Genomic DNA, 45637 nt, shown 5'->3' on the forward strand with positions numbered 1-45637 from the left:
AGGCCCCAGACGCCTGCGTGCTAAAGCGCGGCGACGCCCCCCCCTTTCACCCATCGAAAGGGCACGCCCCCTCGTTCCCAGTTCCCCGGAGGATTCCATGCGCCCATCCATCGCCCGCGTCGGTGACGGCGGCACGCTGCCCTGCGGTTCCGCGCCGCGCAAACGCAGCTTGCCGATAACGCTTGAGCGGCAGGCAAAGACCATGTTGCTAAGCGGCCAGAACTCCGTCGCCGACGTCGCCCGTGCCTGCAAGCTTTCACGCACGCATTTCACGACAGTATTTCGCGACGCGGAGGGCACTACGCCCCACCGTTGGGTGCTTCTGCAGCGTATCGCCGATGCCCGCGAGCAGCTTCGGATACCGAACAAGACGCTGGCCGATATCGCGCTGGATTGCGGGTTTTCCGACCAGGCCCACTTCACGCGCGTGTTCCACAACCTGGTGGGCGTGCCCCCAGGCGCGTGGCGTCGCACGGCCAAGGCCTGACGTAGCCCCGCAATCGCCGGCGCATCAACACATCGGATTCCACGCCTATACGAAGGCGTTATTGTGCCGCCGATGACCGCCCCATAAGCTTCGTTTCGTCCACTGCCGGACACCTTTCAATGCCACGGGATGCCCGCGCATCCCCATTCACAATCCGTCTGCTTGCGCCTTGCAATCACGCATCGACAGACCCTTTGATCCTACGCCATGACCCAATCCAAACTTGAAGTTTTGACCCCGCAAAACAGCCAACTGATCTTCATCGACCACCAACCCCAGATGGCATTTGGCGTGCAGTCCATCGACCGCCAGGTTCTGAAGAACAACACGGTCGGCCTGGCCAAGGCCGGCAAAATCTTCAACATTCCGACGACGATCACCACCGTGGAATCCGAGAGCTTCTCGGGCTACACATACCCCGAATTGCTGGATGTGTTTCCCGACCAAAAGGTGCTGGAACGCACGTCGATGAACTCGTGGGACGACCAGAAGGTGCGTGACGCGCTGGCCGCCAACGGCCGTAAGAAGGTCGTCGTGGCGGGCTTGTGGACCGAAGTCTGCAATACGACGTTTTCGCTGTGCGCCATGCTGGAAGGCCAATACGAGATCTACATGGTGTCGGATGCCTCGGGCGGCACCAGCAAGGAGGCGCACGACCAGGCCATGCAACGCATGATCCAGGCGGGCGTCGTGCCGGTGACGTGGCAGCAGGTGCTGCTGGAATGGCAGCGTGACTGGGCGCGCCGCGACACCTACGACGCCGTGATGGCGTTGGTGAAGGAACATTCCGGCGCCTACGGCATGGGCGTGGACTACGCCTACACGATGGTGCACAAGGCTCCGCAGCGCACCCATACCTCGCACGAGGCAATCGCCCCGATTGCAGCCCGATAAATTCTCGCACACAGGACGAACGAACATGAATTCGCAAGCGCAGACCGCCGCCTCATCGGGCACCGCCGGCCAGACCATCGTCACCCGTGACGGCACCCATATCTATTACAAGGACTGGGGCGCAGGGCAGCCGGTCGTTTTCTCGCACGGATGGCCGTTGCACGCCGACGCCTGGGACGCGCAGATGCTGTTCCTGTCGGAACGCGGCTTTCGTGTCATTGCCCATGACCGTCGCGGCCACGGCCGTTCTGGTCAGCCGTCCCAGGGCAACGACATGGACACCTATGCCGATGACCTGGCCGCCCTGCTTGACGCGCTGGACATCCAGGGCGCGACCTTGGTGGGCCATTCCACCGGCGGCGGCGAAGTCGCCCGCTACATCGGCCGCCACGGCAGCAAGCGCGTTGCGCGAGTGGTGCTGATCGGTGCGGTGCCGCCCGTGATGGCCAAGACCGCCTCCAACCCTGACGGTTTGCCGATGGAAGTCTTTGACGGCATCCGCCAGGGCGTCATGCAGAACCGGTCGCAGTTTTACAAGGACTTGACCCTGCCATTCTTTGGCTTCAACCGGCCCGGCGCCAAGGTTGATCAAGGAACCATCGAGGCATTCTGGGTGCAAGGCATGGCGGGCGGCATCCGCGGCCAGTACGCGTGCATCAAGCAGTTTTCCGAGGTCGACTTCACGGAAGATCTGAAAAAGATCGATGTGCCGACGCTGATTCTGCATGGCTCGGACGACCAGATGGTGCCGATTGCGAAGTCGGCCGAGAAGGCGGTGAAGCTGCTCAAGAACGCCACGCTGAAGGTTTACCCGGGCGCCTCTCACGGGATGTGCGTGCTTGATGCCGAACAGGTCAACGCCGACCTGCTGGCCTTCATCAAGGGCTGAACCACGGCCCAAAGCGGGCTCCCCTTTTGACCCGCCCATTCCGCAGCGCCCATCAAGGGGCGCCGGGCAAACCAGCCCGGCGCCCTGCCTTTCTTTCTTTACCGGAAGTCTCTAGTGAAATGCTATGCAACACCGCTAGCCGCATGCCTGGTGGCGGCGGCGCCGGTCTGCGCCCAACCGTCGGTGACGCTCTACGGCAGGTTGAACACCGCGCTGGAAAGCAGTTGGATCAGCGGCGCGTCCGACGCCAGCAGCGCGGCGCGGATGACCAACAACCGCTCGGTATTCGGGCTGCGAGGTTCGGAATGGCTGGGCGACGGCACCCGCGCGATCTTTCAGATTGAAAGCGGCATCGCCCTGAACACCGGTCAGGGGCAGATTGCCAGCCGCAACACCCGCGTCGGCGTTGTCGGCCCCTACGGGACCCTGTTCCTGGGCAACTGGCATACGCCCTATACCGAAGCCACCCTGGCCTACGACCCCTACTATCCGACCACGGCAGGCTATATGGCCTTACTGGGCAACGGGTCGGCGGCCAGTAGCGGCAATGTCGAAAACACAAGTTCGTTTGACCGCAGACAGAACAATTCCCTGCAATACCGCACGCCGTCGTGGCGCGGGCTGACCGGTGGCTTCGCGTGGGGGCTGCCGCAGGAAAAGATGAGGACCCCACGTAATCCGCAGCTTTTCTCATGGTCGGGCAGTTATGACCTGGGCGGATTGAACGTGGCGGTGGGTTATGAAGTGCACCGCAACTACCAGGCGGCGAACACGCACGACGACGCTTTCAAGATGGGGCTGTCTTATCAATTTTCGACGACCCGGATCGGGCTGGTAGCCGAACGGCTGCGCTACCAGACGGCCAGCGGATCGTTGACGCGCGACGGCTATTACGTGTCAGTCGTGCAGGCGCTGGGCCGGGGCAGTTTGCGCGCGGCGCTGGGTGTGGCGGGTAACGGCCGCGGACCATCGTCGCAGACTGTGGGCTTTGTACGCAGTGGATCGGACACCGGCGCGGTGCAATGGACGGTCGGATACGACTATCCCCTGTCGCCGCGCACGGCGCTATACGGCTATTACTCGCGAATCCGCAACCGCGCGCACGCCGACTATGACTTTGCCATCAACAGCCTGGGCGTCACCCAGGGCGCCAGCCCGCAGACGCTGGCCATTGGCTTGCGCCACTACTTCTAGCCACCGCCCGGCGACTACGACTTTGGTGGTAGTGAGTACGCCCCCGGCGCGCGGGCGTGCCAGAATCCTGGACACACGCAAGTTGCCCCGAGCGAGCCCGCCCGTTGCAACCATATGCCCGGCCGCCCCACCCAGGAGTTCATCGTGAAGCCATGCGCAGCCCCCGGCGTACCCAAACCCGTGGACCCCGTGGTCTACATCGTCGATGACGAGCCTGCGATCACGCAGTCGCTCGTCGCGCTGTTCGCATCAGTAGGCTTGGCCGCCAAGGCCTTTCACAGCGTGCAGGCATTCCGGGAAAACGACAGGGACGACCGCCCGGCATGCCTGCTGCTGGATGTCCGGCTGCGCGATGGCAACGGCCTGGACCTTCAACAATTGCTGCAGAGCGACGGCGACGCGTTGCCCGTCATCATCATGACGGGACACGGCGATATTCCCATGACGGTGCGGGCCATGAAGGCCGGCGCGCTGGACGTCCTGACCAAGCCATTCAACGAACAGGATCTGCTGGATTGCACGCGACTGGCCTTGCAACGCGACGGCGAGCGCCGCGCCAACGAACAAGCCATGCAAGGCTTGGTCCAGCGCTATCAAAGCCTGAGCCAGCGCGAGCGGCAGGTAATGGAACACGCCACGGCGGGCCTGATGAACAAACAGATTGCCGACCGCTTGGGCATCAGCGATATCACCGTGAAGATCCACCGGGGCAACGCCATGCGCAAGATGCAGGCGCGCAGCTTTGCCCAACTGGTGACGATGGCCGGGCAGATCGACGCCCGTGGCTGACCGCCCGTGGCTAACCACCTTGCTCGATAAGCCCCATGGATTGCGCCAGTAACACCAATTCGGCGAACGTGCGTGCCTGCATTTTGCGCATGGCGTTGGCGCGATGAATTTTTACCGTGGCTTCGCTAATATCGGCCGTGGCCGCGATCTGCTTGTTCAGCAGGCCTGCCGCCGCCAGTCGCATCACTTGCTGTTCACGCGGCGACAAGGTGGCGTAGCGCTCACGCAGCGCCTGCGCGTTGCGGGCAAACTGATGGCGTGCCCGGGCCTTGTCCAGCGCGGCGTGCACCGCGCCCAGCAGTTCTTCCTCGGTAAATGGCTTGGCAAGGAAGTCCAGCGCGCCGGCCTTCATGGCGGTTGCCGTCATGCGTACGTCGGCGTGGCCGGAAATGAAGACGATGGAAAACGGAGCATCGCCCGGCGCCAGCCGCGCCTGCAAGTCCAACCCGCTCAGGCCGCGCAGCTGCACGTCCAGGATGATGCAGGTGGGCACTGTGGGCAGTCCACCGGCCAGCATTTCCTCGGCAGATCCGAAGGTGCGCGCCGCCATCCCCTCGGACCGCAGCAGGTTGCTCAGTGCCTCACGAACCGAGGTGTCATCGTCCACCACCCAGACCATGGCCTCGGTGGCTGGACAAGCGCGATCCGGGGCATTGGATTGACCGGGCATAACGAAAAAGGCGGCTAAAAAGGGAAAAAATTATACCTTTGTATGGCTTTTTCCAGGCCCCGGTCTGCGGGTATGCTTGGGGACTTGCGACGCGGCCACTCCACCGGCAGTCGCCTTGATACAGGAATGCACAGTGAAAGCCGCTCCCCTCATCGCGGTCGTCGACGACGACGCTTCAGTGCGTAAGGCGCTCGGCAGCTTGTTGCGCTCCCTGGACCTGAACGTGGTGCTGTACGACGGCGCGGCCGGCCTGTTGAATGCCGATGACCTGTCGCGGCTGTCATGCGTGGTCACCGATATTCAGATGCCCGGCATGACCGGCCTGGCAATGTGCGCGGCCCTGCGCGAACGCGGCTTGTCCGTGCCGGTCATCCTGATGACGGCGTTTCCCGAAGAACGGTATCGTGAACAGGCCAGGCAGCTTGGCGCGTTCTGCTTTCTTTGCAAACCGTTCGAAGACGCCGAAATCCTGCGCTGCATCGACCGCGCCATCCACCCGGATTCGACGGCCGCCTGACATGCCCGTCCCCGACCACAGCGCCACCCTTACCGTCACCTCCTTTGTCGGACGCGGCGCGGAACTGCGCACGCTGGACGACGCCCTGGCCCGTGTGACGGTACAGGGCAACGCGGAACTCGTGTTGCTTGCCGGCCCCGCGGGCTCCGGCAAGTCAACCTTGGTGGACCGCCTGGCGCAGCGCGCCGAACAAGCCGGCGCGAGCTTTGCCGGTGGCAAAAGCGATCAGCAACTGCGCGACATTCCCTACGCGCCCATAACCGATGCGTTGCGCACGCTGACCATGGCCGCGCTGGGCCGCGATGAGGAGGTACTGGCACCGCTGCGGGCGCGGTTGGTGGAGCTTCTGGCCGGCCAAGGCCGGGCCGTGGCCGAGATCTTCCCCGAAATCGAACATTTGATCGGGCGCACCGCGCCCTTGTCGCGCGTGCCTGCCAAGCAGGCGCAGCAGCGCGTGCACATCGCCCTGCTGAACACGTTTTCCACCTTTGCTCAGGCGGGCTTCCCGCTGGTGTTGTTCATCGACGATCTGCAATGGGCGGACGCCGATACGCTGGCCTGGTTGAAGGCATACACCGTCAATCCCCCCTCGCACGTGCTACTGCTAGGCGCCTATCGCGACCAGGACCACCAGGCAGCAAGCCAGGCCTTTGACTGGCTGGTTCATGCCGACCGCTGGAACCCGGTCCAGGTCACTCGAATTGCGGTGGCGCCGCTGTCCGCGCAAGACGTCTGCGACCTGACCGCCGCTGTCCTGAACGACCGGGTCAATGCGGTCAGCGAGCTGGGCCAGGCGCTGCATCGGGTCACGGCCGGCAACCCTTTCTTTGCCCGGCAGTTGCTGCTGACCTTGATGGATGACGGCGTCCTGTCGTTCGACGCGGCATCGGGAAACTGGCAATGGAACACTGCCGACGTCATGGATCCGCGCTACTCGGCCAGCGTCGTCCAGTTGATGGTGACACGGCTAGAGCGCTTTTCCGAGGCCGGACGGTGCTTGTTGGGACAGATGGCCTGCGTGGGTTTGCGCAGCGCGGACACGCTGCTGGCCCGCATTGCGGACCTGCCCGTGGCCACCGTGGCGACCCAGTTGCAACCGCTGGTTGATGCGGGCCTGTTGCGCCACGAGTGCGGCGTCTACGTGTTCGCGCACGATCGCGTGCTGGAATCCGCCTACGCCATGACGACGCCCGCACAGCGCCCGCAAGCCCATGCGCGCATCGCCACGCTGATGGCGGAATTGTGGGCCGCGCAGCTTGGCGACTACGCCTTCGAGATCGCCAACCAGATCGAACGCGCCGACGGCGTTGCGCTGAGCCTGGTGCAGCGCACGGTATTCGTGCGTGTACTAACACTTGCCGGTCGGCGCGCCAAGGAAGCGGCGGCGGTGCAGCAAGCGGCCCACTACGTGGGTGCGGCCTGCCAGTTGATGCAGCGGAACTGGTGGACGACACAGTACACATTGGCCTATGACGTCAGCCTGCTGCGTTGCGAATGCCTGTTGGCGCAAGCCGATTTCGCCACCGCGGCGCGAGAGATCGGCGCCCTGCTGGCGCGCGACCTGCCCCCTGTCGACAAGGCCGCGGTGCACCGCCTGAAGGCCACACTGCAAACGCTGCGGTCCGACTACGAAGGCGCGATCGGCGCCGCGTTGGCCGGCCTGTCGCTACTGGACGTTCCCCTGACACGCGCGCCGTCCACCGACGCACAGCGCGACGCGTATGACATCGTCCAGCGCAAGCTGGCCGGCCGCCCCATCGCCTCGCTGGGCCACACGCCGGTCACGCGGGACCGCCGCGTGCAGACCGTGATGGGCCTGCTGTCCACGCTGATCTCGTCGTTCTTCGTTGATGACGGCATCCGCTTCACCCATCTGGCCAAGATGGTCGAACTGACGCTGGATCACGGCGCCACGCCGGAATCGGCCTATGGCCTGTCGTGGTACGGCGTGTTCATCGCGGCGCAATACGAAGACTATGAAGACGGCTTGTCATACGGACTGGCGGGCATGGCGCTGGCCGAGCACCACGGTTTCGAGGCCGAACGCATCGCCACGCTGGTCGCGGTGGACCAGGTCTGCCCCTGGACGCAACCCCTGAGCGTGGCGTTGGGCCATGCCCACACCGCCGTGTCGCTGGGCCGCGCGTCGGGCGACCTGGGCATGGCGTGCTACGCCAGCAACCACATCGTGTCCGACCTGCTTTTCATGGGCGAGCAGCTGCGCCTGGTCGAAGAGGAAATCGAACGCGGCCTGGCGCTGACTCGCCTGATCCAGTACGTAGACATTGAACTGCTGCTCAAGGCGCAGCACGGGTTCACCCGCCGGCTGCTGGGCACGCCCTTGTATGTGGGCGACGAGCCTGCGTCGGAACAGGCGCGTCGAACCCATTCGGAATCCACCCGATTCTGGATCTGGCTGTACGACGGCATGGCGTCCTTTTATTTCCACGACTACGCGGCGGCGGTCGACAGCCTGTCGCGCGCCGCCGCGCTGAAGTCGTCCGTGATCAGCCACATCAATACGGCGGATTGCCACCTGTACCTGGCGCTGGCAACGGCGCGCGCTCCAGGTGCGGCGGCCGACCCCGACGCCACCATCGCGGCACTGCTGCCCCACCGCGCCCGCTTTGTGAAATGGAGCCGACTGAACCCAGCCACCTTTCGCAGCAAGCTGCAACTGATCGACGCGGAACTGGCCCGCCTGCGGAAACAGCCACTGGTGGCGCTGCAAAGTCTTGAGGCGTCTTGCGACGGCGCCGGCGCGGCGGGCTTTGTTCACGAACAAGCACTGGCACACGAAATGGCGGCGGGCCTGTGCCAGGCCAATGGCCTGCTGTCCGCCGCCCGTCAGCACGTGAGGCTGGCGCATGCCAGCTATCGCCGCTGGGGCGCGGTGAAGAAAGCCGAACAGGTGCTTGCGACGCACTCCGCATTGTTGGCGCTGCACGCCGACCCCCCGGAACCCGCCGAACGCGACGGCGCGACCGGCGCGGCGGACTGGACCATCGGGGTGCGCGCGTCGCAGCTGATTTCAAGCGAGGTGGTGCTGGACCGCCTGGTCGAAACGCTGATGACCAACATGATGGAATACGCAGACGCCCAGTATGGCCTGTTGTTGCTGGTGCGAGGCGGGGCGCCGTTGATCGAAGCGTCCGCGCGCCGCATGGGCGATACCTGCGCGGTCACGCTGGGAAGCGCGGCGCCTACGGCTGACGCGCTGCCGCTGACGGTGCTGAACAGCGTGTTGCGCTCGCACCAGACGCTGGTGCTGGCCGATGCAGTGGTGGACGCGCCATCGATCCACGCGGCGATGGCCGCAACCCGGCCGCTGCGCTCGGTGCTGTGCCTGCCGCTGATTCGGGGTGGCATGCTGCTGGGCGTGCTTTATCTGGAAAACAACGGCGGGCCGAATGTGTTCGATGCCGGCCGCACGGCAGCGCTGGAGCTGCTGGCGCCGCACGCGGCAATCTCGTTGGAAATGGCGGGGCTATACGCGCAACTGGTTGACGAGAACCATCGGCGCGCGCAGGCGGAAATGAATCTGCGAATGGCGCGCAGCGACCTGGCGCGCACGTCGCACCTGACGGTGATGGGCGGGCTGGCCGCCTCGATCGCGCATGAGGTCAATCAACCGCTGACGGCGATTGTGACGTCGGTGGGGGCCAGCCTGCGTTGGCTGAACCGGCCGGTGCCTGACATCAACGAAGCACGCGAAAGTTTGAACCACATCAAGAACAATGGCTTGCGCGCGGCGGAAATCATCCGCGCCCTGCGCTCGCTGGCCAAGCAGGCGCCCGCCGCCCTGGCGCCAGTGCGCGTGGATGACACCCTGGGCGACGTGCTGACGCTGACGCAAATGGAAATGGACGCGCAGCATGTGCGCCTGCTGACGCGGCTGGATTCCGACGCCGCGCTGGTCGAGGCCGACCGCACGCAGCTACAGCAAGTAGTGCTTAACCTTGTCACCAATGCCATCGACGCGATGCATGCCACGCCGCAGGCGCAGCGCCAGTTGATTGTGTCCTCGCGCTTGGAGGGGGACATGGTCGAGGTCAGCGTCGAAGACCGCGGCCCTGGCATCGCGGCAGACGATCTGGGGCGCATCTTCGACCCCTTCTTCACCACGAAGGCGCAGGGCATGGGCATGGGCCTGGCGATTTGCCGATCAATCATCGAAGCACATGGCGGCACGCTGGACGCGCAGCCGCTGACGCCTTGCGGCACCCGCTTCTCGTTCCGGCTGGAGCGCCTGCGCACGGCAAACTGAGGTTGCGCAAAGACGGGCATGGGCTCGCAAACCGTCCGGCCCATCTCGTGCTGCTTCATTCAGCCTGAAAAGAAAGCGCCTGAGCGCGTCGCAACGGGCGTTGCTTCGACATTGGTTGAAAGCCGGAAACCACAATGCGGGAAAGGAGTTGATCAGGTATCTTGAGCCGGTATTAGGCAAACACCGCTTCTAGAAGGTTGCGGGTGACGAGAGTCTTACTGATGAGATGCGTCACGTCCTTGATTACGACGGCCTGAGGCGGCCCCCCCGTCAACCTGATGCTGGTGTCAGCCTCCAACAATCTGATTTTGTCCCCTTTCGAGAAATTGACACCTACCGACCTACCGATGAATCCATCCGAGCTAGTGATCCATCTCGAGCAGCCTATGGACCAGTTACCCCTTGACGGCCCTCACGCCCGAGAAATTGTGATCGCAGGTCTTAGGTGGCCAACTGAATATTGGCCTCAGCGGGCACTGACCTGGCTTGACGAAGGACTTTCCATTGACGAGGAGATAGCCGCTCTGCTCCTGGAGGTATCTCGCCAGCGTGCGTTTTCTCAGCGTCTCAGACATCAAGCATTCGCCATAGCGATTCGGTGGGAAAAGCAGCGACCCTTGCCTAAGTTCTGAGATTCCCATTTCTGCGTAGCGGACGGAGAAACGGAGATGGCGCAGCAACACAGACAGCAAGGAAACGTCCGTTCCCCGCAAACGCGAAGGGCAGCTTCGGGTCGAAAACTGCCAGTCTTCGACAACCGCTTTCGGCCATTGACGGTCATTCGGAAGACATCGCGAAAACCGGTCAGGTCATTCGCCAGTATTGACCTGCACAGCCGAAAACCGCTAGTCTTGCGGACATGGCTATTCGCTCCAAGTCCCTCTTTTCGCTGGTCCGTGCATGTTGTCAGAACGTGCCGAGGGGAACTGCGTCTAGCGCTTAGCTACACGTTGAATCAATCGCCTCTGGCCGCCCGTTGCAAAACCGGCGGCTTTTTTGTTTTTGCCTGCGCCCTTCGATACGGAGACAGTAGATGCCACTTGCGTTGTATGACACCTGGTCGCGCACCATACGCTCGTTCACACCAATCCACCCTGGCCACGTGGGCATGTATTGCTGCGGTCCCACTGTCTACGACCATGCGCATATTGGCAATCTAAGAACGTATGTGTTTGAAGACATTCTGCGCCGCGTACTCATACGCAATGGCTACGAAGTCCGTCACGTCGTCAATATCACCGACGTCGGTCATCTGACTTCAGATGCCGACGAAGGCGAAGACAAGATGGAAAAAGGTAGCAGACGGACCGGAGAGTCCGCATACGCTATCGCTCAGCGCTACACCGAGGCCTTCGTCGCGGATTGGCATGCCCTCAACTTGCTGGAGCCGACGGTATGGTGCCGCGCGACCGATCACATCGCCGAACAGATCGCGTTTATCGGCGAGCTGGATCGGTCCGGCTACGTGTACAGGACCGACGACGGTCTCTATTTCGACACAAGCAAACAGGATGACTACGGCTATCTGGCCCGGCTAGACCGTGCCGGCCTGCAGGCGGGCAAGCGCGTAGCACTTGGCGCAAAGCAGAACATCACGGATTTTGCGCTATGGAAGTTCAGTCCGAAGGGCGTAGCACGGCAGATGGAATGGGATAGCCCATGGGGACGGGGATTTCCGGGCTGGCATATTGAGTGCTCGGCGATGTCGGCGAAATACCTAGGCATCTGGTTCGACATCCACTGCGGCGGAGAAGACCATATCGCCGTGCATCACAGCAACGAAATAGCGCAGACACAAGCGGCCCACGGCACTCGTCTTGCGAACTTCTGGATACACGGACATTTTCTAACACTCAATGCCGACAGCAAGATGTCGAAGTCGAGTGGGGATTTTGTTCGCTTGCAGACCTTGCGCAGTCGGAACATCGATCCGCTTGCCTACCGTTACCTGTGCATGACAGCTCATTACCGGAGCCAGCTGCATTTCAGTTGGGCATCTCTTTGTGCAGCGCAGACAGCCCTGAACCGGCTGCGGCATCTCTATTCCGGTTGGTCGGACGGTGGCCGCATCGATCCGGATTTCGCCGCGCGCTTCAACGCCGAATTGAATGATGACCTGAATCTGCCGAGGGCATTGGCCGTGCTATGGGAACTCGTCAAGAGCGAGCTCCCGCCTGCGACCTTGAAAGCGACGGTGGACAGCTTTGATTTTGTACTGGGCCTCGGGTTACGCGATTGGAAACCGGTTGCGCCTGACATTCCGGAAAGCGTCCGGGCGCTGCTCGGTGAACGCGCTCAAGCCCGAGAGGCAAAGAACTGGGAAAAAGCCGATGAGATACGAACGATGTTAAACACCCAAGGCTGGCGAGTGGAGGATGGCAGCGACGGGCAACGCCTGACTGAAATTGCCACGCCCCCCACTGATATCGAAGGCTAGTGGTAACGACATGGGCGCCGTACTGATGAACGTCCGGTTGGCACAGGCTTGATTGAACGTAGTGGGTCGGACGCGGCCCGTCGCCGACGTCCGCGTCCGGCCAGAAGCAGCTGTTCAGCTTGCATGCCTCAAGTCTCGAGTTGGCCCTTGCTGGCCGCCTCAAGAAGACTCCAATCGCGTCTTAAGCCGCGTAGAAGACCACTCCGAGGTCCTGCGGGAAATGAAGCGCCTCCGGACTCAGGATCCCGGAACGACGCGCATGGCTCCCGCACAGAACGCAGCTAAAAAGAAGCAGCCGATGGAATATTTACTGCTGGCGCGACTGCAGCAGTCGTTTCTAATCTATGCCGTTATTGAAAACCGAGATTGCGAAGCGATGGAGGAAGGTGCTTTTAAATCCAAAATCTCCCCGCCCACAGCTTTCGCTACTATTGCGGCACGAATCGATCCCAAATTGCTAGAGGCATCACTCGGAAGATCCAGACCTTTCAGTTGTTCGGCGTATTGATCGGTAATCTCTATGACGCCAGACTTATAAATTGTCGCAACACGCTGATCGCCCTTCATAACAGCCTTAACTGCATTTTGGGGCGAGTTATCGGCTTCAATGCGAACTATGCCTCGTTCTACTGCTTCCGCTTTGCGCAGCGCTTCAGCCGACGCCTCTAAATTATGAGCAAAGTTAGCGGTCGGTTTGACCAGCGGAAGATTCAGGTCCGCAATGCTGCGCGACTTTACCGTTAAAGGTATTCCTTTGGCAATGTCCATAAAACGAACCTCCCTCTATTAAATATTTCCAATCACTGAAAAAGCAGCCCGACTGTTGAGCCAGCCTGATCCATCAGTCAATTCTACGAATCCCTGAACCGCATTAATGCACGAAATAACGCCCACCTTTATGGCTATTTGTGCCATTGCGTGCAGACGTGCAGCAGCCGTCCGGTATGTTCCTGTTATGCACTGATGGCCATGTATTGGGCCTGGACAAACCCACATGGCGCCGCGCTGCAATGGCTGTGATCCAGCGATTTCTTCGCTGATCAACGTAGAAATCGCCATGGAGAGATGCGAAATACCGCTTCGGGTCGAAAGCAGGCATCAAGGAAGGGTTTGTAGGTAAAGGCTCAGCGCCCTCACATCCTCAATTGTCGCGTCTGTGAACATACGGCTCGACCGGGCTTCGCTCAATTTCGCTGCCAGGGCTGCCGCAGACCGCAGGGGCAGTCGCGCAGAGTAAAGCAGGCCGAGTTCTAAATTCGGCCGCTTCCTCCGATTCGCCTTGCACGCGCCGCTCTGCCGGCAGACGGCAGATCACAAACGATGTTGCAAGGACCGAAATAGCCAAGTCGCGATGGCGGTGATCTTGGCATCCCCATGCGGCATTCCCAGCACTTGTAGTCCGAGCGGTAGGCTATCCACCGCCATGGCAGGTACGTTGATCGCAGGCGCGCCGAGCAGCGATGAGGCGCAGGCAAACGAGACGTCGCCAGTCGGATACTTGCTGTCCCGGATGTCTGCCGCCAAGGGCGCCGCCCCGCAGGCGTTCAGGCTTAACAACGCGTCGCATTGTGTGGCCAGAGCCGCCAGGCACTGGCGAGCGTGCTCCCGCAGCAGCAAGCATTCGCGGTACTCCGCCAAGCTCATGCCGCGGCCGCTTTCGAGTTGTCGCACCAAGCTGGGACCCAGCGTATTGGGATGGTTTTCAACAAGGTTGGCCAACGACCAGCGTTGCTCCCAGGCGATGAGTTTGAGCGATAGCGGCGCCGCTTGCGAGATAGCGCGCTCCAGCGCCTCGACCAGCGCCGAGTCGCCTCGCCGAATGATGGTCACGCCTTGCGCGGACAGCGTCTGCAGGCAGGCCTCGAATGCTTGGCGGGCTTCCGGTTCCGCACGCTCCCAACCCTCGGTTTCCAACGCGACCAAGCATCCGGGCTTCTGCGCGGCGGGAGGGTGCAGCGGCCCGTATAGGCCGGGGTGGCCAGGATCCCCACCCGAGCGCTGCGCAATTTCCGCGGCCGCTGTCCACATATCCTCGACGGAGTTGGCATGGACGCCGAGGTGGGCCTGGCTCAGCCCGAGTCGCTCGCCCCGATTGAGCGCTCCGAACGTCGGCTTCAATGCCCAATTGCCATTGAAGCTGGCTGGTCGCAGGACGGAACCCACGAGTTGCGAGCCGATGGCCATGGGCACCATGTTGGCGCCCACAACTGCGGCCGAGCCGCTCGACGAACCGCCCGGCGTGCGCAACGGGTCGAACGCGTTGGTGGTTGGACCGGGATCGAGAAAGCCCAGCGCTGTGGTGACGGTCTTTCCCAGGATGATCGCGCCCGCATCGCGTAGCGCACGCACAACGGCGCTGTCATTCTTCGGAAAGTTGCCGTCAAAGGCAGCGCAGCCCATCTGCGTGGGCATGTCGCGAGTTTCAATCAGATCCTTGATGCCAACAGGCATGCCGTCGATAGCCGAGAGCGGACGGCCGTCGCGGTACCGCCGGGCGCTGGCGTCGGCCGCGGCGCGCGCGCCTGCCGGGTTCATTACCACCCAGCCCTTGAGCTGGCCTTCGCGCTCGGCAATCACGTTCAGGCAGCGTTCGAGATATTCCCGCGGACTGTCGCGGCGATCAACAAAGTTGGCGCGGGAATCATGAAAGGTCAGCGCGGCATGGGTGTTGGGATCGTAGGTCACGTTGTGTCTCCGGATAGGCTTATTCACTGCTCTTGATGCCGAGCGTACGGATCAATGCGCCCCATCGAGCGTATTCAGCGCGGAAGAACGCATCAAATTGTGAAGGCGAACTGGGTTGCACCAGCAGATTGACGCCCTTCAAACGTTCCTGAATGCCCGGTTCGGCCAGGACGTCGTTCAAGTCACGGTTGATTTTTTGCTTGAGATCGTCCGGCAGGCCGGCGGGCGCGAACAAGCCGTACCAGGCCTCCAAGCGAAGGTCGGGCAGACCGGCCTCGGCGGCGGCGGGGACGTCGGGCAGGGCATCCAGCCTCTGCGCAGACGCCACGGCATAGGCCCTGAGCTTGCCGCCCTTCACATGGTTGATGACGTTGCCCGAGGCGAATTGCACCAACAGATCGACTTCGCCGCCGATGGCTGCCATCGAAGCCTCAAGCGCGCCCCGATAAGGCACGTGCATTACGTCTACGCCGGCCTCGCGCTTGAATATCTCGGAGAACAGCTGCAGCGAAGATCCTGCGCCATTGGAGGCATAGGTGTATCGGCCCGGACTGGCGCGAAAACGTTCGATCAGCGTGCGCAGATCGGAATCGTCGATGCCAGGGCGGGTCAGGATCAGCACCGGCAGGCTGCCGATCTTGCCGATCCGGGCCAACCCATTCTCGACATCCAGCTTGGCGTTGGGATTCAAGGCAGGCAGCGTGGCCAGTTCATTGAAAGTCAGCATCAAGGTGTAGCCGTCCGGTTTCGCTCGGACCACATAGTCGGAGCCGATGAGCGTGCCCGCGCCGGGCTTGTTTTCGACCACGACGGCCTGGCCCCAGCGTTGCGCGAGCCTGGGACCGATCAGTCGAGCCAGGATGTCGGCAGTGCCTCCTGGCGTGGTCGGCACCACGATGCTGACGGGGCGCTGCGGATAGTCGGCGGCCGAAGCAGGCCAGCCCAACACCGCGGCGGCGCAAAAGGCCGCGATTCCGATCAATCGAACCAGCGTTTTGGACATGGATTTCCCCTTGTGGTTGCTCTTGGCCGCGAAGACAAGCGGCCGTGCCATCTTGGGCTTTCGCAGGCCATGGTTCAAACGACTTTATCTATGGCACACTTAACTTATTGTTAATCGAAACTCCGAAATGACTGCCCTGCCCCCGCTGAACGCGCTGCGCTGTTTTGAGGTCGTGGGCCGCCTGGGCAGCATCACTGGCGCGGCGACGGAACTCAGCGTGACGCCCGCCGCCGTAAGCCGCCAAATCCGCCTGCTTGAAGAACACCTGGGGCTGCGTTTGTTCTTTCGCCAGCACCGCCGCATCGTGCTCACGCCGATTGGCGCGGCGTATCACGCAGATATCGCGCGCTGTTTTGGCGGGTTGCAACGCGCGACGTCGGCGCTGGGCGAGCGCTCGCGCCGACGCCAGTTCGTCATCAAGGCGCCGCATAGCGTCGCCATGCGCTGGTTACTGCCGCGCCTCTCGGGGTTCCATCGCCAATATCCCGACATCGATGTCAAGCTCCATACGTCAGTAGATCCACCGGACTTCGAGCGCGAGGAAGTGGATGCCGGCATCTGCATGGGAGACGGCCACTGGCGCGGCCTGCTCAGCTACAAGCTGATGGTCAATGAGTTGCTTCCGGTATGTATCCCCGACAAGGGCGCTCGCCTGCGTAAGCCCGCCGATCTGAAGCGCGAAATCCTGCTGCATACGCTGGCACGCCCCGACTATTGGGAGATCTGGCTACGGGCGGCCGGCCTGGCAGAGATCGATGTCTCGCGCGGCCTGCGCTACGAATCGTCGGCATTGGCCTATGAAGCCGCGCTGGAGGGGTTTGGCGTTGCCATCGCGCAAAAGACCCTCGTGCAGAAAGAACTGGACGAAGGGCGTCTGGTCGCACCGTTCGATCTAAGCGTGGATCTGGACGCGCAGACCTATTACTTCGTCCTGCCGCCAGAGGACTATAGGCAGCCATCGCCCGAGCTCTCGCAGTTTCGCCTTTGGGTAGCATCCTGCGCGATTTGAACGTCCGCACGCTGCCGGATTCTGCAGATATTCCTGCGGACGCACGGTGAACAACGTGGCGCGGGTCAGTACTGCCTGCAAGGTCATCTGTTCGGATTCCGCCCAAGACCAACCGTGATGCGCCATGGCCCGGCGCAGCGGCGTGGCGGCCAGCGAGCCCAGCATAGTAGCGGGACAGCGGTTCCTGCCACGCCCGCCAAGCCATCACGGCTCCGGAATGTTTTCCCGAAAGATGACCTGAAGCCGCGGCAGGTAGCTGGGTTCGGGCGCGCCCTTCACGGCCGCCACCAGCAGCTTGACGATCTCGCGCGCCTCGACGCGCGGGTTCTGGTCGATCACGGCGTCCATGGTGCGATCGAGCAACAGACGGCGCGTGGCTTCGGTGAGGTCGTGGCCCACGAAGACAATGCGATGGGCGGAGGCGGCCTTGTTTGACCGGGTCTCGTTTGCCCACGCCTCAGCCGGCCGCGCCTCTTTCAGCGCCCTCGCGATGCCTTGATTACCGGCGCCGATGTTGTAAATCGCGTGCGGCGGCTCTTTGCGCAGCAGATCCTGCGTGACGGCAAAGGCGCGGTCGCGGTCGTCGCCGATTTCCAGAATGTGCGCGATGCGCAGGTGCGGAAACTCTTCGCTCAGCAGCGAGCGAAAGCCCATCTCGCGCTCTTCGTGGCCGCGATACGCCAGTGATCCCACGAACACCGCGACCTTCCGCTCCGTGTGCTGTGGCAGAAACCGGCCCAGCAACAGCGCGGCCAGGCGGCCCGCGGCACGATTGTCGATACCTACGTAACCCAGGCGCGCCGAGATCGGAATGTCCGACACCAGGGTGCTCACATGCACGCCGCTGTCGCGCAGCGCCATGATGGCGTCGCGCACTTGTGGATGGTCCAGCCCGACCAGACCAACGGCCTGCGTCTGCTCGCGCAGCTCGTAGAGCTTTTGCGCGAGCTTATTGGCGTCGAATCCCTCGATCAGATGCAGGCGTGCCCGCACATCGGGGCGGGTGGCGGCTTCTTCAAGCAGGTGCTGGCCCAACGCAGTCATGAAGCTATTGGTGCCGGCGGGCAAAACGAAGTCGACCCGCACGTCGCGGCTTGCGGCATCGGCGTCCTGGACGAAGTAGCCAAGGCGATTGGCGATGGCCAGCACGCGGTCGCGTGTCTTGCCGCGCACGCCGTCGCGGTCGTTCAGCACCCGGTCCACGGTGGCGGTGGACATGCCGGCTTCACGGGCAATGAGAGAAATGGTGGGGCGCATGCGGGACAAGGCTCTCAAGACACCATCAGGACGATGGCAGCCAGGCCATCATAACCCATCATTTGCAATCATTCAGGATCAAAAAAGTAACGTTTCTGCCCTGGAAGCACCATCCACCTTTACCCCTGATTGTTTTGATGTGATTATCGCGGCTCAATAACATCAAACACCGCACGGCAGGATGCCAGGCAGTCGACAGTGCATACCCAGCCGGCAGGAGGAGCACATGTCGCACCCTACCCTGGTGCCCGACCCGCCCGTTCGGGAACGGCGTTTTCGCATCGGCTGCATCGGCGCCGGCATGATCATGGCCGAGTGCCACCTGGCGGCCTACCAGCAGGCCGGCTTCACGGTGGCGGCGATTGCGTCGCGTACCCGCAGCAAAGCGGCCGCCGTCGCCGAACGCTACGGCATCCCGCGGGTGCATGAGGATCCCCTGGCCCTGATCGCCGATCCGCAGATCGAAATCGTGGACATCGCGTATCCGCCCGACCAGCAGCCCGCGCTGATACGCGCCGCCTTGCGCGCCCCGCACGTGCGCGGCGTGCTGGCACAGAAGCCGCTTGCCCTCTCGCTGGACGAAGCCCGGGCGCTGCGCGACGAGGCGCGGGCCGCCGGCAAGATCCTGTCGGTAAACCAGAACATGCGCTACGACCAATCGATGCGCACGCTCAAACAGCTGCTGGACCAGGGCGTGCTGGGCATGCCGGTGTTCGCGCAGATCGACATGCACGCGATCCCGCACTGGCAGGACTTTTTGCGCGGCTATGACCGGCTGACGCTCTCGAACATGAGCGTGCATCACCTTGATGCCCTGCGTTATCTGTTTGGCGAGCCCACCGAGATCACCAGCATCACCCGCCCCGATCCGCGCACCGAGTTCGCGCATCAGGATGGACTGGTCAGCACCACGCTGCGCTTTGGCAACGGCCTGCTGGCGCTGTCGCTTGAAGATGTGTGGTCGGGCCCGCGGGCCGAGGGATACCCCGACGACCAGCACATCCGCTGGCGGGTGGAAGGCACCGAGGGCGTCGCGCGCGGCACCATCGGCTGGCCCACCGGCGAGCCGTCGACCCTGAGCTACGCCTCGCGCGCGGCCCAGGGCCATACCGACGGGCGTTGGGTCACTCCCACCTGGGACACGATGTGGTTTCCGCATGCCTTCATCGGCGTGATGGAGCAGTTGCAGTACGCGCTGGCCAGCGGTACCGAGCCTGCGTTGAGCGTGACCGACAACGTACGCACGATGGCGCTGGTCGAGGCCGCGTATACGTCCATCGCCGAAGGCCGCACAGTACGGCTGCCGGCTGTTGAATAACCAGACAGAAAAACAGACGGAGACAACCATCATGATCCAGACCGGAATCTTCTCGGGCTACTTTCCCTATGAGCTGGAGCGCACCGCCAAGGTAATCCGCTCGCACGGCTTCAACACCGTGCAGCTGGACCTGCATTTCAAGGACATGGAGCTCGGCCCGGGCCAGCTGACCGCGCAGAAATGCACGCAGATCCGCGACACCTTCCGCCACTACAACCTGCCGGTGTCCTGCATCTCGGCCTATACCAATATCGTTCATCCCGATCCCGCCGAGCGCCAACGCCGCAACGGCTATCTCAAAGAGATCCTCACGCACGCGCGCCAGCTGGGTTCGCCTTACGTCATCTCGGAAACCGGCACGTTCGCCACCGACAGCGACTGGGTGCATCACCCCAGGAACAAGACCGAGGAAGGCTGGGACCAGTGCCGCACGGTGATCGCCGAGCTGTCGCAACATGCCTACGACCATGGCGCGGTGTTCCTGCTTGAGACCTACGTGAACAACGTGGTGGGATCGGTCGAGGAAACGCTGCGCATGTTCGCCGAGGTGGACCACCCTGGCCTTGGCCTCTTGATGGATCCGACGAACTACTTCGAAGCGCACAACATCGACCAGATGGACCGCACGCTCAATCAGGTGTTCGATGCGCTCTCCGACAAGATCTGCATCGCGCATGCCAAGGACGTTAAGCGTTCGGGCGATGACAAGTCGGAAAAGCACAGCGACATTGGTGACGATGGCGCGGCCGAGAGCCATACCTTCCGTGGCGTAGGCGAGATCGAGCTGCCGGCACCGGGCCTGGGCGCGCTGAACTACGACCTTTACCTGCAGCGCCTGGCGAAGAAGCACCCCAACATTCCCATCATCATCGAGCACTTGACCGAAGACGACGTGCCGCGCGCCAAGACCTTCCTGGACGAGCGGCTGCGCGCGAACGGCCTGTAGGCCGCCTGGCGCAATAGAGGCGCACCGCGAGGCATCAATCCATAAGGCCCGCGGCGCGCCTGCGAACACGATTCTGAACACCGACACCGGCAAACGCGCATCCGCGCCTTTGCCAGGGAGAATTCATGCCTGACATTTACGGAACCTGGATGACGCGCCGCGACGTGGAGGCGCGCACCGGGCAGCTTGCGCAGTTTGCCGGCGTACGCCTGATGACGCTGGACGACGGGCTGGAGCGCGGTATCCGGATGCTGGAGTTCCGCAGCGGCACGGGCCTGCGTTTCACGGTGCTGGTGGATCGCGCGATGGATATCGCCGATTGCGAATACCGCGGCTTCGCCATGGGATGGCAGTCGCCGTCGGGCTTTCGCCATCCCGGCCTGCATGACTACGAAGGTGAAGGCGGACTGGGCTGGATGCGCTCGTTCTCGGGCCTCATGATCACCTGCGGCCTGGACCACATTCTGTTCATGTACGACGCACCGGCCGACAACTACGTGTACGGCCCGCGCAAGACCGCCAAGCAGTCCATCCATGGCCGCGCGGGCACCATTCCGGCGCGCCTGACCGGCTACGGAGAACGCTGGGACGGCGATCGCTGCGTGCTGTGGGCAGAGGGAATCGTAAGCCAGGGCACCGTGTTCGGCGAACACCTGGAGCTGCACCGCCGCATCGAGATCGAGGTGGGCACCAACGACATCAAACTGTCGGATCGCGTGGTGAATCGCGGCTTCTACCGCACGCCGCATATGCTCTGCTATCACATCAACCTGGGCTATCCCGTGCTGGACGCCGACTCGCGCTATCTGGCGCCGATCCGCGATGTGGTGTGGGCCGCGCACGAGCAAACCTACCGCAAGCAGGGCGTGGGCTACCGCCGCATGCCGGCGCCGCAGCTGGGCTTTCACGAGCAGGTGTGGCAGCACGAGATGGCCGCCGCCGCCGACGGCAGCGTCCCGGTGGCCCTGGTAAACGATAAGCTGGGCCTGGGCATGCAGGTCAGCACCTTCAAGCATCAATTCCCTTGCCAGTATCAATGGCAAAACCTGCAATCGGGCCAGTATGCGATGGGCATCGAGCCATCGACCAACCACGTGCTGGGCCAGGGCGCGGCGCGTGAGCGCAACGAACTCATCTGGCTTGAGCATGGGGAAGAGCGCTGCTACGACACCACGTTCAGCGTGCTGGGCTCGCCCGCCGATATCACGGCATGCGAAGCCCGCATCCGCGCCATCGCGGTGCAGCCCGAAGCCGATTATCCGCCGTTGTCGGGGCGCTTCGCGCCCATCGCGGGGCGCACATGAGCGCGCGCTTCTCATTGCAAGGCCGTCGCGTGTTGTACACGGGCGCCGCGGGCGGCTTCGGTGTGGACACCACGCTTGCGTTGCTGGAAGCGGGCGCAAGCGTGGTCGCGCTGGACAACCACGCCGGGCATATCGATCGCTTGCGCAGCACCGTGCCGGTGCGGTTTTCCGACCAGCTTCACATCCTGCAGGTCGACCTTGCCGACGCCAGCGCGTTGCAGTCGCACCTTGAGCAGCTGACCGCCCAGGGCCCGATCGACGTGGTCATCAACAATGCGGCAATCTACCCGTCGCGCCCGTTCGAGGAATACAGCGACGCAGAGCTGGCGCGCGTACACCGCGTGAACGTGGAGGCGGCGATTCAGATCGTCCGCGCCGCGCTGCCCGGCATGCGCGAGCAGCAATGGGGCCGCGTGATCAACATCTCGTCGATCACGCTGTCCGGCGGCTGGGAAAACCTGCTGCCCTACGTGCAATCCAAGGGCGCGATGGTGGGCGCCACGCGCGCATTCGCCCGCGAGTTCGGCAAGTGGGGCATCACGGTCAACGCCATCTCGCCGGGCGCGTTTCCCACCGACGCCGAGAAGATCCATCCCGATCCCGAGGGCTACAACCGCATGGTGCTCGAACGCCAGTCGGTAAAGCGCCGCGGGCACGCAGGCGACATCGCCGCGGCCATCATTTTCCTTGCCTCGGACGAGGCGGGTTTCATTTCCGGACAGACGCTGGCAGTTGACGGCGGCTGGGTCATGCATTGAGGCGCATCGGCGCACGCAAAGGGTAGAAGCATGAGTATTCTTTCTGGCTACAAGGTTCTGGACTGCTCCATCGCCATGGCGGGGCCTTTCGCGGCGCAGCGCCTGGGCGACCTGGGCGCCGACGTGATCAAGATCGAGCCGCCCACCGGCGAATGGCAGCGGCACGCGCCGGCCGGCGGCATCACGGGCAACAAGATCAACGTTTCCTTTCTCTCGTTGAACCGCAACAAGCGCTCGCTAGCGATCGATCTGAAGAGTGCCGGCGGCAAGGAGATCATCCAGAAGCTTGCGGCGCAGGCCGATGTGTTTATCCAGAACTACCGTCCGGGAGTCGCCGGCCGTCTGGGTGTTGACTACGAGACCCTGTCGGCACTGAACCCGCGCCTGATCTATGTATCGATGTCGGGCTTCGGCGAAGACGGCCCCTATGCCACGCGACCCGGCCAAGACCTGCTGTTGCAGGCGATGTCGGGCGCCATGCTGTCGTCGGGCCGTGCAGGCGAAGCGCCACGCGCGGCTGGCCAGTATGTGGTCGACGCCGTCACCGCGTATTGCGCCTTCGAAGGCGTGCTGGCCGCGCTGCTGCACCGCGAGCGTACCGGCGAAGGCCAGAAGGTCGAGGTCAACATGCTGGATGCGATCACCACGATCCAGATGCAGGAGCTCTCGGTCTACACCGTGGGGCACAAGCCGCAGGTGCGCAGTGCCGAGCCGCATGCCCACGTGTACATCCGCGCCCCCTATGGCACCTTCGCGACAAGCGACGGCTATCTGGCGCTTGCCATGCCCGACATGAAAGTGCTGGCGCGCGTAACCGAAGAGCCGCGCCTGGCGGAATACACAAGCGAGCGCGACGGTTGGGAGAAGCGCGACGAGATCTATGCGCTGGTGCGCGACACGCTTGCCAAGGCCTCGACGGCCGACTGGTTCGCCAAGCTGGATGCCGCCGGCATCTGGTGCAGCCCCGTCTATGGATACGCCGATCTGGTCGCAGATCCGCAGATCGCCCACAACGGCACCTTCGTCGAATATGAGCATCCGACCGAAGGCCGGATCAAGACACCGGGTTTTCCGATCCGCTTTTCCAAGACGCCAAGCCAGGTGGTGCGCGGCGCACCGCTCACCGGCCAACACACCGACGAAGTGCTGCGCGATTTTGGCTTCAGCGCCGACGAGATCGCGGCACATGCGGCCTCGGGCGCAGTGCTGCGTGGCGTCTCGGAATGAGCGAGCCCGCCCTGCCCTACCGCGGCCTTACCTGGGACCATCCGCGCGGCTTTAATGCCTTGCACGCCGCCACCGCGCACACGCCGCTTGTGCGCTGGGACAAGCAATCGCTCGAAGGCTTCGAATCGGCGCCCATCGCCGAACTCTGCGCCCGCTATGACCTGGTGGTGCTGGATCACCCCCATCTGGGCGAGGCCTTGGCGCACGATTGCCTGCAAGCGCTCGACACCGTGTTCGCGCCCGACGAACTGGCGCGGATTGCGCGGGATAGCATCGGGCTGTCCTACGACAGCTATCGCATGGACGATCGCCAATGGGCGCTGCCGCTGGACGCCGCCACGCAGGTCATGGCCACGCGCGCCGATCGGCTCGACAGCCCCGTGCCGCGCACCTGGCGCGAGGTGCTGACGCTGTCGCAACGCAGCGGCGCGGTCGCGCTCAGTTGGGGCGGTCCGCACCCGTTCCTGTCGTTGCTGTCAATCGCGGCCGCCATCGCGCCCGATACCGACCTGCGCCCGCACGGCGCCTGGCACGACGAGGCGACGCTTGCCGACGCGTGCGACGTGCTTAGCGAATTGGCGCGGCTCACGCCCGCGCACGCCCTGGCTTACAACCCGATCGCGCTGCTTGGCCACATGAGCGCGCGCGACGACATCGCACTGTGCCCGCTGGTCTATGGCTATGTGAACTATGCCACCGCCGCGGTGGCGAAACCGCTTACGTTCCGCGACGCGCCCGAGGCTGACGCGGGCCGGCCGGGCTCTATCCTCGGTGGCACCGGCATTGCAATATCACGGCGCTGCATCGTGGGGCCGGAGCTGCGCGCGCATCTACTGTGGTTGCTCGCGGCCGATACCCAAGGCCGCTTCATTCCGCAGCACGAAGGGCAGCCCAGCCATCGCGGCAGCTGGGCCGACGCGACCGTGAACGCGGCCAGCGGCAACTTCTATGCCAACACGGCCCGCACGCTCGAAGCCGCCTCGATCCGGCCCCGGCACGATGGCTACATCGCCTTCCAGGCCGAGGCCTCGCAGTTCCTGCGTGACGGCGTCGCCGCCCGCGCATCCTCCCACGCATTGGCGTGCGGCCTGACCCAGCGTTTCCAGGCCAGCCTGACCGGCGCCCCCAAGCACACCGCAACATAAGGATTTCGACGTGAGCGCACTCGTTAATCTCAGTATCGATGGCCATGTCGCCATCATCGAACTCAATCGTCCCGAGAAGCTGAACGCGATGACGCCCGAGATGGCCGACCTGCTGATCGCGGCGGTGCAGCAATGCAACACCGACTCGCAGGTGCGCGCGGTGATCCTGACCGGCGCGGGTCCCAAGGCCTTCTGCGCCGGCTCGGACATTACCGAGCTTGACCGCTACGCCACGCCCTGGGATTTTCGCAATCGGCTTGACTACTGCGACTGCGTGCGCATGTTGAAGAAGCCCACGGTGGCGGCGATCAACGGCTATACCTTCGGCGGCGGCCTGGAAATGGCGTTGGCCTGCGATATCCGCATCGCCTCCGACAACGCGCGCCTGGGCGCGCCCGAGATCAAGCTGGGCTGGATTGGCGGCGGCGGCATGACGGCGCAGCTCGTCCATGCGGTCGGCCCAAGCAACGCCGCACTGATGGTGCTGACCGGCGATCCCATCCGCGCCGAGCAGGCGCTGGCCTGGGGCCTGGTAAGCGAGGTGGTGCCGCAGGAGCAGTTGCGCGAGCGCGCGCAAGCACTTGCCGCCACCATCGCCTCGCGCGCGCCTATCGCGGCCGAGACGGCACGCGTCAATCTGCGCGCAGCGCTGTCGATGCCGCTGGAAAAGGCCGTGGAATACGAACGCGATCTGCAGGCGATCTGCTTCGCCACCGCCGACGCCAAGGAAGGCCGGAAGGCATTCGAAGAAAAGCGCGCGCCGAAGTTCGAGCGGCGCTGACGGGCGGGGCAGGCTTGTTCGACGCGCGGTCGGTGCATTGTCAGGCAGACTGCGTTATAGCGAACGCCAGGTTCCGGCCACGGATGCGAACCTTGAACGTAGCCGCGCAAATGACCGCTTCAGACTGCTGCTGTCGCGCAGCCATGCGAATACATATTAGAATCAATAACTATTCCATCTTAACCAAGCGTTTTCTCATGCCCCACCCTCCCAAGGCCAGGAAAGACTGGCTCGCCCATTACGCGGAGATGATAGGCAAATGGCGCGGGCGGGGGCACGAGAATGGCCAGGACGCCATGCACGACACGGTGCTCGGCATGCTGGAAGGCGACGTCACCGCTATCTATGACCCCCGCGCGTATATGTCCCGCGGCACCTCCAACCGCCTGGTCAGCTGGCATCGGCACGTCAACACGCTGGACATCACATCACTGGACGACATGTCCAGCGGCGACCATCCCGCCACGCCCCCGGCCGATAATGGCATCCGGTTCCAACAATTGGCCGACGAACTGGTCCGCGCGCTTGAAGACCTGCCGCCCAAGTGCCGGCATGTCTACCTTCGGTGCCGGCTGGAGGGCTGGACGCACACCGAGATCGCGCAGGAAATGGGCCTCTCGCGCAGCATGGTGGAAAAATACATGACTCGCTCCGTGCGTCACATCAACGATCGGCTGCAACATCATGCCCCTCTCTAATTCCGGCCCTGTCGGCAAGCACCCGCATACGCGCGAAGCCGACGAGCTCGACCCTCCGCGCGACGCGGCCCATTGGTTCGCCCGCCTGCATTCGGGCGAAGCCACGGAATCGGACCAACAGGCATTTGCGGCCTGGCGCCGCGCCAATCCCGCCCACGAGCACGAGTATCGCAGGCTGGCCTCCCAATGGGAGGCCGTGCTGTCCGTACCCCAGGCGCGCCTGCGCGACCTGATGCATGAGTCGCTGGCGGCCTCCAGGCCGCCGCCGATGTCGCGGCGGCGCTTCGGGCTCGGAATGGCGGCAGCCTGTTCGCTGCCGATCATGGCGGCCATCCTGGCCGCGCCATACGTCTTCGACGGCAACGAAAGCCTGGTCACTTATTCCACCCGTAAGGGCGAACGGCGGCAGGTCGCCCTGCCCGACGGATCCACGCTGCACCTGAACGGCGACACCCGCCTGGCCACCCACTTCGGCGCCGGCGAACGCCGAGTGGAGCTGGCGCACGGCGAGGCCTTCTTCGAAGTCCGGCACGATGCGTCACGGCCCTTCGTGGTGGTGGGCGGCTTGGGACAGGTCACCGTAACGGGCACCCGCTTCAACGTGCGACGCGACAGCGAGGCCTTGCAGGTTAGCGTCGAATCGGGTTCCGTGCGGCTGGAATCCGGTCCCTGGTGGCATCAGAGCGCACGCCGCCTGGCCGCGGGCCAACAAGCCATTGCCTACGCGGACAGCACATTGAGCGAGATCGCGCAGGTCAACGTCCAGAACCTGACCGCCTGGCAGCGCGGCAAGATCATCTTCAACAATGTGTCTTTGGCCACGGTCATCAGCGAGATGAACCGCTACCTGATGCGGCCCGCGAGCCTGGACGCGCCCGAACTCGGCCAGCACCGCGTTTCCGGCATTTTCAGTGTGGACGACCCGCAGGCCATGATCGACGCCCTGCCCGCCATCGCGCCCGTGTCGCTGGAACGCCTGCAGGACGGCCGGATACGCGTCGTCGCGCGCTAAGCGGCTTGTGCCCTCGTCCCGCCGATGCGGGTTACGCGAGCTGTAACAATCCTGTTACACAATAATAGTGATTCCCATTCCGGTAATCGCCCTGCTCGTGCGTCTAGAAAGGAAGGGGCGCCCTCGCCCCGGGCATTCCCGCCCCCCTCCTTTCGAAACCTGTGCGCCTCGCATGCGCCGCCCACTGAGCGACCGATCTTGAATACCGCATCTGCCCGACCTGCTTCGCGCGTTCCGCCGCGCGCCGTTCTCAGCGCGCTTGCCTTCTCGGTGTCGCTCACCTTCGGCATGGCGCCCGCCGCCCACGCCCAGGAGGCGCCAGTCAGCGTCAACATCCCGGCGCAGCCGCTGGGCGACGCGCTGTTGCAGCTGGGCTCGCAGACGTCTTTGCAGATTTTCTACTCCCAGGACGTGCTTGCCGGCCAAAACGCGCGTGCGATCTCCGGCAGCCTGTCGCCCGAAGAAGCCCTGCGCCAACTGCTGCAGGGCACCGGCATCCAGTACTCGCGCAATGGCAACAACGTGACCTTGTCGCGCGCCGAGCCCACGGGCGGCACGGTGCAACTGGAAGCCGTGACGGTCACCGCCGGCATTCTGGGCGAACTTGCCCCGCCCTACGCGGGCGGGCAGCTTGCCACGGGCGGCAGCCTGGGTCTGCTGGGTTCTGAAGACGTGATGGACTCGCCGTTCAGCACGGTCAACTACACCTCTGAATTGCTGTACGACCAACAGGCCCGCACCTTGGCGGACGTGGTCGTCAACGACGCCTCGGTCCGCACGCTGACGTCGGCCGGTGGTTTTGGTGAAGACTTCCAGATCCGCGGCTTTGCCGTGGGCAGCGGCGACGTCAGCGTCAACGGCCTGTATGGCCTGGTGTCGTCCAGCCGCGTGCCGGTGCAGATCCTGGAGCGGGTGGAAGTGCTGAAGGGCCCCGGCGCCTTCATGCGCGGCATTCCGCCCAACGGCAGCATCGGCGGCGCCATCAACGTGGTGACCAAGCGCGCCGACGACGAACCGCTGGCGCGCGCCACGCTGGGCTATGCCAGCAAGGCCAACTTCACCGGCCAGCTTGATCTGGGCCGCCGCTTTGGCGAAGACAATGCCTGGGGCCTGCGCTTCAATGGCGTCAAGCGCGGCGGTGAAGCCACGTTGAAGGACGGTAAGCAAGGCCTGGACATGGGCGCCTTGGGTATCGACTATCGCGGCGCGCGCCTGCGCTGGTCGGCCGACGCCATCCACCAGGAAGACGTGATCGAGAACTTCCGCTCGCAGATCGGCTGGCAGGCCAACGTGACGGAACTGCCCTCGCCGCCGGATGGCGACATCAACTTCTACCCCGGCACCCGCCTGTCGCAACGCGACAGCACCATCATGTCGCGCCTGGAATATGACTTCACCGACAACCTCACCGGCCACATCGCGGCGGGGTATCGCGACGGCAAGGTGCGGCAGATCTTCCCTGTTACCGTCAGCCCGTCCGGCGTGCGCCAGTCGGTGGACCAGGACGGCAACTTCAACGTCATGACGACGTATTACGACTCGTATTCGAAGACAAGCAGCGGCGACGCCGGCTTGACGGCCCGCTTCAGCACCGGCGGCATCAAGCACCGCCTGGCACTGGGCGCCACCTACCTGAAGCAAGAAGCGGGCAACGCCTATTCGACGGGGTCGGCCATTGTGGCTTCCAATATCTATGATCCGGTCGACATCCCCGACGGCCCTGCCGTGCGCCTCACCCCGCAAAAGGCGTCGGACACCACGCTGACCAGCTTCGCCATTGTCGACACGCTGTCTTTCATCGACGATCGCATTCTGCTGACGGCGGGCGTCCGCCACCAACGGGTTGAAGTCGATAGCTTCAACACCACCACGGGCGCGCGCACCAGCGGCTACCGTTCCAGCGCCAACTCGCCCGTCGGCGGCATCGTCGTCAAGCCGCTGCAAAACGTATCGGTCTACGCCAACCTGGCCCAAGGCCTGACGCGCGGCACGATCGTGGGCGACACCTACGAAAACCGGGGCGCCGTGCTGGCGCCGTACAAATCCAAGCAATACGAAGCCGGCGTCAAGGTGGATTGGGACGGCAACATCACCACCACGCTTGCGCTGTTCCAGATTGCGCGCCCGGCCGGCCAGGCCGACGACAACAACGTCTACGGCTACTTTGGTGAACAGCGCAACCGTGGCCTGGAACTGACGGGCTACGGCGAACTCGTTCCCGGCCTGCGCCTGATGGCAAGCGCGGCCTTCATCAACAGCGAACTCACCAAGACCCCGGGCGGCGTCAGCCAGGGCAACCGGCCCGCCGGCGTGCCGGCCAGCACCTATAACCTGGGCCTGGATTGGGACACGCCGTGGGTGCAGGGGCTAAGCCTGAACGGCCGCGCCATCCGCACGTCGTCCGTCTACCTCAACAACACCAATACGCTGCGCCTGCCGGGCTACACCCGCTTCGATCTCGGCGCCCGCTACGTCACCACGATCGCCGGCAAGGAGGTGGTCTTCCGCGCCAACGTCGAGAACGTCGCCGACAAAAAGTACTGGCTGGCTTCCGGATCGTTCGTGACGAACGCGGCGGGAAGGACGTATATGCTCTCGGCCTCGATCAACTATTGATCGGGTAGCCTCCAGTACTTTTCCAAGGAAGGGACCTGGTGGTCCATGTCTGAGGTAGCCAGCATCTGAGTACGCCACGACGCGCCCGCTAACCAACGGACCGGCACGAGCGTCCCGTCTACGGTAATCCGACGGCCGCGCACCAGGTGTCTTCAGCATGCTGATGCGGGGAAATGCTGCCGACCTACTCCAACGTTAATAACACGCTCTAAATATCGGCGACATCGCGCAGCCGTACCCCGGAGAAGTTGGCCGCACGCAATGCATCAAACATCGCGCGGTCGCAGATGGGAGGTGCTCCCATGCGATCCTGGCGGAAGATATGGGCATCTCCCACAACATCCTGTTTGAACACCAAGCTGGCTCCGCCGACGAGGCTATAAAGCTTCTCGTCCTCGCCGTTCTGATAATTGTGGTCGAACTTGATCCTCACGCGAGAAGAGGCTTCATCCAGAGCATCGAGTCTACGCAGCACATTGCCTAGGTAGTACTGAGGACCGGGGCTGCCGTCAGCAAGGCTGAAGTCGCATGCCACGAATGCAAACGCCTCGGCATCCATCCGCTGGAACAGCTGCTTCAAAGGCTCCGACACAATCCATATGCCGGCGAGCTCTTCCAGATCGCGTGGCATTCCGCCCCTCTCCGGTACATGAACCAGGTGGGGACGCTCCGGATACTGATTTGGCATTCCGTTAGGACGCGAGACGACATTCATTCCCGGGTCGATCAGCTTCTCTTCGTTGGCGATTTCTATGCCGGGGACCCTGCCGTTTTCCAAGAAGCTGGCGTCGATCAGGAAAAATTCGCCCTTATGAGGCGCGGCTTCGGCTGAAACTTCAATGGCGTTCGGTTCGGTCACGGCGGCTTCCATCTTGGATGCGGGGGCAGAACGGGAATGTTGATTGCAAGAAGGGTATTGTGCTGCTACCTCGCCGTTGGGTGGTCGAGCGCAGTTTCGGTTGGACAATCGCTTCAGGCGTTTGACGCGGGACTACGAACGCTTGCCGGAAGCGGACGGCTACCAAGGTCTGCAACCGGCCAAGAGCCGACAGTCCGCATGGCCGTCATGGCTGACAACTTGCAGGCAAACGGCGCCGGCGAGAGATCGGAGTTGAGAGATAACGGCATAAGCGTGCCCCATTCAGCCTGGGATAGCCGCCTAATTTCCAACCCGCTGTGGCGCTGTTCGGTCATGTTTCGAGAGATCCTAGTGCTAAATATTGAGGTTGTGCATGAATCGTGCAGCTGCGTGTTCGGCGCGTCATGCGGTCGAAAGTCGACTCCGAAAGCACTGATGGGCCGCTCCGAGTCGAAAGGCGTCTCTCATTGTGCTCCCCTTCGCGACTGAGAGAAGGCCGAGATAAACTCGCAATTCAAACGGAGGCACGAACATGAAGCCACGAGTTACCGTTATTACCCTAGGCGTTGAAGATCTTGACGTGTCGTTGAGCTTCTACCGGGATGGGTTAGGCCTTTCTACCGATGGCATTGTAGGCACGGAATTCGAGCACGGCGCCGTTGTGTTTTTAGATTTGCAGCCCGGCCTGCGTTTGGCGCTCTGGCCGCGGAGGAGCATTTCTCACGACACAGGATTGACGACAGTGCCGTTCAATCCGACCCAGATGACGCTTGGTCACAATGTCTCATCAAAAGTCGAAGTTGACACTGTCATGGCTCAGGCCGGTGCGGCAGGGGCAACGATCGTCAAGCCTCCGCACGAAACGTTCTGGGGTGGTTATTCGGGATACTTTCAGGACCCCGACGGACATCTCTGGGAAATTGTCTGGAATCCGCAGTGGTTAGAGTGAAAGCTGATCGGGCGCGACAACTGGACCGCTGGCCAAAGTCGCCGCCACCAAGAACGGGTTCGGGTCGCAAGCAGTCAGAACGATAGCGCCGACTCTGCCCCCAGGGGCACCGAGTAGAGGACCGTCAGTCACCGGCCAGGGTGCGGCGATCATGGGCATGGCTCAATGCGTGTTTGCGAAGCCCCCTTTCGGAATTAATCGGCATCGGTGGCCGGACAGGCCATCAGTCCAGCGGACTTCAAGGAAACCCTCAGCAGGCTTGTCGGGGGCGAAAGAGATGGCCGCGTCACTATGGGCGCGATGGCGGCAACGGTCGTTCCACGCCATGGAAAATTGGCCGTACAAGATCACCCCATCTTGCTGGCGGCCGGAATGATCGCTTGGGTGAGCGAACACAGGGCCTGTACCCATGGGCCAAATCCCTCGCCGAATTGAAATGTTATAACATCTCCTTATTCGATCGAGGCTACTGCATCCGGAGCTTCGATCAGCCCAACCTTCTGCGGGCGCCAGCGTGTTGCGCGCGCCTTGTATTTATTGACCTATTGAGGCCCTACCATGGCGCAAATTCCAGTCACCATCCTTACCGGTTTTCTCGGTAGCGGCAAAACGACGCTGCTCAATCGCATCCTGCAAGAGAATCACGGCCACCGCATTGCCGTCATCGAAAACGAGTTTGGCGAGGAAGGAATCGACAACGAACTGCTCGTGCAAGAAGCGGACGAGCAGATCATCGAAATGAACAACGGCTGCATTTGCTGCACCGTGCGCGGCGACCTGGTCCGTATCCTGGGGGACCTGGCTAGACGTCAGGCGGCTGGCGAGGCAGCTTTCGAACGCGTCATCATCGAAACCACTGGTTTGGCCGATCCCGCTCCGGTCGCGCAGACATTCTTCGTGGACGATGAGATCGCCGACGCCTACTTGCTCGACGCTATCGTCACGGTGATCGACGCCAAGCACGCCCCCCAGCAACTGGACGAGCATCACGAGGCCCAGGAACAGGTCGGCTTTGCTGACCGAATCCTGCTGTCCAAGACTGACCTCGTTGAACCCGAAGAAGCCCAAGAGCTAGAGCAGCGGCTGCGGCGCATGAACCCGCGGGCACCTATCTCGCGTGTCAACTTTGGCAAGACCGCGATTGCCGAAATTCTTGATATCCGGGGCTTCAACCTGAATGCCATCCTGGAGATCGAACCGACGTTTCTGACCGACACTGACCATGAGCACGATGACGACGTCGGCAGCTTCGTCTTCCATTCCAAGACGCCCTTCGATCCGGTATTGCTGGAAGACTTCTTCGGCGGCCTCATTCAGGTCTACGGCAATGATCTGCTGCGCTACAAGGGCGTGCTGTCGGTAAAGGGCACGAACCGGCGCGTGGTGCTGCAGGGTGTGCACATGATGATGGGCTCAGAGCCTGGGGCCCCTTGGAAGGCTGGCGAGGTACGTGAAAGCCGAATCGTCTTCATCGGCCGCCGACTCCCCCAAGACGTATTTGAGAGCGGTCTAACCAAGGCCTTGGCATCCTCTCGCTAAAGTCGGATGCGGCGTCCCCCACAGGCCGTGACAAACAACAAGCAACAGAACATCGCTATGCGAATTATCGGTATTGCTGCGCTGCTCGGCAGCAGCGTAGCTATGGCCCAACAAGATAGCTCTCCCGCGGCAACGCTTGCACCGGTAGAAGTACGCGGCTCGTATGCCGCACCGGGCAGCTCATTGGGACTGGATGCCCTGCAGCAGGTGGGTTCGAGATTGGGCCTGTCGCCGCTGGAAACGCCGGCCAGCGTCAGTGTCATGAGTAGTGAAGAAATGGCGGATCGCGGTCTCACACGCGCGCAGGACGCCGCAATCCGCATGCCCGGCGTCACGGAAGCTCCCTCTCCCGGGAACGGGGGAACGTCCTTGGTGGCCAGAGGCTTTGTTGGTCATAGCTCAGTTGCGCAGCTCGTAGACGGGACGCGTCAGGTAGTTGCCGCCGGTACGGTCACATATCCCTTCTCCAGCTGGCCGCTCGAATCGGTAGAAGTCCTGAGGGGGCCGGCGTCGGTGTTGTACGGAGACGGGGCGATCGGCGCCACGGTGAACTACGTCACCAAAAAGCCGATCTGGGATGAGATGCACCGCGAGGCATTCCTAGGCGTAGGCTCGTATGGCCTGGTGCAGGGCGGCGTCGGCCTACGCGGGCCGATCAACGATGTCGCGGCGTATTCGATTTACGTCGATGGCGAGCGCAGCGACGGCTACCGTGCGCTGGAGGACGTCAAGCGGCGTAACTATGCCTTGGGGCTTTCGATAAGGCCAACCTCACGATTGAAGGCGACCTTCTCGTTGGATGGCGGCGTCAATGACGACGCACACTACTTCGGGACTCCCCTGCGCGATGGCCGGTTTGACGACAGCCTCAAACGCGTCAATTACAACGTGTCCGACGCGGTCGTGCGTTACGACGACCGCCTTTGGCGCGCCAAGGTGGAGTATGAGCTCAGCCCCAACGTGCAGCTGCGCAATGAAACCTACTATCTGACGTCCGAACGCCATTGGCGCAATGCGGAGTCTTATGGATTCAACGCCACGGGTACGTCGATCGTTCGCGAGGACTATCTTGAAATCCTTCACGACCAGGAGCAAACGGGTAACCGATTCGACATGACACTCAACGGCAAGGTCGGCGGAATGCGTAATCGACTCGTCGTCGGCATTGACTGGTATCGCACCACCCTGCTGCATTCGAACAATTCTCCGTATGGCGGCAGCAGCAACGTCGATCCCTACGATTTCGACCGAGGAGAGTTCGACAGCCCCACCCCCACCACGGGCGGACGTCGCGCCACACTGCAGACCACCGCGCTTTTCCTTGAGAACGCGCTGGACCTGACCCCGGAATGGAAACTCGTGGGCGGCCTGCGTCACGAACACATGAGGCTCGACAACAACAACCTTCGAACGGGCGTTCGGCAAGGAAAATCCTATGACCCCACCACCGGCAGAGTCGGGATCGTCTGGGCTCCGAGCAAGACGCTGTCCTTCTACGGGCAGTATTCCACCGGCACGGATCCGCTGAGCGGCGCGCTCTCCCTACCGGGCGGCGCAACGGACCTGGACCTTACCCGGGGACACCAAATAGAAGCGGGCGTGAAAGGGCTCTTGCCATCGATACGCGGCCAATGGACCGCGGCGGTCTACCGCATTGAAAAGCGCAACCTGCTCTCTCGCGACCCGGATGACCCCACGATCACCCAACAGGTTGGCCGGCAATCCTCCACGGGCATCGAATTTGCCTTCGCGGCCGAGCCCGTTTCGGGTTGGACCGTCGACGCCAACATTGCCCTGCTTCGCGCGCGTTACGACGACTTCAGTGAGCTGGCTTCCGGCGCCTTGGTCTCGCGCAACGGCAATGTGCCCACCGGCGTACCCGAACGCATGGCCAATCTCTGGACGGCATGGCGGTTTGCACCACAGTGGAAGATCGGCACGGGCGTGCGCTATGTCGGCGAGCGGCCAACGAATGCCGCGAATTCCCGCTCGCTACCAAGCTACACGGTCGTGGATGCGTCGCTGACCTACGACTATTCGCCAGGCCTGAGTTTCATGCTGACGGTCAAGAATTTAACCGACCGCGCCTTTGCCGTATCGGGCTCGGACTCCACCTGGCTACTCGGCGCGCCACGGACCGTCCTGTTGACCACACGTGCCACGTTCTAGGCGGACATGGCTCAATCCAGGTTCAAAACTACTCTGATCTGGCTACACAAATGGCTTGGGGTAAAGCAGCGGGACGAGCCGGCCTGCAGATAGACGCTGCCCGACTGGGAATGCTCACCGGCACTCCCGTATGGCGCATCCTCGTCAGAACACCCGATGCGGCCGCCGGAGCAGAGCCCTGCAAAGGAAGATTCTCCTTGCTTTTGAATTCGACGCCCGATGACTGCCTCCTGTTGATTTTTCCTGCTTGCTAAAGGAGTTCTTATGAAAGTCCTCTCTTCACTGAAAGACGCCAAGACACGCCATCGCGATTGCCAAGTGGTGCGCCGCCGCGGCCGCATCTACGTCATTTGCAAATCGAATCCGCGCTTCAAGGCACGCCAGGGCAGCGCCAAGAACAGGAACGCCTAATGCATCACCTGAATGTCGCCGTCGTGGGAGCGGGGGCCTGCCGGCATCGGCATGGCGCTCGCCTTGCAGAAGGTGCCAGGCCTGAAGCTGGGCGTGCTGGAGGCCGGCCGCGTGGGAGAATCGTTTCGCCGCTGGCCTGCCCAGACTCGCTTTATGGCCTTCATTGCCAAGGGGTATGACCTGCCCATTGCTGGCAATTGCAAAGTTGAAGCGGTGGGCGCGGTGCCGGGCGGCGGCTTCATCCTGGACACGCCAAAGGGACAGCTTCAGGCCGGCTTCCTGATCTGGGCCACGGGCGAATTCCAGTTCCCCGAGCTGGCGCCCTTTCGCGGCGCGCAGTGGTGCGCCCACTACGCACAGGTGGCCGACTGGCAACGCATGAAGGCCAGCCGCTACACCGTCATCGGCGGCTATGAAAGCGGCGTGGACGCAGCCGTCAACCTGGTCAAGCGGGGGCGCAACGTGCGCCAGCTTGCCCGCAAATCCACCTGGGATCCGCATAGCCCTCACGACCCAGCCTGTCGCTCTCGCCCTATAGCCGGCAACGGCTCTACCAGGCGGTCGACACCGGCCGGCTCGACATCGTCTTCGGCGTGGACGTCATCGGCGTCACGCAAAACGAGGGCGGCGGATTTCGGATCCATGCCGGCGATGGCCGCTACTGGGACGACCAACAGGCCCCGATCCTGGGCACGGGGGTTTCTCAAGGGTGGCGGCGCGCAGCAAATTGCCGAGCTTTGGGACTGGGACCACGACGGCCGCGTCATGCTGACCGAGGCTGACGAATCCACCCTCACGCCCGGCCTGTTCCTGGTTATCTGGTAAAAACTGAGCCAGGTATTGGAATAAGAATGCCTCTGAATGCTCCAGCGACAAGATCACAAGACCAGAGATGTGCATTAGCTCGGTTAAGCTGATTTGACGTGTCACGAGGGAGATGTGTTGTGCTGTACGCCAGACATCATCGACATACAACTTGAGAAGATAGGATCATGACCCAGCCGCATTCAACACGCCCACCCGCTTACGCACTGAAGACACGGTATACACCTGCGATGAAGCTTCTCTTTACGTTGGGCCTTGCAACGCTATGGACTGGCGCCCAAGCCGCTAGTTTTGATTGCAACAAGGCCGTCGGCACTACCGAAAGGTTGATCTGCAGCGATGCCGAGACATCCGCGCTGGATGGAAAATTGCAAGGCGTCTATGAAACAGCACTGGCCGCAACCGATGCCTATGGCAAGAAAAAGTTGGGTAAAGAACAGCGCAACTGGATTAAATACGCTCGTGACATTTGTCAAGACAGCGCCTGCCTGCAGCAGGCATACACAACCCGCATCGCCATGCTGGCGCGTAATGAGGAACATATTGCCGATGGCGAGGTGTACTCAGACTGCAAGCTGCCGGGCAACAAAACCGTTAGTGGCGAATGCGTTAATGTTGTGCCGATTCGTGATCCCAACTCCCGTGTTGAATCGTTCAACCAATCGTTGGCGCAGCAGAAGCAAAACGGCCGAATCATCGGTTGTAGCCGGCTGATTGATCTACCAGTTGGCGTCGCTGGGAGTAATCACAGTTTTGGCGGCTCCTGCGTATTGCAGGAAGGTACGCAGCGCAAGAACGTGAGGGTCTGCAACGACGATATGTTCGGACATTTCCAAGTAGAGCCGTCCACGCCACAGGATGCCTCAGACAAGCGCTTGGTCGACTTTACTTACGCGCAATGCTATGGCGGTTGATGGTAAGCGCCCGGGCAGCGGCCCGTGGGCCGCTGCCTGAAGTGCCGGCCGAGGCTTGAGAAAACACCGGCTTGGGGCCGTTGTCAGCCGGTTCGCGATCACCTCTGGACGGCAGTGAGCAAATAAGGGGATGGCAATCGACTGCTCGCGGCCACAAACAGACGTTCAATTTCGTGGCAAACTTTTATAATAAATACCTCGCATAGGAAACATCGACATTGTCGCGCGCCCTTCAATATCTCTCGTCGCCGGCCTTACGTTGGGCATTGCCGACGCTGGTCCTTCTGGCCACCGCCGGGTGCGGGTCTAATTACGCCGATAGCTCGGCCAAAGCACCGCTGCGCAAGCTTAACCCCGCTCCGACGCAGGCCTATGAGATACGGCTCACACTTGTTAATGCGTCCGGTCTCTCCAGCGCAGACGACGGCAAATCGCCGTTTACGGTAGTCGAGGGCACTGTGCAGTTCGACGCCAGCAACGGCGCCCGCTGTGGGAAATCCAACGCCCTGTCCGGCCACGTGCCGACATTGGCCAGCCACGAACCGTTCCGACTTTCCCGTATATCCGCCACCGAGTACGTGGGCACCGTGTATGCCGACATGCTGCTCGACGAGGACTATTACGGGCGGGGGGTATGCCATTGGGCATTGACAGAGGCCCGCGTTGCTTTGCAGGCGCGGGCGGACATCGCCGATACGCGATTCGTAGCCGGGCTGCCTGCGAAAGAAGTGCTCGCGGGCGGTACACAGGCGCGCTATTTCTGGAAAGGGTATTACCCTCGATTCGAGAACGGGCAACATTCTGATTATGGCAGCAGCCAGTTGAATGCCGTGCCGGCCGATAAGCTTAACGAGTTTTTCACCGTGACACTGAAGGCCAGGAAGATCGCTGGCGACGTTCAACGCTAGTGAATGCAGGACGGAGGGAACGGGTGCCGGTTTTCGGGGCGGCTCGGGCACTGGCTCCCCCCGCTTTCAGCGATTAGACCTTGCCCGCATCGCGGGCCCCAGCCTGTGCTTTTCGATGGCCCCGAGCTGCAAGGCGCCAGGATTTCTAATACATTGACGCCCTAAATAAATAAATGCGAAAGCTTCGCGGCCAGATTTGCGTCGGGAAATCTGGAGGCACTTGGCAAGTTTTTCGATGGCGTGCCCGTCAAAGAGCACCCATCTCAACGATGGAACCTTGGGATAACGGTCAAAATGAAGAAATTAGCACTGCTTGTCGTCTTGTCATCACTACTGGGGGGATGCACCTCTGGACAGATGAACATGCTGATGGGCACTCGGAACAAAACCTACAACGACGTCAATGCACCTTGGGTCGGCAGCACGGAAGAGCAATTGATCTCCAAGTGGGGACCGCCCAAAAAGAGCTATACGCTTGAAAGCGGCGCAAAAATCATTTCGTACGAAGAGATCTGGGGCCCACTCTCCGCATACCACGTATGCATAGAGAAATTCATGATCGAAAAGGGTGTCGTGACCAAATGGGGGATTTCGGATTGCCCAAAACGCATTTCGGGCGCGCTACCGAAAGACACCCCTATTCCACAACCGACCCTGTAGGGCGAGCGTCCTCAAACTATTCGGAACGCAGCTAGAAGCCGGGTTCCTGACAGACACATAACTGTCGAACGGCCGCTTCGGGTGGGATGCGGTCATTATCGAGGGGCCCGGCCATGAACGGGCACTCCCCAAGGTCTGCGTGGAAGTGAGGAAGGCCAGAGGCCGGTTGCGCCTGCGGATGGCGTCCGCAGAGCCACGGGTTCGGACAGGGTTCAACTGCTGAACCAAACCGAATGTGCCGCTCGCTTGTCGCGCGGCACAGTTCGGCCGCCATGATCACGTGCTAGGACTGTCCGTAAGATTTAATGTACGGCATGACAGATCCCATAGAACAATCCAAGGCACTTGCCAACGAGTCTCGCGTGGCGATTCTCGACTGGTTGCGGACGCCGCACGAGCACTTCTCCCATCAGGTCACGGGCGATCCACGCGAGATCGGGGTCTGCGTCACGTTACTGACCGAGAAGCTGGGCATGGCGCAGCCCACTGTCAGCCGCCATCTGGAGTTGCTCCGCCGGGCGGAGTTCGTGACGGTCCATCGCATCGGCCGGTGGGCCTTTTTCAAACGCAACGAGGCGGCCATTGCCGCTTACAAGGAGTGGCTCCGTGAACCTCTCTGAGGCGGCCGATGCAAAGCTACTACCTGGATTCAAACGACAGTTCGTCTAGATCGATAGCAACAAATCCTGGCACTTGTCGGCGGGTCCGGCCCAGGCCTTTTGATGTTGCACGGCGATCCACAGACTCATCTCTGCTGGCACGATATCGCACCGAGTCTGACCGACGGCTTCACGGTCGTGCTGACCGACATTCGGGGTCGGGGCGAGAGCCACAAGCCATAAGCAGGACAGTCGCCCAACCCATTCGCGAAGTGCACCATGGCCGCTGAACAGATCGCTGTCATGCGTGAATTGGGTTTCGAGCGGTTTTCGCTGGTCGGCCACGACCGCGGAGTTTTGATGAGCAGTCGAATGTCCACTGCCTGTACCGGTTTGCATAGCTGGCCAACCACCTTGATGGACAGCAGCTTCGCCAACAGGTGAACGGTGCCAACCAACTGCTTTGGCGACGCACTGATCAACGCCAGTTGCGGAGGGTTTTCCAGCTCGGCTATGCGCTGTATCAACTGGACCCCGTCCCCGCCCGGCATGCGAAGATCCGTCATCACCAGCTCAAACTCCGCCGCGCGGATCCTCGCCAGCGCCTCGGCTCCATTGACGGCGGTTTCCACGTGCGTAACCCCTTCCCGTCGCATCAGCCCGGAAATGTACTCGCTCTGCAGCCGCTGGTAAGGGGCATTCTGTCGCCCTTCAGGTCGCCTTCGCGCACCAGCAGGTAGACCTGCGGGACCAGCACGGTCTCGGTGGTGCCGTCGGGCAGCGTGACGGTCTGTTCGACCAGCCAGACCAGGTCGGTGGTCAGTTGGCGTTGCTGCGCTTCGGTCAGCGCCGCACTAGCTTGATGCCGTGGTCCACGGGCGAATTGCACGCCGTTGGCAAGGAGTTACTTGGCCAGCCCCTAACTCGCAAACTGCTGCCCGCGTTTCGAATTCACATCAGATCTAGAACGCCCACGGATGGTGCAATGGCGAATCCACGTCTTCGCGGCCAGCTCATCAAGCGCCAGCCTCTACGTGCTGCGTCATTTGCCGTACGAATCTCGTGGCTCGGCAAAGCGCAGTTCCCCAAACTTCTCGCACTGATATGGGTACTTCTCAGTGCATCGCTGCAGCATGGTTCGCGCGAGCTTATTCGCCATGCTAGCCGCAATTTTCTGCCCTTCTGCTGTAGGACCGCGATTCGAGAAATCGCGCAGAGATATCCGATACGTTTCTTCGGCCATGGCTCGATATTCTCCAGATACGGCGTCATACAGACGAATGATGACGCCCACGCTGGGAGGATATTGCTGATAGCCTTCGAAGCCATTGGCCCTACCGACAACCACAACGTACCTGGCTCCGATAGTCGCTGCGTCCTCTTGCATCGTTGGAGGCCTGGCTGTGTGGGCATCCACAGGGCGGGCTTTAACCGTTGCTTTGACGTCCGCAGCGTCCATAGCGTCGGGGAGCTCGCTATTCAACGCCTTGCATACCGCTTCGGCGGCATACGCGGCAGGATACGCTGTTCTCGCACCCAAAACCCCAACGCCGTCTATTTTCTCTTTGAAATCACAATCGGAGGTAATTATCAGCACCGGACTGATTTTCTCCTGCGGCCCAGGATTCGACGTTAACGCCTTGGGTGGCGAACCCATGATGAACGAGCAACCGGAAGATGCCAACAACAAGGCTATCGCGGAAATTTTGCGTGATCGCATAAATTATTACTCTGCAATTTTTTAAAACCCCCGCAGATTTACGTAAAAACGGGCCAAGCATACTAACGCGCCCGCCCCTATTTAAACCTCTCATTACTAGAGCTCGCCCCCCGATCATCGGCCTTGGATTGCCTTTCGGAAAATGGCTTTATCCCTACGGCCGACGCCTTAGAAGCATACATGCCAATTGCGCCAACAACCATACCGACGAGGGCTAAGAAATATATATCAAACCTCAAGCCAGCAGCACATAGCGCTATGCCAGCAAGAGAAAATAGTATACGGACCGGACGGATAAAATTTCCATTTTTAATAAACATAGCAAAACCCTATTTACTTATCACATTCGTAACAACACCATGCTCTTTAACCAACTTACCAATTTCATTAAACAATGGACTAAGAGCCGGGAATCTGTCCGATGCAATACTGGTAGACATATCCGCTATCGAATCTCCTGACGATTTTCTCCAATTTGGCCGCACCATCTGCTCAAATAGGCTGGTTAGGCCGCCAATCGCAGTTGCTCCTCCGGCTACGACAGGATTTCCCGCCATCGTTGCCCAAGCGGCGATATCGCCAGAAATCGTAGATATCAGGGCAGCGGTTGCGGCCACCTTATTCGCTCGTTGAAAATGACCTAATGATGTCATATTAGGCAGCATCCAGGCTGCACACTCCGCAGTCACGCAATTTCGACCCAACTGATCACTACGCGGCACATAGCTAGTTAGAGGAGATGTATCACGTAATTGTGGCGTGGGTAAATAATTAATGACATTTGGAACTTCATTGTTATTTGTCAATCCCAAAATCAATCCCTGAATGAAGAAATCTGGCTTCGTCGTATTCTGCACATAAACAACCGACCCCTGCTCGTTAGACCAAACGGCGCCAGAGTCAGTCTGCACTACCTGCCCGATCTGAATATCGGGCACACCTGGAATTATCCTCCCGCCGATCACGACGCTCATTTGCCGCATCTGGTCTTCAATATAATCGAGAGACACATCCCCTCCCCGGGCTCGGACTTGCGCCGCGATTTTTCTAGCTAGCTCTCTTTCGTCCGGATGTAACTGCCGGTTGTACATCTCCGCAACAGCCGCCCCTCCCGCCCCGTTGAGTCCACCAACAGCACCTCCGGCGGCACTCGCAATGACGTTCAAGATGACCTTTGTGACTTGATCACGCGTCTCGCCCGATAAGCCCGCGACCGCGAATTCGATCTGGTCTCGCACCAAGTTGGTTGCCACGTCGCCTGCTATGGTTCCTGCCATTGCCCCAACAACGTTCCCTCCCCCTAACGCCGCGCCGATACCCGCAACTGCGGCATGTAGCGCAATCGCCCCTGCCTTGCCCTCTCCCCAGAGGTCAGGGTCATCCTTCTTCAGATCCTTCAGCACATCCCCCGCAATCTGCATCCCCAGCTGACCAAACGCCTGTTGGAACTCCAGTTGCTCGCGGACCTTATCCTTGTCGAAGATCTGCCCGATGCTGCCATTCGCGCCTGCGGTGTCGCGGCTTAGGCCCGCCGTGCTGTCGCGGCCGGTTTCCTTGTCCGAGCGCACCTCAATCGTGCCCGGCGCAATCGCCGCGTAGGTCGTGCCCGAATCGCTGCCGCTGGTGTGACCAAAGCTCAAACCCGATGGACCGATCGCATTTGCGCCGCCCTTGTTGGCGACGTCGAATGCCCCCGACATGCCGAGGTTCAGACCGACGGTCGTGGACTTGTAGGCGGCCTTGTTCTGCAAATCGGTAAAGCCGAACGTCTCCGTCGACAGCTTGTTCTTCGCCGCTTCCGCGTCGCTGGCGATCACCGCCCCATCTAGTTGCGTGTGCTTGTCGACGTAGATGTCAAAGCCGCCGGTCCCTGCATATAGGCCCGATTGCTCGATGACGCTGTCGTAGTTGGACTTGGTCTTGCCCGTGCTGGCACCGATATAAGCATTGCCGGTCATGGAACCAAAACTGAAACTACCCCCTGCATTCACCTGGCTTTGCTTGGCGTTGTAGCGGTCCGTGTCCTGCTGGCTGGCGATGGTCAGGTTACGGCCGATGTCGGCACGGATGCTGTCGGCGCGCGCCTGCGCGCCCATCATCACGGTGTCCCGGCCCGAGATCAGCGTCAGGTTGTCGCGGGCGCTGACCTGCGTTTCCTGGTACGTCGTGCCATTGCCGTTGGCATTGCCTTTGCCCGCGTAACCGCTGGCGAAGACATTGATGCCGCCTCCGCTGCCGCTATCGGACACGCCAATGCCCACACCGACCTTCCAGCCGCTATTTTTGTTGGTCGAGGTTTCTGTTGAGGTTTGTGCCTGGCTCAAAAGATAGAGATCATTCGTCGCTGCCAGCAGGACGTTCTTGCCAGTGACGTCGCGTCCGACAATCGACAGGTTGCCGGACCCGGCGCCCCCCTTCTCGCCCAGCGCCACAATGGATACGTTCCCCCCCGCCATGATGGACGACCCAAACGCGGTTTCTTGCGTGCGCTTAGTCTCGCTGACGGATTTGCTGGAACTCAGGCTGATCTGAATTTGGGCGCTTGCGGCTTCCTTTTGTGCCTCAGTTGCCTGCGAACCCTTTGCCGCGTCCATCATGCGGTCGGCCTGCACGGCCTGATACGCGGCCTGCCCGACCTTGACCGCCGCCAAACGGCCGCTCTTGGCTTCACCGGCTTGCTTGAGCGTGCCGTGCATCTGTTGCGCCGCGCCCAGCACGCCTCCGGCTATACCAATCGTGAGACCGGATTGCTTCACCTCGTGATACTCATGCTGACGGGCTTCGCCCACGCCAGCAACAATGGCGACGTTGCGGCCTGCGATCGAGATATCGCCATCCTGCGCCAGCACCTCGCTGGCGAACACGCCGACATCGCGGCCCGCGTCGATGATCACGTTGCCACCGACGCTGCCCACGGTGCTACTGGAATAGCCGCCGCTCTCGCCCTTCATCCAATCGGTTCGCGCTTGCTTGCTGTAGCCGATGTTGAAGCCACCGCCGCCGCCAAGTCCCGATTTCGTGACTTTCTCGTATTGATAGTCTTTGTACGACTCCGCCGCAGCCTCAATGGTGACGTCTCGGTTGGCCGCGAGCATGACGTCATGGTCACCGACCACGTTGGAACCCTGCACGGTCAAGTCTCGCCCGGCCATGAGCGCAACGGTGTCGCCCATGAAGTTAGAGCCCTGGGCCACGGTCCAATCACTGGCCGTCTTGGTATGCGTGGTCTTCGACGACAGGAAGCCTTTGGTCTTGTAATGCGTTTCGTCGTAGGCCGAGCCGCTCTGCACTCCGGCGATCAAGTTGATGTCGCGGCCCGCGCCAACGGCCAGTTGCTCGCCGGCCGTGACGTCAGCCGCGCGCGCATTCACATCCTGCCCTGCGATCAGCGTGACGTTGCCATCAGCGGCAATGCTTGAACCGATTTCCTTGCCGGTGGCGAGGTCATGCCGATTCTTCTTGTTGCGCACGAGCGACTCGCCGTGGCTCTCCTCCAGCGTGGCCAGATTGATGTCCCGGCCCGCTTGCAGGCGCACGTCGTCCTTGGCGGCAACTTGCGCCGCCGTCAAGGTGACGTCGCGTCCCGCCTGCATGCTGAGGTCCCCGGCGTCCACGCGCGACACACCCGAGATGTACGAGCCCCAGGTCGCGCCGTTGTTCTCGGACGCCGACGTTGACGTCAGCGCAATATCGCGGCCCGCCGACAGCGCGACGTTGTCGCCCTTGATCAGCGACACCAGGTTGGTCAGGTCTTCGCGCGCGGCAAGATTGACAACGGCGCCCTGGATCAGGCCGCCGGCCTGGTTGACGATGTTGGCGGCCGTCATGACGGTGGCGTCGCGCGCGCCGATGGTGCCGCTGTTGTTGATGCCGCCGTCGGCCGCAAGCTTGACGTCGCGGCCGGCCATCAGGGTGCCGTCGCCCTTCAGGTCGCCTTCGCGCACGAGCAGGTAGACCTGCGGGACCAGCACGGTCTCTGTCGTGCCGTCGGGCAGCGTGACGGTCTGTTCGACCAGCCAGACCAGGTCGGTGGTCAGTTGGCGTTGCTGCGCTTCGGTCAGCGCCACGCCAAGTTTGACGCCGTTGTCCTGGGCGAATTGCGCACCGTTGGCAAGCAGCTGTTTGTACTGGCTGTCGTTGTTGCCGAAGCCTTCCAGGAAGCGCTGGCCGGTGGTGGCCAG

The 45637-nt window shown here is 62.0% G+C and carries 38 protein-coding genes and 2 pseudogenes; 30 read left to right on the forward strand and 10 right to left on the reverse strand.

Features of this window, described 5'->3' with window-relative positions:
- Window positions 1–97: 97 nt before the first annotated feature.
- The 5 genes from ACI0FO_RS17595 (at window position 98) to ACI0FO_RS17615 (ending at window position 4253) form a co-directional block, all read left to right on the forward strand.
- Window positions 98–487 (forward strand): helix-turn-helix transcriptional regulator, encoded by a 390-nt coding sequence (locus tag ACI0FO_RS17595; protein WP_416028625.1) that lies wholly within the window; start codon window positions 98–100, stop codon window positions 485–487.
- Window positions 488–694: 207 nt separating this feature from the next.
- Window positions 695–1381: a hydrolase gene (locus tag ACI0FO_RS17600; protein ID WP_279995642.1), complete on the forward strand. Its 687-nt coding sequence runs from the start codon at window positions 695–697 to the stop codon at window positions 1379–1381.
- Between the two features lie 25 nt (window positions 1382–1406).
- Entirely contained in the window at window positions 1407–2270 is an 864-nt protein-coding gene (locus ACI0FO_RS17605) for an alpha/beta fold hydrolase (RefSeq protein WP_416028627.1), read from the forward strand.
- Between the two features lie 114 nt (window positions 2271–2384).
- Window positions 2385–3464 carry a porin gene (locus ACI0FO_RS17610; RefSeq protein WP_416028629.1) on the forward strand — a complete coding sequence of 360 codons (1080 nt, stop codon included), beginning with the start codon at window positions 2385–2387 and terminating at the stop codon, window positions 3462–3464.
- Between the two features lie 144 nt (window positions 3465–3608).
- Window positions 3609–4253 (forward strand): response regulator transcription factor, encoded by a 645-nt coding sequence (locus ACI0FO_RS17615; protein WP_416028631.1) that lies wholly within the window; start codon window positions 3609–3611, stop codon window positions 4251–4253.
- A 10-nt stretch (window positions 4254–4263) separates the two neighbouring features.
- Here ACI0FO_RS17615 and ACI0FO_RS17620 read toward each other — a convergent pair whose 3' ends face one another.
- On the reverse strand, window positions 4264–4923 hold the full coding sequence (locus ACI0FO_RS17620; RefSeq protein WP_279995646.1) for a response regulator transcription factor: 660 nt from the start codon (window positions 4921–4923) through the stop codon (window positions 4264–4266).
- Between the two features lie 133 nt (window positions 4924–5056).
- Between ACI0FO_RS17620 and ACI0FO_RS17625 the strand changes: the two genes are divergently transcribed.
- From ACI0FO_RS17625 to cysS, 3 genes are all read left to right on the forward strand, one after another.
- Complete coding sequence (locus ACI0FO_RS17625; protein ID WP_279995647.1) at window positions 5057–5440, forward strand: response regulator transcription factor; 384 nt, start codon at window positions 5057–5059, stop codon at window positions 5438–5440.
- Window position 5441: 1 nt separating this feature from the next.
- Complete coding sequence (locus ACI0FO_RS17630) at window positions 5442–9707, forward strand: trifunctional serine/threonine-protein kinase/ATP-binding protein/sensor histidine kinase (RefSeq protein ID WP_416028633.1); 4266 nt, start codon at window positions 5442–5444, stop codon at window positions 9705–9707.
- 1033 nt (window positions 9708–10740) lie between these two features.
- Window positions 10741–12144, forward strand: coding sequence for a cysteine--tRNA ligase (gene cysS / locus ACI0FO_RS17635; RefSeq protein ID WP_416028634.1), 1404 nt, complete (start codon window positions 10741–10743; stop codon window positions 12142–12144).
- A gap of 342 nt (window positions 12145–12486) precedes the next feature.
- On the opposite strand, the gene ACI0FO_RS17640 is transcribed toward cysS, so the two are convergent.
- The 3 genes from ACI0FO_RS17640 to ACI0FO_RS17650 all read right to left on the reverse strand — a co-directional run bounded on the left by ACI0FO_RS17640 (window position 12487) and on the right by ACI0FO_RS17650 (window position 15832).
- On the reverse strand, window positions 12487–12912 hold the full coding sequence (locus ACI0FO_RS17640) for a hypothetical protein (protein WP_416028636.1): 426 nt from the start codon (window positions 12910–12912) through the stop codon (window positions 12487–12489).
- Between the two features lie 543 nt (window positions 12913–13455).
- Window positions 13456–14829: an amidase gene (locus ACI0FO_RS17645; protein ID WP_416028637.1), complete on the reverse strand. Its 1374-nt coding sequence runs from the start codon at window positions 14827–14829 to the stop codon at window positions 13456–13458.
- A 19-nt stretch (window positions 14830–14848) separates the two neighbouring features.
- Complete coding sequence (locus ACI0FO_RS17650) at window positions 14849–15832, reverse strand: Bug family tripartite tricarboxylate transporter substrate binding protein (RefSeq protein WP_416028639.1); 984 nt, start codon at window positions 15830–15832, stop codon at window positions 14849–14851.
- A 127-nt stretch (window positions 15833–15959) separates the two neighbouring features.
- Here ACI0FO_RS17650 and gcvA point away from each other — a divergent pair, with 127 nt between their 5' ends.
- A complete protein-coding gene (gene gcvA, locus ACI0FO_RS17655; RefSeq protein ID WP_315137069.1) occupies window positions 15960–16841 on the forward strand; it encodes a transcriptional regulator GcvA in 882 nt (293 codons plus the stop codon).
- Between the two features lie 204 nt (window positions 16842–17045).
- Here gcvA and ACI0FO_RS17660 read toward each other — a convergent pair whose 3' ends face one another.
- The gene (locus ACI0FO_RS17660; protein WP_416028641.1) at window positions 17046–18098 is read right to left on the reverse strand and encodes a LacI family DNA-binding transcriptional regulator; all 1053 of its coding nucleotides are present in this window, start codon (window positions 18096–18098) and stop codon (window positions 17046–17048) included.
- A 226-nt stretch (window positions 18099–18324) separates the two neighbouring features.
- Between ACI0FO_RS17660 and ACI0FO_RS17665 the strand changes: the two genes are divergently transcribed.
- The 10 genes from ACI0FO_RS17665 (at window position 18325) to ACI0FO_RS17710 (ending at window position 29903) form a co-directional block, all read left to right on the forward strand.
- Window positions 18325–19416: a Gfo/Idh/MocA family protein gene (locus ACI0FO_RS17665; protein WP_416028642.1), complete on the forward strand. Its 1092-nt coding sequence runs from the start codon at window positions 18325–18327 to the stop codon at window positions 19414–19416.
- A gap of 31 nt (window positions 19417–19447) precedes the next feature.
- Window positions 19448–20362 (forward strand): sugar phosphate isomerase/epimerase family protein, encoded by a 915-nt coding sequence (locus ACI0FO_RS17670; protein ID WP_416028643.1) that lies wholly within the window; start codon window positions 19448–19450, stop codon window positions 20360–20362.
- 125 nt (window positions 20363–20487) lie between these two features.
- Entirely contained in the window at window positions 20488–21666 is a 1179-nt protein-coding gene (locus ACI0FO_RS17675; protein ID WP_416028644.1) for an aldose 1-epimerase family protein, read from the forward strand.
- Window positions 21663–22424 (forward strand): SDR family NAD(P)-dependent oxidoreductase, encoded by a 762-nt coding sequence (locus tag ACI0FO_RS17680; RefSeq protein ID WP_416028646.1) that lies wholly within the window; start codon window positions 21663–21665, stop codon window positions 22422–22424. Before ACI0FO_RS17675 ends, ACI0FO_RS17680 begins: the two co-directional genes overlap by 4 nt.
- A 30-nt stretch (window positions 22425–22454) precedes the next feature.
- Window positions 22455–23651, forward strand: a complete 1197-nt coding sequence (locus ACI0FO_RS17685; RefSeq protein WP_416028648.1) for a CaiB/BaiF CoA transferase family protein — start codon at window positions 22455–22457, stop codon at window positions 23649–23651.
- Window positions 23648–24796: a hypothetical protein gene (locus ACI0FO_RS17690; protein ID WP_416028650.1), complete on the forward strand. Its 1149-nt coding sequence runs from the start codon at window positions 23648–23650 to the stop codon at window positions 24794–24796. Before ACI0FO_RS17685 ends, ACI0FO_RS17690 begins: the two co-directional genes overlap by 4 nt.
- A gap of 10 nt (window positions 24797–24806) precedes the next feature.
- A complete protein-coding gene (locus ACI0FO_RS17695; RefSeq protein WP_279995668.1) occupies window positions 24807–25577 on the forward strand; it encodes an enoyl-CoA hydratase/isomerase family protein in 771 nt (256 codons plus the stop codon).
- 197 nt (window positions 25578–25774) lie between these two features.
- Entirely contained in the window at window positions 25775–26275 is a 501-nt protein-coding gene (locus tag ACI0FO_RS17700; RefSeq protein WP_416028652.1) for an RNA polymerase sigma factor, read from the forward strand.
- The gene (locus tag ACI0FO_RS17705; protein WP_416028654.1) at window positions 26262–27287 is read left to right on the forward strand and encodes a FecR family protein; all 1026 of its coding nucleotides are present in this window, start codon (window positions 26262–26264) and stop codon (window positions 27285–27287) included. The genes ACI0FO_RS17700 and ACI0FO_RS17705 overlap by 14 nt, the downstream gene beginning before the upstream one ends.
- 198 nt (window positions 27288–27485) lie before the next feature.
- Window positions 27486–29903 (forward strand): TonB-dependent receptor, encoded by a 2418-nt coding sequence (locus tag ACI0FO_RS17710; RefSeq protein ID WP_310031527.1) that lies wholly within the window; start codon window positions 27486–27488, stop codon window positions 29901–29903.
- 208 nt (window positions 29904–30111) lie between these two features.
- Here ACI0FO_RS17710 and ACI0FO_RS17715 read toward each other — a convergent pair whose 3' ends face one another.
- The gene (locus ACI0FO_RS17715) at window positions 30112–30774 is read right to left on the reverse strand and encodes an imm11 family protein (protein ID WP_416028657.1); all 663 of its coding nucleotides are present in this window, start codon (window positions 30772–30774) and stop codon (window positions 30112–30114) included.
- 29 nt (window positions 30775–30803) lie between these two features.
- On the opposite strand from ACI0FO_RS17715, the pseudogene ACI0FO_RS17720 reads away from it, so the two are divergent.
- The 11 genes and pseudogenes from ACI0FO_RS17720 to ACI0FO_RS17770 form a co-directional block, all read left to right on the forward strand.
- Window positions 30804–31018 (forward strand): annotated as a pseudogene (locus ACI0FO_RS17720) (transposase); the annotation flags it as partial.
- Window positions 31019–31294: 276 nt separating this feature from the next.
- A complete protein-coding gene (locus ACI0FO_RS17725) occupies window positions 31295–31711 on the forward strand; it encodes a VOC family protein (protein ID WP_313462776.1) in 417 nt (138 codons plus the stop codon).
- Between the two features lie 558 nt (window positions 31712–32269).
- The gene (locus tag ACI0FO_RS17730) at window positions 32270–33250 is read left to right on the forward strand and encodes a CobW family GTP-binding protein (protein ID WP_416028659.1); all 981 of its coding nucleotides are present in this window, start codon (window positions 32270–32272) and stop codon (window positions 33248–33250) included.
- 27 nt (window positions 33251–33277) lie between these two features.
- Complete coding sequence (locus ACI0FO_RS17735) at window positions 33278–35419, forward strand: TonB-dependent receptor (RefSeq protein ID WP_416028661.1); 2142 nt, start codon at window positions 33278–33280, stop codon at window positions 35417–35419.
- Between the two features lie 264 nt (window positions 35420–35683).
- On the forward strand, window positions 35684–35830 hold the full coding sequence (gene ykgO, locus ACI0FO_RS17740) for a type B 50S ribosomal protein L36 (protein WP_416028663.1): 147 nt from the start codon (window positions 35684–35686) through the stop codon (window positions 35828–35830).
- Between the two features lie 51 nt (window positions 35831–35881).
- Window positions 35882–36655: an NAD(P)-binding domain-containing protein gene (locus ACI0FO_RS17745; RefSeq protein ID WP_416028665.1), complete on the forward strand. Its 774-nt coding sequence runs from the start codon at window positions 35882–35884 to the stop codon at window positions 36653–36655.
- Window positions 36656–36822: 167 nt separating this feature from the next.
- A complete protein-coding gene (locus tag ACI0FO_RS17750) occupies window positions 36823–37569 on the forward strand; it encodes a lysozyme inhibitor LprI family protein (protein WP_416028667.1) in 747 nt (248 codons plus the stop codon).
- A gap of 218 nt (window positions 37570–37787) precedes the next feature.
- Window positions 37788–38477, forward strand: a complete 690-nt coding sequence (locus ACI0FO_RS17755; RefSeq protein ID WP_416028669.1) for a hypothetical protein — start codon at window positions 37788–37790, stop codon at window positions 38475–38477.
- 294 nt (window positions 38478–38771) lie between these two features.
- Window positions 38772–39137: a hypothetical protein gene (locus ACI0FO_RS17760; RefSeq protein WP_416028670.1), complete on the forward strand. Its 366-nt coding sequence runs from the start codon at window positions 38772–38774 to the stop codon at window positions 39135–39137.
- Window positions 39138–39451: 314 nt separating this feature from the next.
- The gene (locus tag ACI0FO_RS17765) at window positions 39452–39757 is read left to right on the forward strand and encodes an ArsR/SmtB family transcription factor (protein ID WP_416028672.1); all 306 of its coding nucleotides are present in this window, start codon (window positions 39452–39454) and stop codon (window positions 39755–39757) included.
- 102 nt (window positions 39758–39859) lie between these two features.
- On the forward strand, window positions 39860–39979 hold the full coding sequence (locus ACI0FO_RS17770) for an alpha/beta fold hydrolase (protein WP_416028674.1): 120 nt from the start codon (window positions 39860–39862) through the stop codon (window positions 39977–39979).
- A gap of 179 nt (window positions 39980–40158) precedes the next feature.
- Here the strand turns inward: ACI0FO_RS17770 and ACI0FO_RS17775 are convergent.
- The 4 genes and pseudogenes from ACI0FO_RS17775 to ACI0FO_RS17790 all read right to left on the reverse strand — a co-directional run.
- A pseudogene (locus ACI0FO_RS17775) lies at window positions 40159–40392 on the reverse strand (response regulator transcription factor); the annotation flags it as partial.
- Window positions 40392–40625 (reverse strand): hypothetical protein, encoded by a 234-nt coding sequence (locus tag ACI0FO_RS17780; RefSeq protein ID WP_416028676.1) that lies wholly within the window; start codon window positions 40623–40625, stop codon window positions 40392–40394. The pseudogene ACI0FO_RS17775 and the gene ACI0FO_RS17780, both read right to left, overlap by 1 nt.
- A gap of 153 nt (window positions 40626–40778) precedes the next feature.
- Window positions 40779–41456 carry a hypothetical protein gene (locus tag ACI0FO_RS17785; protein WP_416028677.1) on the reverse strand — a complete coding sequence of 226 codons (678 nt, stop codon included), beginning with the start codon at window positions 41454–41456 and terminating at the stop codon, window positions 40779–40781.
- A 329-nt stretch (window positions 41457–41785) separates the two neighbouring features.
- On the reverse strand, window positions 41786–45637 hold a 3852-nt coding region (locus tag ACI0FO_RS17790; protein ID WP_416028679.1), incomplete at its 5' end, for a hemagglutinin repeat-containing protein.

The organism is Achromobacter marplatensis (assembly GCF_049060505.1).
In the GTDB taxonomy this organism is placed as follows: Bacteria; Pseudomonadota; Gammaproteobacteria; order Burkholderiales; family Burkholderiaceae_B; genus Achromobacter; species Achromobacter marplatensis_A.

Bases quoted from the DNA above. Each gene is read 5' to 3' on its own strand.
- ACI0FO_RS17660 (WP_416028641.1), bottom strand. From the start codon at position 18,098: ATGCGCCCCACCATTTCTCTCATTGCCCGTGAAGCCGGCATGTCCACC.
- ACI0FO_RS17765 (WP_416028672.1), top strand. From the start codon at position 39,452: ATGACAGATCCCATAGAACAATCCAAGGCACTTGCCAACGAGTCTCGC.
- ACI0FO_RS17750 (WP_416028667.1), top strand. From the start codon at position 36,823: ATGACCCAGCCGCATTCAACACGCCCACCCGCTTACGCACTGAAGACA.
- ACI0FO_RS17685 (WP_416028648.1), top strand. From the start codon at position 22,455: ATGAGTATTCTTTCTGGCTACAAGGTTCTGGACTGCTCCATCGCCATG.
- ACI0FO_RS17700 (WP_416028652.1), top strand. From the start codon at position 25,775: ATGCCCCACCCTCCCAAGGCCAGGAAAGACTGGCTCGCCCATTACGCG.
- ACI0FO_RS17770 (WP_416028674.1), top strand. From the start codon at position 39,860: ATGTTGCACGGCGATCCACAGACTCATCTCTGCTGGCACGATATCGCA.
- ACI0FO_RS17785 (WP_416028677.1), bottom strand. From the start codon at position 41,456: ATGCGATCACGCAAAATTTCCGCGATAGCCTTGTTGTTGGCATCTTCC.
- ACI0FO_RS17670 (WP_416028643.1), top strand. From the start codon at position 19,448: ATGATCCAGACCGGAATCTTCTCGGGCTACTTTCCCTATGAGCTGGAG.
- ACI0FO_RS17690 (WP_416028650.1), top strand. From the start codon at position 23,648: ATGAGCGAGCCCGCCCTGCCCTACCGCGGCCTTACCTGGGACCATCCG.
- ACI0FO_RS17620 (WP_279995646.1), bottom strand. From the start codon at position 4,923: ATGCCCGGTCAATCCAATGCCCCGGATCGCGCTTGTCCAGCCACCGAG.
- ACI0FO_RS17630 (WP_416028633.1), top strand. From the start codon at position 5,442: ATGCCCGTCCCCGACCACAGCGCCACCCTTACCGTCACCTCCTTTGTC.
- ACI0FO_RS17730 (WP_416028659.1), top strand. From the start codon at position 32,270: ATGGCGCAAATTCCAGTCACCATCCTTACCGGTTTTCTCGGTAGCGGC.
- ykgO (WP_416028663.1), top strand. From the start codon at position 35,684: ATGAAAGTCCTCTCTTCACTGAAAGACGCCAAGACACGCCATCGCGAT.
- ACI0FO_RS17665 (WP_416028642.1), top strand. From the start codon at position 18,325: ATGTCGCACCCTACCCTGGTGCCCGACCCGCCCGTTCGGGAACGGCGT.
- ACI0FO_RS17705 (WP_416028654.1), top strand. From the start codon at position 26,262: ATGCCCCTCTCTAATTCCGGCCCTGTCGGCAAGCACCCGCATACGCGC.
- ACI0FO_RS17650 (WP_416028639.1), bottom strand. From the start codon at position 15,832: ATGTCCAAAACGCTGGTTCGATTGATCGGAATCGCGGCCTTTTGCGCC.
- gcvA (WP_315137069.1), top strand. From the start codon at position 15,960: ATGACTGCCCTGCCCCCGCTGAACGCGCTGCGCTGTTTTGAGGTCGTG.
- ACI0FO_RS17680 (WP_416028646.1), top strand. From the start codon at position 21,663: ATGAGCGCGCGCTTCTCATTGCAAGGCCGTCGCGTGTTGTACACGGGC.
- ACI0FO_RS17760 (WP_416028670.1), top strand. From the start codon at position 38,772: ATGAAGAAATTAGCACTGCTTGTCGTCTTGTCATCACTACTGGGGGGA.
- ACI0FO_RS17600 (WP_279995642.1), top strand. From the start codon at position 695: ATGACCCAATCCAAACTTGAAGTTTTGACCCCGCAAAACAGCCAACTG.
- ACI0FO_RS17745 (WP_416028665.1), top strand. From the start codon at position 35,882: ATGGCGCTCGCCTTGCAGAAGGTGCCAGGCCTGAAGCTGGGCGTGCTG.
- ACI0FO_RS17595 (WP_416028625.1), top strand. From the start codon at position 98: ATGCGCCCATCCATCGCCCGCGTCGGTGACGGCGGCACGCTGCCCTGC.
- ACI0FO_RS17725 (WP_313462776.1), top strand. From the start codon at position 31,295: ATGAAGCCACGAGTTACCGTTATTACCCTAGGCGTTGAAGATCTTGAC.
- ACI0FO_RS17640 (WP_416028636.1), bottom strand. From the start codon at position 12,912: ATGGACATTGCCAAAGGAATACCTTTAACGGTAAAGTCGCGCAGCATT.
- ACI0FO_RS17605 (WP_416028627.1), top strand. From the start codon at position 1,407: ATGAATTCGCAAGCGCAGACCGCCGCCTCATCGGGCACCGCCGGCCAG.
- ACI0FO_RS17715 (WP_416028657.1), bottom strand. From the start codon at position 30,774: ATGGAAGCCGCCGTGACCGAACCGAACGCCATTGAAGTTTCAGCCGAA.
- cysS (WP_416028634.1), top strand. From the start codon at position 10,741: ATGCCACTTGCGTTGTATGACACCTGGTCGCGCACCATACGCTCGTTC.
- ACI0FO_RS17675 (WP_416028644.1), top strand. From the start codon at position 20,488: ATGCCTGACATTTACGGAACCTGGATGACGCGCCGCGACGTGGAGGCG.